Source organism: Agaricicola taiwanensis (assembly GCF_014635245.1).
GTDB classification, from domain to species: domain Bacteria; phylum Pseudomonadota; class Alphaproteobacteria; order Rhizobiales; family Methylopilaceae; genus Agaricicola; species Agaricicola taiwanensis.
The window spans coordinates 1-56,673 of sequence record NZ_BMCP01000004.1; the positions used below are offsets into that span (position 1 = coordinate 1).

At 65.4% G+C, this 56,673-nt stretch carries 50 protein-coding genes, 1 tRNA gene and 1 pseudogene (1 of these 52 only partly in view); 31 read left to right on the plus strand and 21 right to left on the minus strand.

All coding sequences use genetic code 11. The features are described 5' to 3' along the window. Positions 1-74: 74 nt before the first annotated feature. A tRNA-Ser gene (locus tag IEV58_RS14375) sits at positions 75-164 on the minus strand. A 174-nt stretch (positions 165-338) separates the two neighbouring features. Between IEV58_RS14375 and IEV58_RS14380 the strand changes: the two genes are divergently transcribed. The 3 genes and pseudogenes from IEV58_RS14380 (at position 339) to IEV58_RS14390 (ending at position 2,001) form a co-directional block, all read left to right on the plus strand. Then, the gene (locus IEV58_RS14380) at positions 339-671 is read left to right on the plus strand and encodes a hypothetical protein (protein ID WP_188410506.1); all 333 of its coding nucleotides are present in this window, start codon (positions 339-341) and stop codon (positions 669-671) included. A gap of 57 nt (positions 672-728) precedes the next feature. After that, a pseudogene (locus tag IEV58_RS14385) lies at positions 729-971 on the plus strand (peptide-methionine (S)-S-oxide reductase); the annotation flags it as partial. 286 nt (positions 972-1,257) lie between these two features. Then, positions 1,258-2,001: a sulfite exporter TauE/SafE family protein gene (locus IEV58_RS14390; RefSeq protein WP_188410508.1), complete on the plus strand. Its 744-nt coding sequence runs from the start codon at positions 1,258-1,260 to the stop codon at positions 1,999-2,001. Between the two features lie 4 nt (positions 2,002-2,005). Here the strand turns inward: IEV58_RS14390 and mepA are convergent, their stop codons facing one another. Then, complete coding sequence (mepA, locus tag IEV58_RS14395) at positions 2,006-2,947, minus strand: penicillin-insensitive murein endopeptidase (protein WP_188410509.1); 942 nt, start codon at positions 2,945-2,947, stop codon at positions 2,006-2,008. A gap of 56 nt (positions 2,948-3,003) precedes the next feature. Beyond that, positions 3,004-3,756: an SDR family oxidoreductase gene (locus IEV58_RS14400; RefSeq protein WP_188410510.1), complete on the minus strand. Its 753-nt coding sequence runs from the start codon at positions 3,754-3,756 to the stop codon at positions 3,004-3,006. A gap of 147 nt (positions 3,757-3,903) precedes the next feature. Between IEV58_RS14400 and queE the strand changes: the two genes are divergently transcribed. Genes queE through queC form a run of 3 tightly spaced genes read left to right on the plus strand, consistent with a single transcriptional unit; the run spans position 3,904 to position 5,589 of the window. Then, positions 3,904-4,539, plus strand: a complete 636-nt coding sequence (queE, locus tag IEV58_RS14405) for a 7-carboxy-7-deazaguanine synthase (protein ID WP_188410511.1) — start codon at positions 3,904-3,906, stop codon at positions 4,537-4,539. Further along, the gene (gene queD / locus IEV58_RS14410) at positions 4,536-4,892 is read left to right on the plus strand and encodes a 6-carboxytetrahydropterin synthase QueD (protein WP_188410512.1); all 357 of its coding nucleotides are present in this window, start codon (positions 4,536-4,538) and stop codon (positions 4,890-4,892) included. Before queE ends, queD begins: the two co-directional genes overlap by 4 nt. Further along, on the plus strand, positions 4,879-5,589 hold the full coding sequence (gene queC / locus IEV58_RS14415; RefSeq protein ID WP_229729481.1) for a 7-cyano-7-deazaguanine synthase QueC: 711 nt from the start codon (positions 4,879-4,881) through the stop codon (positions 5,587-5,589). Before queD ends, queC begins: the two co-directional genes overlap by 14 nt. A 274-nt stretch (positions 5,590-5,863) precedes the next feature. Here the strand turns inward: queC and lepA are convergent, their stop codons facing one another. Beyond that, a complete protein-coding gene (gene lepA / locus IEV58_RS14420; RefSeq protein ID WP_188410513.1) occupies positions 5,864-7,669 on the minus strand; it encodes a translation elongation factor 4 in 1,806 nt (601 codons plus the stop codon). 83 nt (positions 7,670-7,752) lie between these two features. On the opposite strand from lepA, the gene IEV58_RS14425 reads away from it, so the two are divergent. Further along, positions 7,753-8,256 carry a GNAT family N-acetyltransferase gene (locus tag IEV58_RS14425; protein ID WP_188410514.1) on the plus strand — a complete coding sequence of 168 codons (504 nt, stop codon included), beginning with the start codon at positions 7,753-7,755 and terminating at the stop codon, positions 8,254-8,256. Between the two features lie 53 nt (positions 8,257-8,309). Beyond that, positions 8,310-8,762, plus strand: coding sequence for a MarR family winged helix-turn-helix transcriptional regulator (locus IEV58_RS14430; protein ID WP_229729482.1), 453 nt, complete (start codon positions 8,310-8,312; stop codon positions 8,760-8,762). 15 nt (positions 8,763-8,777) lie between these two features. Here IEV58_RS14430 and IEV58_RS14435 read toward each other — a convergent pair whose 3' ends face one another. Further along, positions 8,778-9,818 carry a hypothetical protein gene (locus IEV58_RS14435; RefSeq protein ID WP_188410516.1) on the minus strand — a complete coding sequence of 347 codons (1,041 nt, stop codon included), beginning with the start codon at positions 9,816-9,818 and terminating at the stop codon, positions 8,778-8,780. Positions 9,819-9,828: 10 nt separating this feature from the next. Further along, a complete protein-coding gene (locus IEV58_RS14440) occupies positions 9,829-11,193 on the minus strand; it encodes an MBOAT family O-acyltransferase (RefSeq protein WP_188410517.1) in 1,365 nt (454 codons plus the stop codon). A 182-nt stretch (positions 11,194-11,375) separates the two neighbouring features. On the opposite strand from IEV58_RS14440, the gene IEV58_RS14445 reads away from it, so the two are divergent. After that, positions 11,376-11,750 (plus strand): DUF6152 family protein, encoded by a 375-nt coding sequence (locus IEV58_RS14445; RefSeq protein ID WP_188410518.1) that lies wholly within the window; start codon positions 11,376-11,378, stop codon positions 11,748-11,750. Between the two features lie 10 nt (positions 11,751-11,760). Continuing rightward, positions 11,761-12,234: a DUF6644 family protein gene (locus IEV58_RS14450; protein WP_188410519.1), complete on the plus strand. Its 474-nt coding sequence runs from the start codon at positions 11,761-11,763 to the stop codon at positions 12,232-12,234. A gap of 12 nt (positions 12,235-12,246) precedes the next feature. Here the strand turns inward: IEV58_RS14450 and IEV58_RS14455 are convergent, their stop codons facing one another. Then, positions 12,247-13,437 carry a penicillin-binding protein activator gene (locus IEV58_RS14455; RefSeq protein WP_188410520.1) on the minus strand — a complete coding sequence of 397 codons (1,191 nt, stop codon included), beginning with the start codon at positions 13,435-13,437 and terminating at the stop codon, positions 12,247-12,249. A 150-nt stretch (positions 13,438-13,587) separates the two neighbouring features. Between IEV58_RS14455 and rsmI the strand changes: the two genes are divergently transcribed. From rsmI to gshB, 3 genes are read left to right on the plus strand one after another with little or no spacing between them, the layout of a single operon-like run. After that, on the plus strand, positions 13,588-14,475 hold the full coding sequence (gene rsmI, locus IEV58_RS14460) for a 16S rRNA (cytidine(1402)-2'-O)-methyltransferase (protein ID WP_229729483.1): 888 nt from the start codon (positions 13,588-13,590) through the stop codon (positions 14,473-14,475). Then, on the plus strand, positions 14,472-14,843 hold the full coding sequence (locus IEV58_RS14465; RefSeq protein WP_188410522.1) for a YraN family protein: 372 nt from the start codon (positions 14,472-14,474) through the stop codon (positions 14,841-14,843). Before rsmI ends, IEV58_RS14465 begins: the two co-directional genes overlap by 4 nt. Before the next feature lie 20 nt (positions 14,844-14,863). After that, positions 14,864-15,805, plus strand: coding sequence for a glutathione synthase (gene gshB / locus IEV58_RS14470; protein ID WP_188410523.1), 942 nt, complete (start codon positions 14,864-14,866; stop codon positions 15,803-15,805). 48 nt (positions 15,806-15,853) lie between these two features. Here gshB and IEV58_RS14475 read toward each other — a convergent pair whose 3' ends face one another. Further along, positions 15,854-16,444, minus strand: a complete 591-nt coding sequence (locus IEV58_RS14475; RefSeq protein ID WP_229729484.1) for a GNAT family N-acetyltransferase — start codon at positions 16,442-16,444, stop codon at positions 15,854-15,856. A 163-nt stretch (positions 16,445-16,607) separates the two neighbouring features. On the opposite strand from IEV58_RS14475, the gene IEV58_RS14480 reads away from it, so the two are divergent. Further along, entirely contained in the window at positions 16,608-17,717 is a 1,110-nt protein-coding gene (locus IEV58_RS14480) for a GNAT family N-acetyltransferase (protein WP_188410524.1), read from the plus strand. 105 nt (positions 17,718-17,822) lie between these two features. Here IEV58_RS14480 and IEV58_RS14485 read toward each other — a convergent pair whose 3' ends face one another. Together IEV58_RS14485 and map are read right to left on the minus strand one after the other, a co-directional pair. Next, positions 17,823-18,695 (minus strand): Bug family tripartite tricarboxylate transporter substrate binding protein, encoded by an 873-nt coding sequence (locus IEV58_RS14485; RefSeq protein ID WP_188410525.1) that lies wholly within the window; start codon positions 18,693-18,695, stop codon positions 17,823-17,825. Positions 18,696-18,815: 120 nt separating this feature from the next. Continuing rightward, positions 18,816-19,568, minus strand: a complete 753-nt coding sequence (gene map, locus IEV58_RS14490) for a type I methionyl aminopeptidase (protein WP_188410526.1) — start codon at positions 19,566-19,568, stop codon at positions 18,816-18,818. Between the two features lie 146 nt (positions 19,569-19,714). Here map and IEV58_RS14495 point away from each other — a divergent pair, with 146 nt between their 5' ends. The 6 genes from IEV58_RS14495 to olsB all read left to right on the plus strand — a co-directional run bounded on the left by IEV58_RS14495 (position 19,715) and on the right by olsB (position 29,465). Next, positions 19,715-21,250, plus strand: coding sequence for a YifB family Mg chelatase-like AAA ATPase (locus IEV58_RS14495; protein ID WP_188410527.1), 1,536 nt, complete (start codon positions 19,715-19,717; stop codon positions 21,248-21,250). 110 nt (positions 21,251-21,360) lie between these two features. After that, positions 21,361-22,104 (plus strand): SDR family oxidoreductase, encoded by a 744-nt coding sequence (locus IEV58_RS14500; RefSeq protein ID WP_188410528.1) that lies wholly within the window; start codon positions 21,361-21,363, stop codon positions 22,102-22,104. 82 nt (positions 22,105-22,186) lie between these two features. Further along, positions 22,187-23,089, plus strand: a complete 903-nt coding sequence (locus IEV58_RS14505) for a sigma-70 family RNA polymerase sigma factor (protein ID WP_188410529.1) — start codon at positions 22,187-22,189, stop codon at positions 23,087-23,089. Positions 23,090-23,362: 273 nt separating this feature from the next. After that, positions 23,363-26,680, plus strand: coding sequence for an ankyrin repeat domain-containing protein (locus IEV58_RS14510; protein ID WP_188410530.1), 3,318 nt, complete (start codon positions 23,363-23,365; stop codon positions 26,678-26,680). Between the two features lie 117 nt (positions 26,681-26,797). Continuing rightward, positions 26,798-28,369 (plus strand): hybrid sensor histidine kinase/response regulator, encoded by a 1,572-nt coding sequence (locus IEV58_RS14515; RefSeq protein ID WP_188410531.1) that lies wholly within the window; start codon positions 26,798-26,800, stop codon positions 28,367-28,369. A gap of 184 nt (positions 28,370-28,553) precedes the next feature. Then, on the plus strand, positions 28,554-29,465 hold the full coding sequence (gene olsB / locus IEV58_RS14520) for a l-ornithine N(alpha)-acyltransferase (protein WP_188410532.1): 912 nt from the start codon (positions 28,554-28,556) through the stop codon (positions 29,463-29,465). Between the two features lie 165 nt (positions 29,466-29,630). On the opposite strand, the gene IEV58_RS14525 is transcribed toward olsB, so the two are convergent. Beyond that, positions 29,631-31,907, minus strand: coding sequence for an NADP-dependent malic enzyme (locus tag IEV58_RS14525; protein WP_188410533.1), 2,277 nt, complete (start codon positions 31,905-31,907; stop codon positions 29,631-29,633). A 179-nt stretch (positions 31,908-32,086) separates the two neighbouring features. Between IEV58_RS14525 and mutS the strand changes: the two genes are divergently transcribed. Next, on the plus strand, positions 32,087-34,792 hold the full coding sequence (mutS, locus tag IEV58_RS14530) for a DNA mismatch repair protein MutS (RefSeq protein WP_229729485.1): 2,706 nt from the start codon (positions 32,087-32,089) through the stop codon (positions 34,790-34,792). 37 nt (positions 34,793-34,829) lie between these two features. Here mutS and IEV58_RS14535 read toward each other — a convergent pair whose 3' ends face one another. The 9 genes from IEV58_RS14535 to IEV58_RS14575 all read right to left on the minus strand — a co-directional run bounded on the left by IEV58_RS14535 (position 34,830) and on the right by IEV58_RS14575 (position 45,623). Continuing rightward, positions 34,830-35,651, minus strand: coding sequence for an IclR family transcriptional regulator (locus tag IEV58_RS14535; protein ID WP_188410535.1), 822 nt, complete (start codon positions 35,649-35,651; stop codon positions 34,830-34,832). A gap of 130 nt (positions 35,652-35,781) precedes the next feature. Then, complete coding sequence (locus IEV58_RS14540) at positions 35,782-37,182, minus strand: MmgE/PrpD family protein (RefSeq protein ID WP_188410536.1); 1,401 nt, start codon at positions 37,180-37,182, stop codon at positions 35,782-35,784. Between the two features lie 28 nt (positions 37,183-37,210). Then, positions 37,211-38,641, minus strand: coding sequence for a M20 family metallopeptidase (locus IEV58_RS14545; RefSeq protein ID WP_188410537.1), 1,431 nt, complete (start codon positions 38,639-38,641; stop codon positions 37,211-37,213). A 12-nt stretch (positions 38,642-38,653) separates the two neighbouring features. Continuing rightward, positions 38,654-39,511: an MBL fold metallo-hydrolase gene (locus IEV58_RS14550; RefSeq protein WP_188410538.1), complete on the minus strand. Its 858-nt coding sequence runs from the start codon at positions 39,509-39,511 to the stop codon at positions 38,654-38,656. Positions 39,512-39,513: 2 nt separating this feature from the next. Next, positions 39,514-40,770: an MFS transporter gene (locus IEV58_RS14555; protein ID WP_188410539.1), complete on the minus strand. Its 1,257-nt coding sequence runs from the start codon at positions 40,768-40,770 to the stop codon at positions 39,514-39,516. Positions 40,771-40,834: 64 nt separating this feature from the next. Next, positions 40,835-41,794, minus strand: a complete 960-nt coding sequence (locus IEV58_RS14560) for a fumarylacetoacetate hydrolase family protein (protein WP_188410540.1) — start codon at positions 41,792-41,794, stop codon at positions 40,835-40,837. Positions 41,795-41,837: 43 nt separating this feature from the next. After that, positions 41,838-43,079 (minus strand): CaiB/BaiF CoA transferase family protein, encoded by a 1,242-nt coding sequence (locus IEV58_RS14565; RefSeq protein ID WP_188410541.1) that lies wholly within the window; start codon positions 43,077-43,079, stop codon positions 41,838-41,840. A gap of 62 nt (positions 43,080-43,141) precedes the next feature. Continuing rightward, a complete protein-coding gene (locus IEV58_RS14570; RefSeq protein WP_188410542.1) occupies positions 43,142-44,335 on the minus strand; it encodes an acyl-CoA dehydrogenase family protein in 1,194 nt (397 codons plus the stop codon). A gap of 43 nt (positions 44,336-44,378) precedes the next feature. Next, positions 44,379-45,623 carry an acyl-CoA dehydrogenase family protein gene (locus tag IEV58_RS14575; RefSeq protein WP_188410543.1) on the minus strand — a complete coding sequence of 415 codons (1,245 nt, stop codon included), beginning with the start codon at positions 45,621-45,623 and terminating at the stop codon, positions 44,379-44,381. Positions 45,624-46,054: 431 nt separating this feature from the next. Here IEV58_RS14575 and IEV58_RS14580 point away from each other — a divergent pair, with 431 nt between their 5' ends. From IEV58_RS14580 to IEV58_RS14625, 10 genes are all read left to right on the plus strand, one after another. Further along, positions 46,055-47,017 (plus strand): hydroxymethylglutaryl-CoA lyase, encoded by a 963-nt coding sequence (locus tag IEV58_RS14580; protein ID WP_188410681.1) that lies wholly within the window; start codon positions 46,055-46,057, stop codon positions 47,015-47,017. A gap of 3 nt (positions 47,018-47,020) precedes the next feature. After that, positions 47,021-48,370 carry an MmgE/PrpD family protein gene (locus IEV58_RS14585; protein WP_188410544.1) on the plus strand — a complete coding sequence of 450 codons (1,350 nt, stop codon included), beginning with the start codon at positions 47,021-47,023 and terminating at the stop codon, positions 48,368-48,370. 84 nt (positions 48,371-48,454) lie between these two features. Further along, positions 48,455-49,429: an ABC transporter permease gene (locus IEV58_RS14590; protein WP_188410545.1), complete on the plus strand. Its 975-nt coding sequence runs from the start codon at positions 48,455-48,457 to the stop codon at positions 49,427-49,429. Continuing rightward, positions 49,426-50,352: an ABC transporter permease gene (locus tag IEV58_RS14595; RefSeq protein ID WP_188410546.1), complete on the plus strand. Its 927-nt coding sequence runs from the start codon at positions 49,426-49,428 to the stop codon at positions 50,350-50,352. The genes IEV58_RS14590 and IEV58_RS14595 overlap by 4 nt, the downstream gene beginning before the upstream one ends. After that, positions 50,349-51,353: an ABC transporter ATP-binding protein gene (locus tag IEV58_RS14600; RefSeq protein ID WP_188410547.1), complete on the plus strand. Its 1,005-nt coding sequence runs from the start codon at positions 50,349-50,351 to the stop codon at positions 51,351-51,353. Before IEV58_RS14595 ends, IEV58_RS14600 begins: the two co-directional genes overlap by 4 nt. Beyond that, complete coding sequence (locus tag IEV58_RS14605; protein WP_188410548.1) at positions 51,350-52,345, plus strand: ABC transporter ATP-binding protein; 996 nt, start codon at positions 51,350-51,352, stop codon at positions 52,343-52,345. Before IEV58_RS14600 ends, IEV58_RS14605 begins: the two co-directional genes overlap by 4 nt. Before the next feature lie 87 nt (positions 52,346-52,432). After that, positions 52,433-54,019: an ABC transporter substrate-binding protein gene (locus tag IEV58_RS14610; protein ID WP_229729486.1), complete on the plus strand. Its 1,587-nt coding sequence runs from the start codon at positions 52,433-52,435 to the stop codon at positions 54,017-54,019. A 64-nt stretch (positions 54,020-54,083) separates the two neighbouring features. Continuing rightward, positions 54,084-55,259, plus strand: a complete 1,176-nt coding sequence (locus IEV58_RS14615; protein ID WP_188410549.1) for an NADH:flavin oxidoreductase/NADH oxidase — start codon at positions 54,084-54,086, stop codon at positions 55,257-55,259. After that, entirely contained in the window at positions 55,256-55,822 is a 567-nt protein-coding gene (locus tag IEV58_RS14620) for an FAS1-like dehydratase domain-containing protein (RefSeq protein WP_188410550.1), read from the plus strand. The genes IEV58_RS14615 and IEV58_RS14620 overlap by 4 nt, the downstream gene beginning before the upstream one ends. Then, complete coding sequence (locus tag IEV58_RS14625; protein ID WP_229729487.1) at positions 55,819-56,382, plus strand: hotdog family protein; 564 nt, start codon at positions 55,819-55,821, stop codon at positions 56,380-56,382. The genes IEV58_RS14620 and IEV58_RS14625 overlap by 4 nt, the downstream gene beginning before the upstream one ends. A gap of 94 nt (positions 56,383-56,476) precedes the next feature. Here the strand turns inward: IEV58_RS14625 and IEV58_RS14630 are convergent, their stop codons facing one another. After that, positions 56,477-56,673, minus strand: partial view of an EF-hand domain-containing protein gene (locus IEV58_RS14630; RefSeq protein WP_188410552.1) — the 3' portion only. It continues 157 nt past the right edge of the window; 197 of the gene's 354 nt are visible here — the last part of the coding sequence; its start codon lies off the right edge, out of view — the gene reads right to left on this strand; its stop codon occupies positions 56,477-56,479.

A 56,673-nucleotide genomic window follows, 5' to 3' on the forward strand; every position in this document is an offset into this window, starting at 1 on the left:
AACTGCTGAGGACGCTCGCGGGCGGCCAAGTGCGGCAATCGGCGGCGATTGGCGTGCCCAGAGGCGGACTGAAGTGGCGGAGGGAGCGGGATTCGAACCCGCGATACGGTTTCCCGTATACACACTTTCCAGGCGTGCGCCTTCAACCACTCGGCCACCCCTCCGCATCGTCCGGAGCAAGCCCCGACGGCGCGCGGACTATAGCCAAGACGCGCCGCGGTTCAAGAATGGATATGGGCAATTTGCTTCACGGACGCACTTTCTTGACGCATACCTTGGAAGGCGGCGGGATTTGAAAGTGCCTGAAGCCATCACCATCTATGCATCTGGAGGGCTCAATGCGCCTTGTCCGCTTTCTGTTGAGACTGATCGGCACCTGCCTCATCGCCGGCGGTTTCGTGGCGCTTGTCATCGACGGCACGCGCTCGATCGCCGACGGGCGGCTGTTTCTGACCTCTTTCGGCTCTGTGCTGAAGGGGATTGATCCCTCCCTGGAAGAGACGCTGCGTGAGGCGATCCAAACTCACGTGGCCTTCTGGCTGTGGGACCCCGTCATGGTCTGGGTTCTGTCCCAGCCTGCCTCCGCCGTGCTGGCGGTTCTCGGCGCCCTCTTGATCGTTATGGGGCGCAAGCCGAGGCGGCATCGGCTGGAGACCTTCGAATACGCCTGAGCAACCTGATGCTGGAGACGCAAGATGCTCGGATTTGCACGAAAGCCCCTTGATCTGCATCGGTCGGCCGTCTACACGACCTCGCCGGGACAGGCGGCGGCGGCCGAGGCTTCGCGGCAGGCGTATGAAATGGCGTTGAAGGCGCGGGGGCTTGGACCCATCACCACCGAGATCCGCGCGGCACCGCCCTTCTTTTATGCCGAGGACTATCACCAGCAGTATCTGGCGCGGAACCCCAACGGCTACTGCGGCCTCGGCGGCACCGGCGTCTCTTGCCCGGTTGGCATTGCCGCGGAATAGGCAGCAGCTTTCCGTTCCGGTACGATATCGTTCGGCGCGCATCCTGCCCAGGATGCGCGCCTTCGTCTTGTCCGGGCGCCGCCACGCGGGAATGAACAGAATTTTTCGCCGCCACATTGCAGGGTCCTCCTCAAGACCCTCATGGCGTGTGGCCATCGAGCCTTCATGAAATCGCGATGTGGGCGCCATTCATCCCGATGGTCTTCGCCCGCGGGAGCATTATCCTTGCACTGTCCGATCGCCTTTCCGTGAAGGCGGCGAGGCCTGTCAGAACGAAGGGGGACTGATGGAGGACTTCTGGACCTTGGTCGCGATTGGGTTCGCGGCACAGATGATCGACGGCGCCCTGGGCATGGCCTTTGGCCTCGTCTCCACCAGCGTCATGCTGAGCCTCGGGATGCCGCCGGCCAACGCCAGCGCGCTCGTCCATACCGCGGAAATCTTCACGACGGGCGCCTCCGGTGCGTCCCACGTCGCGGCCGGCAATCTCGACCGGAAACTGTTCTGGCGGCTTCTGCCGTTCGGTGTCGGAGGCGGCGTCCTGGGCGCGACGGTGCTCTCCTCCATCGATGGCGATCTGATCAAGCCCTTCGTGGTGGCCTATCTCGCCGTGGTCGGCTGCTTCGTGCTCTATCGCGTGGTTGTGCCGCCGAAACGGCGTGAGGATCTGCCGCGCGGAATCCCGGTGCTGGGCGCGGCCGGCGGGTTTCTGGATGCCTCCGGCGGCGGCGGCTGGGGCCCGATCGTCACCTCGACGCTGATCGGCAATGGCGTTGCGCCGCGTCCGGTGATCGGCACGGTCAATATCACCGAGTTCTTTGTCACGCTGTCGATCTCCGCCACCTTCCTGTTCCATCTCGGCTGGCAGGGCTTTGAAGGCGCTCTCGGCCTGATCATCGGCGGGGTTGCGGCCGCTCCGCTGGCCGGCCTCACCGTCAGGTTTGCGCCGACGCGGGTTCTGGCAGCCTTTGTCGGCGTGCTGGTGATCATTCTCGCGTCGGTCGACGGTTATAAGCTCATCACAGGCTAGGCCTTCAGGGCGCCACGAGGACGCTGCGGCAGGCGGGAGGAAGCGCCGCCAGCGTCATGGGGGGCTTGGGCTTCACGGGTTTCGCTGGCTTCTTGGGGTTCATCACCTCGTCGGTGAACCACCAGGCAAGATCGCTGCCGCAGCCGTCGCCACGCGGCGGCGCCGCCTGTGGCCGGCAGCCGTCGCTGCCGGCGGGGCAGGTGATGCGGATGTGCATGTGGTAGTTGTGGCCCCAGTAGGGGCGAACCTTCGACAGCCAGGAGCGGTCGGAGCCCGCCTCCCGGCACAGCGCCTTCTTGATGGCGGGGTTCACCAGCACGCGCTCCACACGCGGCTCCAGCGCCGCCAGCCGGATCACCTTGAGATGGTCCGGTGTCCAGATGTTCGGGTCGATATCCAGCCAATCCTTCGCTACCACGCTGATCGCGGAGATCTTCTCGCGCTCCTCGCCGCTGAGCCGGCGCGGCGGCATGGGATTGAGCCAGACATCGGCATCGAGCCCGATCTGGTGGCTGGCGTGGCCGGTCAGCATCGGCCCGCCCCTGGGCTGGGATATGTCGCCGACGAGAAGGCCGGGCCAGGATGTCTCGCGCGGGACACGCATGGCGAGATGCTCCAGAACGGCGATGAGATCAGGATGCCCCCAGTTGCGGTTGCGCGACAGCCTCATCACCTGCCAGGTCGCGCCGTCGATGGGCAATGCCTTGGCACCCGCCACGCAGCCTTTGGAGTAAAATCCGATGGAGCGAGCGGCGAGCGGAGGCTGGGCGGCCGGAGCGGTGACCCGTCCGAAGAGCTCCTTGGCGGGTGCATCGGCGATCGGCTGAACAGCGGTCAGAGCAGCCGGCTGCGGCCGCGGCACAGGCTGCGGAACCTGAGCCCCCGCAGGCGTGAGCATCATCAGGGACATGAGCGCTGCGGCGCCGGCAAGCGGACGGACGGGCATGCCATTTCCTTCCGGGGAATCACCTCTTCAGCCGGTAGAGTACCAAAAGCGGAGCCTCAACGTCCGCCAGAGACGCGCACGCTGGTGCCGGTGATGTAGGAGGCCGCATCGGACAGGAGGAACAGCGCCGCCTCGGCGACCTCCTCGGCCTTTCCGGCGCGGCCGAGCGGCATGCTGGGCGCAAGCCGTGTCAGCCGGTCGGGAGAACCGCTTTCCCGCGCATGGATTTCGGTGGCGATCAGGCCCGGTGCGACGGCATTGACGCGGATACCGTCAGGCGCCAGTTCTTTCGACAGGCCGACGGTTAAAGCCTCGATGGCGGCCTTGGAGGCCGCATACCAGACATATTCGCCCGGGCTCCCCAGCGACGCCGCCATGGAGGAGACATTGACCATGGCCTTGCCGGCGCCGCCATAACGCGGCGACATGAGCCTGACGGCGGCGCGCGCTGCCAGAAGCGCTCCGGTGACATTGAGGTCGATGCAGGCACGGATGGTTTCGGGTGTCGCCTCGTCGAGGCGGCTGATGCGGCCGGTGATCCCGGCGTTGTTGACGAAGTGGGTGAGGGTGCCCGCGGCCTTCACGCCTTCGAACACATGGTCGATGTCGGCTTCCCTGGCCATATCGCCCTTCAGGGTCACGGCCCTGGCGCCTGCGCTCCGGCAGGCCTTGGCCACCTCTTCGGCGGATGCGGCATCATCGCGATAGTTGATGGCAAGGTAGTAGCCACGTGCGGCGGCCATCCGGGCGATGGCGGCGCCGATGCCCCGGCTGCCGCCGGTGATAAGGAGGAGCGGGCGCTCAGTCATGATGGGGAATATCCTGATCTGTTGGAGACGGCAGAATGGTCGGTGGAGGCGGCGGCCGCAAGTTCTGCCGCGCATTTGAGCAGCGGCACGCTTGTGCTTGCGCCTCTCTTGAGGTTTTTAGCCCCGGTTTCGCCATGAGAGAGCGCCTTGACCAGCTACGCCGTCAAAGAGATCTTCCTGACCCTGCAGGGCGAGGGCGCCCATGCGGGCCGCGCCGCCGTGTTCTGCCGCTTCGCCGGCTGCAACCTGTGGAGCGGGCGCGAGGAAGACCGGGCGGAGGCCATCTGCCGGTTCTGCGACACCGATTTCATCGGCATGGACGGCGAAGGCGGCGGACGCTTCCGTGACGCCGAGGCTCTCGCGGAGGCCATCGCCGCCGCCTGGGGGCCGGAACTGGCCAACCGCTATGTCGTCTTCACCGGCGGCGAGCCCTGCCTCCAGCTCGACGAGGAACTGCTGGACGCGATCCACGCGCGTGGTTTCGAGGCGGCGGTGGAAACCAATGGGACGCTGGAGCCGCCGGCCGCGCTCGACTGGATCTGCGTGAGCCCCAAGGCGGGGGCGCCGCTGGTGGCGCGGCGGGGACATGAACTGAAGCTGGTCTTTCCGCAGCCGGACCTGATGCCGGATGCGCTTCCGGAGCTCGATTTCGCGCATTACTGGCTGCAGCCCATGGACGGGCCGGCGCGGGCCAAGAACACCGCAGCTGCGGTGGCCTATTGCCTCGCGCATCCCAAATGGCGCCTCAGCCTCCAGACCCACAAGATGATCGGCATTTCATGAAGATTGTGCAGGCCTTTACCTTCGAAGCGGCTCACCGGCTGCCGAACGTGCCCGAAACTCACCGCTGCTATCGCATGCATGGCCACTCCTATCGGGTGGAGCTGAAGCTGGAAGGGCCGGTCGACCCGCGCACCGGCTTCGTGGCCGACTTCTTCGATGTGGAGGCGGCCTTCGCGCCAGTCCTGAAGCAGCTCGACCATTACACGCTCAATGACATCAAAGGGCTTGAGAACCCGACGGCGGAACATATCGCCATGTGGATCTATGAGCGGACCAAACCTGTGGTGCCGACGCTTGCCGCTGTCGCGGTCTATGAGACCCCCATGAGCTGGGCGGAATATGATGGCGACTGACAGCGGCGCGCTTGTCCTCTTCTCCGGCGGGCAGGATTCCACCACATGCCTCGCCTGGGCGCTCGATCGCTTCGAGCGCGTAGAGACGCTGGGGTTCGATTACGGCCAGCGGCACCGGGTGGAGCTGGACTGCCGCGCCGTGCTGCGGGACAAGATGATCGAGGCCAGGCCGGAGTGGAAAGCTCGCCTCGGCGAAGACCATACGGTGGATCTTTCCGTGCTGGGGCAGATCTCCGAGACCGCACTGACGCGCGATGTCGCCATCGAGATGACCGACGGCGGCCTGCCCAACACCTTCGTGCCCGGGCGCAACATCGTCTTCCTCACCTTTGCCGCGGCGCTCGCCTTCCGGCGGGGCCTCAGACATGTGGTGGGCGGCATGTGCGAGACCGATTTTTCCGGCTATCCCGACTGCCGCGACGACGCCATCAAGGCGCTGCAGGTGGCGCTGAACCTCGGCATGGACCGCCGCTTCGTGCTGGATACGCCGCTGATGTGGCTGGACAAGGCGGAGACGTGGGAGCTGGCGGAACGTCTTGGCGGCGAGGCGTTGGTCGAAACCATCGTGGAGCATAGCCACACCTGCTACCTGGGCGAGCGCGGCGCCCGGCATGAGTGGGGCTATGGCTGCGGCACATGCCCGGCCTGTTCGCTCAGGGCCGATGGCTATCGGCGGTACGCTGCCGAGAAAGCCTGAAACCTTACCGTCGATAGAAACCTTGGCGGGGGCGGGTGCGTTACTGCTTTATCCCGTCAAAGGTGTGCCATGGAAAACGACAAACCAGCTAACGAGCGCGGCTCCTCGAACGACAACACGAAGGAGGGCCGGCGGCCGCCATCAGGACCGCACGCCAAGCCTGAGCTAACGAACCCGGACGCGACGCCCGGCACCGGTGCCCTGCCGTCGGAAAAGGAAAATCAGACGGGTCCGGCACCCGGCACCGGCTGAGCTGCCGACGGGCGAATGCGCCTCAGCTGTCCATCTTCAGCGCGGCGATGAAGGCCTCCTGCGGGATCTCCACGCGGCCGAACTGGCGCATGCGCTTCTTGCCTTCCTTCTGCTTCTCCAGAAGCTTGCGCTTGCGGGTGGCGTCGCCGCCGTAGCACTTGGCGGTCACGTCCTTGCGCATGGCGCGCACCGTCTCCCGGGCGATGACCTTGGCGCCGATGGCCGCCTGGATCGGGATCTGGAACAGATGCGGAGGGATCAGGTCCTTCAGCTTCTCGCACATGGCGCGGCCGCGCATTTCGGCGCGGGTCTTGTGCACCAGCATGGAGAGCGCATCCACGGGTTCGCCGTTGACCAGGATCGACATCTTGACGAGGTCGCCCTCGCGCATGTCGGTGATGTTGTAGTCGAAGGAGGCATAGCCTTTCGAGATCGACTTCAGCCGGTCGTAGAAGTCGAACACCACCTCGTTGAGCGGCAGGTCATAGACCACCATGGCGCGCTTGCCGACGTAGTTGAGGTCGATCTGCGTTCCGCGGCGGTCCTGGCACAGCTTGAGGATGCCGCCGAGGTATTCGTCAGGCGTCAGGATGGTGGCGCGGATCCAGGGTTCGTGGATCTCGGCGATCTTGACGACGTCGGGCATGTCGGCCGGGTTGTGCAGCGCGATCACCGAGCCGTCGTTCATCTTGATGTCGTAGATGACCGAAGGCGCCGTCGCGATGAGGTCGAGGTTGAACTCGCGGCTGAGGCGCTCCTGGATGATTTCCAGGTGCAAGAGGCCGAGGAAGCCGCAGCGGAAGCCGAAGCCGAGCGCGGCCGAGCTCTCCATCTCGTAGGAGAAGCTGGCGTCGTTGAGCCTGAGGCGGCCCATGGCGGCGCGCAGGTCCTCAAAGTCGGCCGCATCCACCGGGAAGAGGCCGCAGAACACCACCGGCTGTGCGGGCTTGAAGCCCTTGAGCGGTTCGGCGGTGGGGCGCTTTTCCTCTGTGATGGTGTCGCCCACGCGGGTATCGGCCACTTCCTTGATGGCGGCAGTGATGAAGCCGACCTCGCCTGGACCGAGCTGGTCGACGTTGACCATCTTGGGCGTGAAGACACCGGTGCGCTCCACCTCGTAGGTGGCGTTGGTGCCCATCATCTTGACGCGCTGGCCCTTCTTGAGGACGCCATCGACCACGCGCACCAGCACGATGACGCCGAGGTAGGCGTCGTACCAGCTGTCCACCAGCATGGCCTTCAGCGGCGCATTCCGGTCGCCCCTGGGGGGCGGCAGCTTGTTGACGATGGCCTCGAGCACGAGGTCGATGCCGATGCCTGTCTTGGCCGAGATCGGCACGGCCTCGGAGGCGTCGAGACCGATGACCTCCTCGATCTGGTCCTTGATGCGGTCCGGCTCGGCGGCGGGAAGATCGATCTTGTTGAGGACGGGGACGATCTCATGGTCGTTGTCGAGCGCCTGGTAGACGTTGGCGAGCGTCTGGGCTTCGACACCCTGCGAGGCATCCACCACCAGGAGCGAGCCCTCGCAGGCGGCCAGCGACCGGGAGACCTCATAGGCGAAATCGACGTGGCCGGGGGTGTCCATCAGGTTGAGGATGTAGTCCTTGCCGTCCTTGGCCTTGTAGGAGAGGCGGACGGTCTGCGCCTTGATGGTGATACCGCGCTCGCGCTCGATCTCCATGCTGTCGAGCACCTGCTCCTTCATATCCCGGTCGGCCAGGCCGCCGGTGAGCTGGATCAGCCGGTCGGCAAGGGTCGACTTGCCGTGGTCGATATGGGCCACGATCGAGAAATTGCGGATGTTGGGAATGGTCTCAGCGGTCATGGAAAGGGCGATAGCATTGGGCCGAGAAACCGGCAAGGACGCTGATGCATCAGGCGGCGCGGCGCGTTATCATTGTGGCCGTTATGCAGATACGTACCGCCTTCCCATCCGACCTCGCCGGCATCCTTGCGATCTATAATGATGCCGTGCTCACCACCACCGCCATCTGGAACGAGACGCCGTCGAGCTATGCGGAGCGCCTCGCCTGGTTCGAGGAGCGCACCGGTGCCGGTTTTCCCGTTCTCGTTGCTGAAGAAGGAACGGAGATCGTGGGTTACGGCACCTTCGGGCCGTTCCGTCCGCACGAAGGCTATCGCCCCACGGTGGAGCACTCGATCTATGTGGCGCCCGCGCATCAGGGCGCGGGCATCGGCAAGGCCATGCTGCGCGAGCTGATCAAGGCCGCCGAGAACATGGGAAAGCGCGTCATGGTGGGGGCCATCGATGCCGCCAACGACGTTTCGCTGGTGATGCATGAGGCCATGGGGTTTCGTGAGGTCGGCCGTATGGCGGGCGTGGGCGAGAAGTTTGGCCGGCGGCTTGATCTGGTGCTGATGCAGAGGGAACTGTCGGGCCGCCATCACTGAGCGAAGCTGCTTGACAAAAGGTCGCATCCGGCTGCTCCATGCGACTTATGGATATGTCGGCTGCCGCAACCCGCCTTGGAGCTCTCGCGCTCGGTCTCCACGACCGGCAGGTGGCGGCGTTCAATGGCCTCGATGATTCCAAGCCCGCCGCGCTTTTAAGCTTTCTCCGCGCCAAGGACATGTCGGTCAGCGAGCTTGAGGCCGCAGTCGGCCTGTCACAATCGGCCACCGTGCGGCTGGTGGACCGGCTCGAGGCGGAAGGGCTGGTGCGCCGTGCCGCCAAGGTGAAGCGCGTGGTGCGTGTCTCCCTGACACCCGCCGGCCGCCGCGAAGCGGAGAAGCTGGCATCCGCCCGCATCGCCGCACTGGAAGCGGTGATTGCGCGGCTGGAGCCCGTCGAGCGGGACGCGCTGGGCTGGCTGCTGGACCGGCTGCTCAACGCGCTGGAAGCCGAAGGACACGACCCGCGCCTGCTTTACCGCTGGGGCGCCATCAGCCCGTTGTAAGTGACGTTGGGGCGTTCAGCTGCCGGCTGCTGTTATGGTCGTCCAGCTTCCGTCATCTGCCCGGCGTTTTCCCTGCAAGGCGGCCGCCAGATCATCGGCAAGTCTTTCGGTGAAAGAAATGCGGGTATGGTCATGGTCCCAGAAATGAATGTCGCTGCGCGTCAGATCTGACGGATAAAGATAGTCCACAGCGATTGCGTTACGGGCGCGAGCCAGTTCCTTCATTCGCTGCTTGCATGCGGTGAGCATCGCTGCTCGATCGGAGCCTTCTTCGGGAAGTGCCGCAATGTGGAGCGGCATCATAACGAACATCAGCGTCGTGCGTGGTGACGCGACCTCGAGCAGATCGTCAAGGGCGTCGAGCTCGGGAAAGCGGCCTTCCTCAACCTGCATATCGCCGGCCTGCAACGCGGCCTTGTTTTGAACATGGATGGTGCTTGCGGCCCACAAACGCGAGCGGGCGGATTCCGCTGTCCAGGTGCTGTCGTCCTTCAGATCGTTGCGATAGCCGCTCGGATCCACATCCGGCTCGCGAAGACCGACCGCGAACGAGAGCCGCTTGAAAACGAGCGTCAGCATGCGTCCATTGAGAACATGGGTGAGATGACCAACCAGATCATCGTCATAAAGCCATTCCGGGAGGGGGGATTCCGGATGGTACCGGGGCTGCTGCGGCAGGCACCACCTCGTATCGATGCCGTGCACGATCATCTTGGGTGTCACAAGCTGCCGAAAGACGAGCTCGAGCACGCGTCTTTGCTCATAGGGTGTCGAGCCATGGATCGCCACATTAGCGAAATGGCCGCCGAGCTGCTTCTCGACAACGGCGGGAGCGACGTGGTGCAGCGTCGATGTTCCCACAAGGTAGGAGTCATAATCGCCGCTTCGCACGACAAGCGGCACGACAAAGCGGCGGTTGGCTTCGGTGGGAACGCTGCCGCCGAGGACGCCGATGGGTGAGATGCCGAGGGGGTCAACCAGCAGGATGATCAGCCATGCTGCCACGAGGGCCGCACCCGCTGTGCTCAGCAGAACCCGCACAAACTGCTGCCACATGACCGATCCCTCAGAACTGGAAATAAATGAAGGTGACGGGCTGGCCGGTGCCCACCTCGAGCACGGCGGCGGTGAGGAGGATGCCTGCGGCCATGGCGTACCCCAGTCTTGGGCGCAGCTTCTCCGACGTGAAAATGGTGGCCGACGGCCCGATCATGGAAATCGCGGCGGCTAGACCTATAAGCGCCCAGCTCTTTCCGCCGCCCCATCCACCGGCTCCGCCAAGACCCGCAAACATGCGTGAGGCCGACTCGAAGTCGACGGCCCGAAAGATCACCCAACCCGCGAAGACGAAGGTCATGGTCAGGGCCCAGCTTGCAATCCCAGGCATCCTGATCCCGGTGAAAGACCATCCTCGGCAGAGAACGAGCGCTATCCCATGAAGAAGGCCCCAGACCACGAAGGTCCAGCCGGCGCCATGCCACAGGCCGCAGAGGGTCATGGTCGCCATGGTGGCAAGAACGTATCTGACGGGGCCGGAGCGGCTTCCGCCGAGGGGAATGTAGAAGTAGTCGCGGAAGAACCGCGACAATGTCATGTGCCAGCGCCGCCAGAAGTCCTGAATGTTTCTGGCGCGGTAGGGCACGTTGAAATTGTCGGGCAGCCTGAGGCCCATCATCAGGCCAATGCCTATGGCCATTTCCGAGTAGGCTGAGAAGTCGAAGAAGAGCTGGAAAGCGAATGCGAAGGAGCCCGACCATGCCTCGCCAAAGAGCGGAACGGTCTGTGTCGCGGTGGCAAACGCATTATCCGCAACTGGGGCGAGCTTGTCGGCGATGAAGATCTTCTTCGCCAAGCCCAGAACGAAGAGCGCCGCGCCGCGGCCGATCCGTTCTGCGCATCCCGGCCGTAAGGGATCCAGATCGAACTGCCACATGATTTCGCTCTGGCGGATGATTGGGCCGGCCACGAGCTGCGGAAAATACATCACGTAAAGCAGCATCCGCCTGAGCCCGTAGACCGGAGCCTCTCCGCGCCGGAGATCGACGAGGTAGGTCACCAGGTGGAAGGTATAGAAGCTGATGCCGATGGGCAGGATCAGCGGACTGCGTGGAAGATCGGTGGCCAGAATGGTCTCGATGCTGGCAACGGCGAAGTCGGCATATTTGAACAGTGCAAGGATCAGGAGATTTCCCGCGATCGCCAGAGGCAGCAGAAGGCCATGTCCAGGACCTGCCATTCTGGCCGCCGCCCAACTGACGATCGTCTGCCCCACCATGAGCGGCAGAAAGCGGATGTCCCACCAGCCATAGAATATGGCCGAGGCGACAATCAGCACCCACTCACGGGCCACCAGCCGGTGCGCCAACAGATAATAGAGCGCGAGCACCAAAGGCAGGAAGCCAAGTACGAACACCTGCGTCTGAAAAAGCATGCGCGGTCCCCACCAGCGTGCCTAGCCTCTAGCGGTGCCAGGTGGTCGCCGCAAGCCGATGTAAATCTTCCTGCACAGCTTCCGAGCGCTCTTCGTTATGACGCAGAGGTGAGCGGTGTCGCTCTCGACGTCTCCGCAGGAGGTGCTAGCTTTCATCAGCAGATTTCGCGAGGGAGAGCACGATGATCCAGTTGCGGGCAGTGACGGTTGGCGTTCTCGGTCTTTCACTTCTCGCCTCCGCCGCCATGGCGCACCATGGCTGGAGCTGGGCCGAGGCCGCTCAGGTCGAGCTTGAGGGCACGGTCCGGGAAATCTTCATCGGCCCGCCTCATCCGACGCTGCAGGTGGAAGCATCTGACGGCATGTGGACCGTGGAGCTGGGCAACCCCAGCCAGACAAAACGCGCGGGCTTCGTGGAAGGCTCGGCCAAAGTCGGCGACACATTGAAGGCTCTCGGCAACCGCTCGGAGGACGAAGGCGAAAAGCGGATGAAGGCGGTGCAGATCACGGTGGGCGAGAAGACCTACGACATCTATCCGGAGCGTATCAAACGCTGAGCGCGCCGGCATGGAGGCGCTTGCCGGGCTTTCCGAATGGCCGGTGGCGGAGGCGCTGCGGCGCAACGGCACCCTTTATCTTCTCGTCAATGCCGCTCATATCCTCGCGCTGGGAACGCTGATCGGCAGCATCCTCGTGCTGGACCTGCGCCTGCTTGGCCTGTTCCGGTCCGCTCCGCTCTCCCTCCTCGCCCCACCCTTGATGAAGGTGGCCGCCTGCGGCCTCGGCGGCGCGCTCATCACCGGCTTCCTGCTCTTCAGCGTGCGGCCAGTGAGCTATGTCGAAAACCCGGCCTTTCTCGCCAAGCTCGTCTTGATCGGGCTCGGTATCGCCAATGTGACGCTGGTGCATTTTGGCCGGCACTGGCGGCTGTCGATCGACGGGGCAGCGGAGCCGGCCGCTCCCCTGAAGATCTTCGCGGCCGCATCCATCGCCATCTGGACGGGTGCTGTCATCGCCGGCCGCTGGATCGGCTTTCTCTGAGGCGGACGCCGCCTACAGACCGGCCGATGCGAAGCTGCGAGGCGCGGGAGCGACCACACGGGTGGTGCCGCCGCCGACCTCAAGCACCGCCAGCCCCCGCTGGATGGTGCCGTTGGGCCGGAAGCGGAACAGGCCGTCGACGCCGCTGAAGCCGGAGCTGTTGGTGAGCACGCCGGGGCTGAAGCGTTGCATCCCCTGCGTCTGCACCAGGGCGGCGATCAGGGTGACGGAATCATAGGCGAGCGAGGCGGTGCGCACGGGATCGGAGCCGTAACGCGCGCGGTAGCGCGAGGAGAAGCTCTGCCACATGGCCTTGTCGGCACCCGCGAAACGCGCGCCGGCCATGACCGGCGAGGAAAGAAGCGCCGGATCGTCCCACAGGCCGGTGCCGAGCAGCATGGCCCGGCGCGTATCGACGCCGGCCGCAGTCATGGCCTGGACGAGACCGGGCACGACCGAGGCCGATCCCGGAACGAAGATCGCGTCTGCCGATGTGCCGGCGGTGGCGGCGAAGCGCTTGGCCGCGGCCTGGGCCCCCGCCTGGTCCGCCGGATAGCGCTCGAAGGCGACAAGACGGCCGCCGACGCGTGCCACGGTTTCCTTGAAAGCGGCCTCCACGACGGTGCCATAGGCATTGTCGGGCACGAGGCCGGCGAAGGATTTGCGGCCGGACTGGCTGGCGTGCTCGACGATGCGCTCCACATCGCCTTGTGGCGGGAAGCTCAGGAGATAGACGCCGCTGCCGGCAACGCTGGCATCGGTGGAATAGCCGATGACAGGCACATTGGCCTGCCGCGCCACGCCGCCCACGGCGGCGACGCTCTGGGCAAAGAGCGGCCCGAGGATCACTTCCGCGCCCTCGTTGATGGCGGCCTGCGCCGCCTCGGCGGCGCCCTGCGGCGTGCCTTTGTCGTCCTTCACCAGAAGCTGGATGTTGGGATTGTTGAACTCGGCCAGGGCCATCTCGGCGGCGTTGCGCAGCGAGGTCGCGGTCGGTGCGCCGGTGCCGGTCTGCGGCAGGAGCAGCGCGACCTTGACCTGGCCCTGGCCCATGACGTCGCCCAGCGCCCTCGTTTCCACAGCGGTGGTGGGGGCTGAGAGGAGCCCGGAACCCGTGTTGTCGGAGACCGACTGGCAGCCAGCAAGGGCGAGGGAAGCAAAGCCGGCCAGTGACAGGAACCGGCGGCGGGAAACAACAGCCATGATGAGGCCTCGATTGGAATATGCGCGAAATGCGGAACCTTCGCGTTGCGGTCGCGCCGGTCCCGGTCGTAAGGTCAGCCTCTTTGGTAACCAGTCCCGCCGCAGATGCCAAGCACCCCCTCGCCAAACCGTGATCGCACCGAGATGCGTGTGCGCCGCTTTCTCATCGGCGGTCATGCCTTTCCCGCGCGGGCACTGGCGCCGGGCCTGCATGTCGTGGCGACACCCATCGGCAACCTGAAAGACGTCTCCCTTCGTGCGCTGGAGACATTGGCGGGCGCCGATGCGGTGCTGGCGGAGGACACCCGTGTCTCGCGCAAGCTGCTTGATGCCTATGGCATCGAGACGCCGCTCATATCCTATCATGACCACAACGCGGCGGAGATGCGCCCGCGCATCCTGGCGCGTCTCGCCGCCGGCGAGGCGCTGGCGCAGATTTCCGACGCCGGCACGCCGCTGGTCTCCGATCCCGGCTTCAAGCTCGTCCGGGCCGCGGCGGAGGAGGGGCTGTTCGTCTCCACCGTTCCCGGCGCCTCGGCGGTGCTGACGGGCCTCGTGCTGGCGGGCCTGCCGACCGACGCTTTTTTCTTCGCGGGCTTCCTGCCGCCCAAATCGGGGGCTCGGCGCAATCGGCTGACGGAGGTTGCGAAGGTGCCGGGCACGCTGGTGTTCTTTGAGACCGGCCCGCGCCTTGCCGCCATGCTGGCCGATGCGCGTGATGTCCTGGGCGATCGTCCGGCCGCCGTTGCGCGAGAGCTGACCAAGGCTTTCGAAGAGGTGCGGCGGGACAACCTCACGGCGCTGGCCGCGCATTATGCGACGGCCGGCGGGCCCAAGGGAGAGATCGTCGTGGTCATCGGCCCTCCGGCACCGGCGGAGGCGCCTGACGAGGCCGATCTCGACCGGCTGATTACGGAGTCGCTGCAGAGCCTGTCCGTGAAGGACGCCGCCGCCGAGATCGCCAAGGAAACCGGCCTGCCGCGACGCGAGGTTTATGCCCGCGCCCTCGTGCTGGCGAAAGGCGGCGCCGCCCAATGAGAAGCGCGGCCGACCGCCGCCTGTCAGAAGCCGGCGGCCGCCGCAGCGAGACTGTTGCCGCCTGGTGGCTGCGCCTCAAGGGCTACCGGATCCTGGCGCGGCGGCTGAAGACGCCGATGGGCGAGGTGGATCTGGTGGTGCAGCGGGGGCAAAGCCTTGTCTTCGTGGAGGTAAAAGCGCGTTCGACGCTCGATCTTGCCGCCGAGGCGCTGACGCCGCGCCAGCGCGAGCGGATCGTGCAGGCCGCGCGCGGCTATCTCGCCCGCAATCCGCATTATGGCGGCCATAACATCCGTTTCGACCTCCTGCTTATTGCGCCGGGCCGCCTGCCGCGCCACATCGTACAGGCCTTCGACGCTTCCTTCTGATCCTTCCCTTGGAGTTTCCCATGTCCCTCCGTGTCGCTGTCCAGATGGACCCCATCGAGCGCATCAACATCAGCGGCGACAGCACCTTCGCGCTCATGCTGGAAGCGCAGGCGCGCGGCCACGAGCTTTCGGTCTACACACCCGACCGGCTGTCGCTTTCCGGCAGCAACGTAGTGACGACGTTGCGGCCGGCTGAGGTGCGCGACACGGCCGGCGATCATGTCACTTTAGGTGACGAGCGGCGGGTCGATCTTGCCGATTTCGACGTGGTTATGCTGCGGCAGGACCCGCCCTTCGACATGGCCTATATCACCACCACCCATCTTCTGGAGCGGCTGCAGCCCAAGGTGCTTGTGGCCAATGATCCCGCCCATGTGCGCAACGCGCCGGAGAAGATCTTCGTCACCCTGTTCCCCGAGCTGATGCCGGAGACGCTGATCACCCGCGACAGGGCCGAGATCGAGGCGTTCCGCCGCGAGCATGGCGACATCGTCATGAAGCCGCTCTACGGCAACGGCGGCGCGGCGGTGTTCAAGGTCGCGGTGCGTGATCCCAACTTCGGCTCGCTCTATGACCTGTTCGCGGCCACCTTCCGCGAGCCGTGGGTGGTGCAGGCTTTCCTGCCGAAGGTCAGCCAGGGCGACAAGCGCATCATCCTGATCGACGGTGAGTTCGCCGGCGCGGTCAACCGCGTGCCTGCCGAGGATGACATCCGCTCCAACATGGTGCGCGGCGGCGCGGCCAAGGAGACCGAGCTGAGCGATCGCGAACGTGAGATCTGCGCCCGCATCGGCCCAGCGCTGCGCGAGAGAGGGCTCCTCTTCACCGGCATCGATGTGATCGACGGCAAGCTGACCGAGATCAACGTGACGTCCCCGACGGGCATCCGCGCGGTGAAGAAGCTGGGCGGTCCCGACATCGCCGCCATGTTCTGGGATGCCGTGGAGAAGAAGCGGGCCTGAAGCCTATTCAAATGGCCGGTTTTATGGAGGTCGGTGCTCGGAGCTCGATCAAGGGATCGCTCTTCCGGTAGAGAGAACCAACCGCATGGCACAGCGGTCCTTTCGCAGAAAACCGTTGGCGGCCTCGGCCTCCAGGATAGCTGCGAGCCGTGGTCCCAGCTGGCCAGGTTTCAGCGTGGCGAACCCCATGCTTGCATAAAAGGCCTCATTCCAGGCAAGCCGGCGGAACGTTGTCAGCGTCACAGCCTCGAAACTGTTGGCCTCGGCCCAGGCGATAGCCGTTGCAAGAAGCGTCCGTCCAATGCCTTGGCCCTGGCTGCCGTGGCGCACGGCCAGTTCCCGGATATGCAGTTCCGGCACTGTTCTTTCGGCGCTGAGAAAGCCGAGCGGCTCGTCGAGGTCATCGACCGCCACCCATGATGCGCCCTGCCGAATGAGCGCGCGGTGTTCATTCGCCGTCAGCACGTCATCATCCGCGATCCAGGCAAGCTTCGGCAGCGTGCGGAAGATTTCGCCCGCCGAACGTTCGATGGCGGGCAGGCGCAGCGCGTCATCTTCACGAGCGGGACGGATGGTGGCATGCATGATGCCGCAATAGGCTGAAGCCCGCGCTACGTCCACATCCTTCGCCTGCGTCATCCGAGCTGCGGCAAGGTTCTGCGGCCATGAATTTTACGTTTGGCTCTGCTACTGTGTGGTCAACAGGGTTCCACAGGGCAGGGTACGTTCAATGTCATCACGCGGGGGTTCAGCCGCATCCCCCAGCGCGCCAAGGGTCGCGTTGGTCAGGGACAGCGCCAGCATGAAGGCGGACGAGCCGCGATGGCGGCGGCTGGTGGATGCCGCCAGGGGAACCGCGCCTTTCCAGACCTTTGACTGGCTCTACGCATCGGCGAAAGCCTGCGAGGATCGCGGCGGGGGCATCGCCATCGTGACGGTGACGCGCGATGGCGAACTGACGGTTGCCGTCCCTCTCGCCATCGAGAAGGAGATGGGCGTCACGGTGGCGCGCTGGCTGGGCGAGCCCCTGATCCAATATGGCGATGCCGTCGTCAGCCGCGATGCGGGGCCCTCGGACATCGAGGCCGCCTCTTCCGCAATGCGGAAGCTGCCAGTAGATGTGCTGCTGCTGAAGAACGTCCGCAAGGGCAGCATGGTGAACGGTGTGCTGTCATCCAGCGGCGCGGCTGCGATCTCGGATGAGACGGCGCGCTACCTCGACCTTCGCACCCTCACCGCATCGGAGGATTTCGCCGCCTGGACGCGGAATTCCGCCGCCAAACGCGCCGGCTCGGCCGCGCGGCGTCTGGCCAAACTGGGTGAGATATCCTTCATCGCCGTCGAAGGCGAAGAGGCCCGCGACTGGGCGCGGGCGGCGCTGGCGCTGAAGCGCCAATGGCTGACCGAACGCGGCATCGTCGGCACGCCGCTGCACGACGACCGCCTCTGCGAGATGATGATTGGGCTGAGCGCGGCCCCGGGCTGCATGGTCTCGGTGCTGACGCTTGATGGCAAACTGGCCGCCGCGGAAATCGGCTTCTTCCACGAAGGGCACTATGCGGCCTATCTCGGCGCCTTCGACAGCGCCCTGCACAAATATTCGCCCGGCCTCGTGCAGATGCTCTACACCATCGAGGAATGCCGGAGGCGGGGCGTCGCCATCTATGATCTCCTGCCGCCGGACGATGAGTACAAGGTGCGCTGGACATCCCACGCGGCCGGCACGGCAACCTTCGCTGAAGCGCGAACCGCGCTCGGGCGTGCCTATCTCCAGATCGCGCGGCTGAGGCCGGCGGTGAAGAAACTTTACCACCGGCTGCCGCAGCAGGTCCGGGCAGGCGCCCGCCGGTCGCTCTCACGGGTGATGCCATGGGCTGTCGTCGCCGCCGTGGCGGATGCGGCGCTGTCGTGAACTGTATGAGCCAAGCCGCCGTTTTTTAAGCCGCAGGTGAGGATCAGCAGACCGCTTCTGGTCATCACAGTGCTCATACTGAACAGTGAGCGCTCGGGGGTTCGCTCAGGCAGATCGCAGCCAGGACCAGCGTTCCAGCTCCGCCGCGATAAAGGCGGCGAACTCCCCAGGCGTGCCGCCAACGATCTCGATGCCGTCGCGTGCGAGCGCATCCGCGATCACCGGGCGCCGCAGTGCCATGCCGATGGCCCGGCTTTGCTGGGCAACGATGGCCGGATCGGTTCGCGGCGGGGCCACGAAACCCAGCCAGTTGTTCAGCGAATAGCCACTCAGTCCGCATTCCTCCAGTGTTGGAATGGCCGGCAGCGCGGCGATGCGCTGGGACGTGGTGACGGCGAGCGCCGAAAGCCGCCCGCCGCGCACCAGCGGCAGCATGCTTGCGGCGTTGTTGAAGCTGAGGTCGAGCCTGCCGCCCAGGAAGTCTTCATAGAGGTCGCGGGTGTCGGTGTAGGCGCGATGGGCCAGCGTGACCCCGGTCATGCGCTGGAACAGGAGGCCGGCGAGATAGGGCGCGCTGCCTATTCCGGAACTGCCCTGGGTCAACTCCCGGCGCCGGGCGAGGGTCACGAGATCTTCGACACAAGTGACGCCAAGGTCCGTCGATACGCCAAGCACCAGCGGGGCGCGGGTGGCAAGGCAGACCGGCGTGAAATCGACGATAGGATCATAGCCCAGGTCCGGCTTCAGGGTGGGGATGATGGCGTGGGTGCCGAAGGTCGCGATCAGCAGCGTGTTGCCGTCGGGCGCGCTTGATATGGCCTCCCGTGCCGCCAGTGCGCCCTGCTGCCCGGGCATCAGCTCCAGGCGGACGGGCCTCGCAAAGGCAGCGACGAGCTCTGGCTCCATCAGGCGCAGGAGATCGTCCGAAGCGCTGCGCGGCGAAAAGCCGATGAGGATGCGGAGCAGGACCTCTGCCATGTCGATGCGCTCCCGTGATGGCTGTTCAGAAATCGAAGAGAGCGGCGGGCTTTTGCGGCTCGTTTCGCCCGACATAAGAAAAGGTTCGCGCGGCACCTGCAAGGATGGTTGGCTCGTGCTTCAACCCGGCAGGGTGAGGATCAGCGGGCCGTTTCTTGTCACCACGACGGTGTGCTCATACTGAACGGTGGGTGCGCGGGGCTCGCTGTAGAGCGTCCAAGGGTCCTCCCCGTCATCCTCGGCCATCCGGGCGCCGCATGACAGGAAAGGCTCCACGGTGAAGACGAGCCCCTCGGTCATGGTGCGCCGCTCCGACCGGTCGGGCCAGGTAGAGATCTCCGTGGGTTCCTCGTGGAGTGAACGGCCAATGCCGTGGCTCGCGAGGTTGCGCACGAGCGTATAGCCGTTCTTGGCGGCGAAGGCTCCGATGGCCTCGCCGATGCCGGCGAGTGGCCGGCCGGGCGCCACCTGCCGGATGCCCGCCCACATGGCGCGCCGGCCGTCACGACACAGGCGGTCCACCCGCTTTGCCACCGGGGGCAGCGCGAAGGACGCGCCGGTGTCGGCGAAATAGCCGTTCTTCTCCGCGGAGACGTCGATGTTGACCAGATCGCCTGCGGTGATCCCGCGTGCACCCGGGATGCCATGCGCCACTTCTTCGTTGACGCTGATGCAGGTCGCGCCCGGAAAGTCGTAGCAGAGCTCGGGAGCCGATCTCGCGCCGGCCTGTTCGAGGACCCGCCGGCCGATCTCATCCAGTTCGGCTGTCGTGATGCCCGGCTCCAGCGCCTTGCCCATGGCTTCCAGCGCCAGTGCGCAGATGCGGCCGATCTCCTTCAGACCGGCGAGTTCAGCCTCATTGGTGATAGTCATGGACAGGTTCCTGTTGTTCTGCGGCGATGCCTAGCAGATGAGCGCGGCACAAGGCGAGCACAGAGGTATGTTCTCTAAATGTTCTTGCGTCCATCCGCGACCGTGACGTAAGCTGTGGCCCATGTTTTTCCAAGGGCGGGGCTCCCATGGTCATCTTCGTTTCCACGGTTGCGTTCGAGGGCATCGAGGCAAAGCCGGTGGATGTCCAGGTACAGGTCGCCAACGGCACGGTCGGCTTCCAGGTCGTGGGCCTGGCGGATAAGGCGGTGACGGAAGCGCGGGAGCGGGTGCGTTCGGCCCTGGTCGCGACTGGGCTGGCCCTGCCGCCGAAGCGCATCACAGTCAATCTGGCGCCGGCAGACCTTCCCAAGGAGGGAAGCCATTACGACCTGCCCATCGCGCTCGGGTTGATGGCCGCCATCGACGCCATTCCCGCCGACGCGCTGGCGGGCATGACGGTGCTGGGCGAGCTTGCGCTCGATGGGTCCATCACTGCGGTCAGCGGCGTGCTGCCGGCGGCGATCGCAGCCAATGCGCGCGGACATGGGCTGATCTGTCCTGCCGCCAATGGACCGGAGGCTGCCTGGGCCGGCGGCGATATCGACATTCTGGCGCCGTCCTCGCTGGTGCAGTTTGCCAATCATGTGCGGGGCACGCAGGTGATGTCACGGCCCGTGCCGGGCCTTCCGGCGGAACGGTCGGCCGTGCCCGATCTGTCGGACGTGAAGGGGCAGGAGACGGCCAAGCGCGCGCTGGAGATCGCAGCGGCAGGCTCCCATAATTTTCTGATGGTCGGCCCGGCCGGCGCGGGCAAATCCATGCTGGCGGCACGGCTTCCCGGTCTCCTGCCGCCGCTGACGCCGGCCGAGATGCTGGAGGTCGCCATGATCCGCTCGGTGGCGGGCGATCTTGATGGCGGCATCCTGACCGACCGGCGGCCCTTCCGCGCGCCGCACCACTCAGCTTCCATGGCCGCTCTCGTCGGCGGCGGAACGCGTCCCAAGCCGGGCGAAATCGCGCTGGCGCACAACGGCGTGCTGTTTCTCGATGAGCTGCCGGAGTTCCAGCCGCAGGTGCTGGACGCCCTGCGCCAGCCCCTGGAGGCGGGCCAGGTGGCGGTTGCCCGCGCCAATCACAGGATCACCTATCCGGCGCGCTTCCAGCTCATCGCCGCCATGAACCCCTGCAAGTGCGGCCATGCGGGCGAGCCGGGCCACACCTGCCTGCGCGGCGCACGCTGTGCCAGCGATTACCAGGCGCGGCTCTCAGGTCCCTTCGTCGACCGGATCGATCTTCACCTCGAGGTGCCGGCGGTGACGGCGTCCGATCTTCTTCTTCCCGCGCCCCGGGAGGGAACGCGGGAGGTGGCCGCCCGCGTTGCGGCGGCCCGCGCCATGCAGGCAGCGCGCTTCAAAGCCAAAGGTCTTCCGGGGGTGCTGACCAATGCCGCGGCGGGTGCCTCGCTGATCGAGGAGATCGCCGCGCCCGACACCGACGGGCTGCGCCTTCTGCGCGACGCGGCGGAGCGCATGCGGCTCTCCGCGCGGGGCTATCACCGCGTGCTGAAGGTCGCCCGCACCATCGCCGACCTCGCCGGTGAGGAGAAGGTCGGGCGGGTGCATCTGGCCGAAGCCCTGTCCTACCGCGCCATGGCTGACCGGATGGTGCGCGTCGCGGCGTAAAATTTTTCGCGGTGATGTCACATCCGGCGGTGCTGTCTCGTCCTGTTGTCGAGCGAGCAGGGAGCGGCGGGCGCCGCGATGCTCGTCTCCATCGACAAGGAGACAAGGTCATGAAGATTGTGGTCATTGGCGGAAGTGGACTCATCGGAACCAAGCTGGTCGCGAGGCTGGCTGAGAGAGGGCACGATGCGGTGGGCGTGTCGCCGCGCACGGGCGTGAATGCGCTGACCGGGCAAGGCTTGGCGGAAGCACTGGCCGGCGCGGAGGTCGTCGTGGACGTTTCCAATGCACCGTCTTTCGAGGAGAAGGCCGTCCTCGATTTCTTCGAAAGGTCGGGCCGCAATCTTATGGCCGCCGAAGCGGCAGCCGGGGTGAAGCACCACGTGGCACTCTCGATCGTGGGAACGGACCGTTTGCCCGGCATTGGCTACCTCCACGCCAAGCTCGCGCAGGAGCGCCTGATCAAGGAAGCGCCGATCCCCTACAGCATCGTCCGTGCCACGCAGTTCTTTGAATTCATCACGACCATCGCCGAGGGAAGCGTCGTGGACGGGCGGATCGTGGTGCCGGCCGCCCTGCTGCAGCCCATTGCCGCCGCCGATGTCGCCGATGCCCTGGCGGACGTCGCCGCTCGCCCGCCGCTCAACGGCACAGTCGAGATTGCCGGACCTGACAAAGCGTCGTTCAAGGAGTTCATCTCGCGCCGTCTGCGGGCAGCCGGCGACAGCCGGGAGGTGCTCGACGACCCTCATGCCTGCTACTTTGGTGCCGAAATCGATGATGGCTCTCTCACAGCGGGCGAGGCCGCGCGCCTTGGACCCACGCGTTTTGAGGCCTGGCTTGCGCACGCATGATGAGTACCCTGTGACGAGCCGTGATCGCGGCCAACTGGTAAGCTCCGGCAGTGCCGGAGCGCACACCACCAGAAGAGGAACCATGCCGCAGGCCGACGATCGTACCGAGGTTTTCGAGCAGCATCGCGCGCGGCTCGTCCGGCTTGCCTACCGCATGCTCGGTTCTCGGGCCGAGGCTGAGGATATCGTCCAGAACGCATGGCTGCGCTGGGTCTCCGCGGACAGGAGCGGGGTGTCCGCTCCCTCTGCTTTCCTGGCGCGCACCGTCGCCAGGCTCTGCCTGGATGAAATGAAGTCGGCACGTGCGCGACGGGAAACCTATGTCGGGGCATGGCTGCCCGAACCCTTGATCGAAACGGAGGATGAGCGCGTGGACGAGGACGATCTGACGCTGACCCTCATGATGGCGCTCGAACGCCTGTCGCCGCTGGAACGCGCGGCCTTTCTGCTGCACGACGTGTTCGGTGTTGCGCTCGACGAGGTTGCCGTCACCCTCAAGCGTCAGCCGAGTTCGGTCCGGCAACTTGCCGTCCGGGCCCGGAAGCACGTTCAGACCGCACGCTCCCGCTTCCCCGTCGAACGTGAAGAGGGTGAACGTATCGCGCGGGCCTTCTTCGCGGCCTCGACCAGTGGCGACGTCGCGACACTGCGAACATTGCTTGCCGAGAACGTCGTGCTGCAGGCGGACGGCGGCGGCAAGGTCACCGCTTACCGCAACCCGATCGTCGGAGTGGAACGGCTGCTTCGGCTGTTCGACAGTCTTCGTCAGAAATGGGGAGACGGGTGGGCCACTATGATCGAGCCGGTCTGGATCGACGCCCTGCCGGGATACATCAGCAAGGAGCGCGGAGAAGTGCTGCAAACGACAGCATTCGCCATAGAGAATGGCCGGATCACCGGCATCTATGTCACCCGCAACCCCGACAAGCTCAGTCATATCGCAAGGGCTCTCGCCGCTGAGCCCGACGGCATGCGGCGCCAGTGACACCATCGCGCTGAACCGCCATTCCTGCCGACAGCGCGAATCGAGCCCTCGCCTTCATGCGGCGGAATGGCAACCGCACCTGAGAGTCCAGCATCGCCATGGCCGACCGGATGGTGCGCGTGGCGGCCTGATTATCCCCAGCATTTGCAAAAGAGCTGCAGAGCGGCGGCAGCTACCATCGGCCACATCGTGTCCGCTGTCTTGAGATGAGGTGCGAAGACGGCTAGTCCGAGTCCGAACTGCCGCGGGGGCGGCCGAAATTAAGGACGGCAGATGTACATTCCTTCCGTGCTGCGGGATGCGGCTGTGCCGACGCACGGCGATCCGGCACTGGCGTTCTCCAGCGCCGTGCGCCTCACCAAGCGAGAGAGGTCAGACGACCTCGAAACTGCGCAGGCGCGCTTTTATGAAGCGGTGCGCGGCGGAGACACTGAGACGGTCGCGGAGATGCTGGCAAACCCTCCCGAGGGTTTCGACATCAACGCGGCGGGCAGCCGAGGAACAGCGCTCCATGTCGCTGTGGAGGCGGATGCGGATGTCGAGATGTTCCGGTTGCTGGTGGACACGGGGCGCATCGATCTTGCCGCTCTCGATGAGAAGGGAAGAAGCGCCTATCGGCTTGCACAAGCCGCTGCGGAGAAGGGCGATGAGGCGGCACGATGGACAGCGGATTATCTTTTCCGGCGGATGACGCGGGAGTTCGCCCGCTCCATTCTCGACGGCAACCAAGACCGGGCCAAGGAACTGCTGGAGGCCGGGGCCGATCCCATGGTCGAGCTGGATCTTGGCATCACCGGGCTTGCCTATGCCGCAGGTAACCGCAACCCGGACACGGTCAAGGCGATCCTGGCGAAAATACCAAAGGACAAACTGCAAGAGTTCCTCGACCGGCCGAGCGATGTGTTCGGCAATACGGCTCTTCATGCCGCGGCGATCTCTGGCGATCGAGAGTCCTACGATGCGCTTGTCAAAGCGGGGGCTGATGAGAGCATCGCCAATACCGACGGCGATTTGCCGGGGGCTCTGCTGGAAAACAGCCTTGAAAGGCGTGGCGACGGCGATCGCAACAAGCCGAACTACCATGTGAACCCTTTTCAGCTGCTGTGGGACGTTCTGACCGTGGCGGCAGGGCGCGCCTACGACCCTTCGATCGGCCCCTTCGCCGATCCGCCCGAACCGGACGGACCGGCCGGGACCGAGATGGACTATCTGCCGCCGCAGGGCTCGGTGGAAGAGCAGGCGCGGGAGTATGTCCGGCGGATCTCCGAGGCGCTTGACCGCGATCTTCCCTTCGACTTCTTCCGGACGTGGGAGACCGTGACGGTGCTTGGCACCATGGAGGTGCATGGGGCTGGTGCGAATGGCGAGGCGCATATGCTTGCGCGTCTGCACGACCTCGCGATGTTCGTGCAGACGCCCACGGGCCGGCTGACAATCAACGCAATCCTCGATTCCGGGGAGCGCGTTCATCTGCGCCCCTCGGACCAGGGTAACTTCACGCGTGCCAATCCGAGCGGCGGTATCGACGTTTTCCTCACCGGACGGCCGGGGACGGAAATGTCGGCCAACGAGCCGTGGGGAAGCGAAGAAGGCATGCCCACCGACGTCATTCTGGCCCACGAGCTCATTCATGTGGCACGGCGTCTGAGAGGCGTCACCGACAATGGATATTTCCTTCTGACCGGCTCCGGCAATCCGCCTGAGCGCCTGCGCATCCAGGCCGAGGAAATCTTTGCCATTGGCCTCGGACCCGCTCAGTTCGAAACGATCGGTACTGAAAACGCCTATCGCCGGGAGCGCGGCGGCGCGCAGCATCCGGAAATGCGGCTGCCTCCAAGAGAGTTCTACAGCGATCGTGGCGAGGTGCAGGCCAACGGCTTCTGGGCCGGCATCGACGCGGACAATGCCGATGACTGGTGGCAGCAGTACCGGGAACAGCGGGGCGGGGCCCACACACATGGAGGAGGGCGGCCCGGTCATCACCACAACCATCCGCGGTCGGACCTGGGCGAGACCTACGGCGAGCATGTGAAGGCGCTCACGCCGCAGGATTATGAGGACCTGCTCAACGGCACCGTGGTCGATCTGGCACAGAGCTATGATCCGGAGACGGGGAAGGTGGCGCCGCTGACCGCTCAAGGCTTCCGCGAACGCACCGAGGAGATGCTGCTCTACAACCTCATCCACATGGAGGGCGGCGCCGAAGGTGGCGAACGCCTGAAGGAGGCCATTTTCAAGACCATGGACGATATCCGCGGCCGGATCGGCAATGTGCCCAGCGAACACGCCAGGGCTGTGGCGAGCGAGGTGCGATCCTATCTGTCCGGTCTCGGCGGCATCGGCGATGTCGCCTATTTCGGCGAGCAGGCCTGGCGCCATTACACCGCCTTCCTGAAGGGCGAGGAGTTCATCCTGGAGGCGCAGGAGGATTATGAGGCGCCCAAGGGCTTCATCGACGAGGCAACCTTCAACACGACGCTCGACAGCCTGATGCAGGACTACATCGGCGACATCAATCTCGGCAGCCGCACCCTGACGGGCTTCGAGGGCGTCTTTGCCGAGAAGTTCAAAGTGCTGGTGCGTTACTTCCTCGACAAGGACGAGAGATCCTCCGGCCCGGGTGCGGACCGCGACAAATGGGTGGATGAGGCCCGCGACAAAGCCTGGAATGCCATCAAGGAGAAGCTGCCCACCGTCTATGGCGATAACGGCAACTGGGCCATGGACATCCTCCAGGGCCACATGGACCGCCACGGTGGCAAGGACCGCATCGACGAACTCGCCGACGAGGCCTTCGACGAGCGCGGCACCGCCAGCGCGGCGGAACGGCAGACCTATCAGAACCTGCTCAACGGCGTGGTCACCGACCTGGCCGCAAGCTATGACGACGGAGATATCGATCCCCTGACCGCCGGTCCCTTCCGCCAGCCCGTCTCCGACATGGTGCTCCACAACCTGAAGCACATGGAGGGGCGCAGGGATGATCCGGAGCGGCTGGCGAAGGCCATCGCCCGTACCCTTGACGACATCGAGGATCGCATCGGCAATGTCTCCTCCGAGCATCACAAGGACCTTGTGAAGAAGGTGCGGAATTATCTCCACAGCACCGGAGGCAAGGGCGATGTGGCAACCTTCGGCGAGCGCATCTGGGAGGACTATCAGGCCTGGCTCGAGGGCGAGGAGCCGCCCGCCCCGCCATCGTCCGACTACACGCCGCCCTCGGGCCACATCGATGAGGGCCTCTACACCGACACCCTCGCCTCGCTGGCCCGGGACTTTGTCCATGACATCAATCTCGGCAGTCGCACACTGACGGGCTTCAAGGGTGTCTTCGCCGAGAAGTTCAAGGTGCTGGTGAAATACCACCTCGGCCGCAACTTCTATCAGTTCGGGCCGCACGAAGATCGCGACCACTGGGTGAGCGATGCCCGCGACAAGGCCTGGGAGGACCTCAAGACGGCCCTGCCGGAAGCCTATGCCGCCCACGGCGACTGGGGCATGGACGTCCTCCAGGGCCACATGGACCGCCACGGCGGCAAGGACCGCATCGACGAGCTCGCCAACGAGGCCTTCGATGAAATCTACCCCTGACGCGGCCGCATGCTCTTGGCAGCCCAGGCGCGGAGCTTCACGGGTTCAACCGGGTCATCGACGGAGAATCGTTCCTTAACTTCCGCAGCTCTATGGTCAGGCTGGGAGAGGAACGACATGCTGACCATCATTGCCATTGCCGTCGCAGCCTTCGCGGCAGGGTTCATCGCCTCGCGCCTGGCGCGGCGGACGGCGACATCGCCCGAGAGTGCGAGTGTCGCGCCGGTGGCGACCGTCACGCATGAGCTGCGAACCCCCATCACGGGCGTCGTCGGCATGACCGATCTCCTGCTCTCCACCGAGCTTTCCGCCGAGCAGGCGACCTATGTGCGCGCCATTCGCGGGTCAGCGGAAACCATGCATGCCATCGTCGGCGATCTCCTCGATGTCGCCGCCATCGAGGCGGGTGAGTTCACGCAGATCAGCAACAGTTTCGCGCCGGACAGGCTGGTGGCCGAGATCGTGGAACTCCTGGCGCCGCATGCGCAGGCAAAGGGGCTCGACATCGCGGGCCATGTCTCGCCGGAGGTGCCGGCCCTCCTCGTCGGCGATGCGCAGCGGCTACGGCAGATCCTGGTCAACCTCGTCGGCAATGCCGTCAAGTACACCTCCACGGGCGGTGTCGGCCTCAGGGCCGATCCGACACCGACGGGGGTGGTCTTCGCCGTGCACGACACGGGCCCCGGCATTCCCGAAGGCGACCTACGCCGCCTGTTCGGTCGCTTCCAGCGCGGCATGGATGCCAAGGGTTCAGGGACGGGCCTCGGCCTCTCCATCGCGCGCCATCTGTCGGAACGGCTCGGTGGAACGCTCGATCTTCACACCGTTGTCGGTGAAGGGTCGACCTTCACCGTCTCGCTTCCCTTCACCGTCGAGAGCGACAGCGCGGGGCCGGAACCTTGGCTGGAGGGTGCCGTCGCGCTCGTTGCCGCCGCCTCGCCGTTCGAGGGCCCCTGGCTCGCGGAAGCCTTGGGAATCGCGGGGGGCGAGGTTGCCCTGGCCGCGAATGCGGAGCTTGCCGCGCGCGAGATCGAGCAGCGCGACTGGACGATGATCTTCGTCGACCAGGCCGTCCGCGAACCCATGGCCGAAGCGCTCGTCCGCGCGGCACGGCGCGGCGCCCGCGTCATCCATTTGATCACGCCGGCCGAGCGCCGCGCCGGCGGCACGCCCGGGGAATATCTTATGCGGCCCGTGCGGGCACAGTCCCTGCGCGACCTTCTCCTGCGCGCTCCCGTCGCGGTGCCACAGAAGACGGAACCGCCGTTCACGCTGGATGCCATGCCGCAGCGGCCACGGGCGCTTCTGGCCGAAGACGACGGGGTCAACGCGCTCCTGGTGCGCACCCGGCTCGAATATGCCGGGTGGCGTGTCACGGCGGTCTGCGATGGCAAGGCTGCGGTGGAGGCTTTTGACGGGGCTTCCGAGGCCGACCCCTTCGAGCTTGCCGTGCTGGATCTTGAAATGCCGAAGCTTTCCGGCTTCGACACCACAGCCGCGATCCGGCGGATCGAGGCGGCCCGGGGCGCCAAACACCACATTCCCATCGTGGTGGTCACGGCGGCGGATATCCAGCCCCTCCAGGAACAGGCGCACGGTCACGGCGTCGACGCCGTATTGCCCAAGCCGTTTGATCCCGATGCCCTCTCCGCGGTGCTCTCCAGCGATATCATGAAGCGCGTGGGCTAAAGATCGCCTGCCGCTGCCTCCGCCGAGTTCCGTCCAAAGGTTTGTCATAAATCCTTGGGCTGCCTATGGTCACTTCGGTTGACGGTGGAGTGCCGCGGGGGTCTTGTTGCGCTCGCACCGTGCGGTGTCCTGACGGGGAAAACGGGCAGTGCTGCAACAACGTCATCTGAATGCGAGATTCTTCATGAAGCGTTTGCGGCGCCGGCGGGAGGAGGGCAGTTTTGCCCGCGCCGGCCAGATCGGCTGGCTGCCGGGTTTCGGCCTGCCCGCCGCCGGGTTCCGCCGCCTGCCATCGGTCAACCTGCCGCGCAGCCTCGGGCGAATCGGCAATCTTGAACTTGTTCTCGCCGCCAACGTCGCCGAGGTGAAGCAGGCCCAGCGGCTGCGCTACAAGGTCTTCTATGAGGAAATGTCGGCCGTGCCGGGCCCGGCCAGCGCGCTGGTGCGCCGGGATATGGATGAGTTCGACGCCATCTGCGACCATCTCCTGGTGCTCGATCACGATGTTCCTGCGGGGGCATTCAAGCGGGCCACGCCCAAGGTGGTCGGCACCTACCGGCTGCTGCGGCAGGATGTGGCCGAGGTGAACTGGGGCTTTTATTCCGCCGCCGAGTACGACGTGGCGGGCCTCATCGCCCGCAAGCCGGACCTCAACTTCCTCGAACTCGGCCGCTCCTGCGTGCTGAAGCCCTATCGCACCAAGCGGATCGTCGAGCTTCTCTGGCAGGGCATCTGGGCCTATGTGCGCGCTCATGACATCGACGCGATGATCGGATGCGCCAGCCTGGAGGGCGTCGATCCGGAGCGGCTGGCCCTGCCGTTGTCCTATCTTGCCCAGGCGCATGGCGCCTCGGAGGGCTGGCGCACCGAGGCGTTGGCGCAGCGCCGGGTGGAGATGAACCGGCTTGCGCCGGAGGCGGTGGATGTGAAAGCGGCGCTGAAGCAGCTTCCACCGCTGATCAAGGGCTATCTGCGGGTGGGCGCCATGGTGGGCGACGGCGCGGTGATCGACCGCCAGTTCGGCACCACGGATGTGTTCATCGTGATGCCGGTTGATGCGATCGGGACGCGGTACATCGACTACTATCAGCGTTAGATGATCACGGTCCTGGCTGCATGCTTCGAGACTTGGCCTTCGGCCAACCTCAGCATGAGGATAGTGAGTGTGGCACGCTCTGAGCAGAGCTGGTCAAGCCCACGAACCTCATCCTGAGAAGCCGCCCTTAGGCGGCGTCTCGAAGGATACACGACGCTCTCCGCCTCACGAACCGACGTTATAGGCCGCCAGCGCCGCCATGTTGACGATGTCGTTGTCGATGGCGCCCAGGGGCACGATCTGCACCGGGCGGTCGAGGCCGACCAGAAGCGGCCCGATGACGGTCGAACCGCCCAGTTCCTGCAGCATCTTGGTGGCGACGGAGGCGGCCGCCAGGGTCGGCATGACGAGGACGTTGGCGGGGCCGGAGAGACGGCAGAAGGGGTAGGTCGACAGGAGGTCCTTGTCGAGCGCCACGTCGGCCGTCATCTCGCCGTCGACCTCGAAATCGATACGGCGCTTTTCCAGCAGCTTCAAAGCCTCGCGCACCAGGCTGGCCTGTTCTGACGGCGGATTGCCGAAGGTGGACGAGCCGAGCATGGCAACGCGGGGCTCATAGCCCATGCTGCGGGCCACATTGGCGGCGGCAACCGCGATGTCGGCCAGTTCCTCCGGGCCGGGCTGTTCGGTCAGCGCGGTGTCGGCGACGATGACCGTGCTGCCGCGCGTCAGCGCCATGCTGACGCCGAGCACCCGGCGGCCGGGCTTGGCGTCGATTACGCGCAGCACGTCGTCCATGACGGTGGCATAGGAACGCGTGGTGCCCGAGACCATGGCATCGGCATCACCCAGCGCCAGCATGCAGGCGGCGAAGTGGTTGCGGTCCTGGTTCACCAGCCGTTGCGCGTCGCGCTGCAGGTAACCCTGCCGCTGCAGTCGATCGTAGAGATAGTCGGTGTAATAGGCGTTCCGCGTGGAGAGGCGGGCATTCATGATCTCGATGCCGTCCTTGAGCTCGACGCCGAGCGAGGAGGCCGTCTCGGCAACCCGATCCTCGCGGCCGACCAGGATGGCGGTGCCGAGGCCCTGGTTGACGAAGGAGACGGCGGCGCGGATGACCTGTTCCTCTTCGCCCTCGGCGAAGACGACGCGCTTGGGGTCGCGGCGCAGCTTGTTGAAGACGCGCTGCAGGGTGCCTGCCGCCGGGTCGCGCCGCGAACGCAGCTCCTGCGCGTAGCGATCGAGATCGACGATGGGCTTGCGCGCCACGCCGGTGTCCATGGCGGCCTTCGCCACCGCGCAGGGGATGGTGGCGATGAGGCGCGGATCGAAGGGGACGGGAATGATGTATTCGCGGCCGAAGCGGGGGCGCGCGCCATAGGCCGCCGTCACCTCATCGGGCACATCCTCGCGGGCGAGGGCGGCGAGGGCTTCCGCCGCAGCCACCTTCATCTCCATGTTGATGGTGGTGGCGCGCACATCCAGCGCTCCACGGAAGATGTAGGGGAAGCCGAGGACGTTGTTGACCTGATTCGGGTAGTCGGACCGGCCGGTGGCGACGATGGCGTCGTCACGGATCTCGCGCACCTCTTCCGGCGTGATTTCCGGATCGGGATTGGCCATGGCGAAGATGATGGGATTAGGCGCCATGGAGGCGATCATCTCTGATGTCAGCGCGCCCTTTGCGGAGAGGCCAAAGACCACATCGGCGCCTTCCATGGCGTCCGCCAGCGTGCGGGCCGTGGTCTGGGCGGCATGGGCCGACTTCCACTGGTTCATGCCTTCCTCGCGGCCCTTGTAGATGACGCCCTTGGTGTCGCAGAGGATGACGTTGTCGGGCTTGAAGCCCATGGCCTTGATGAGCTCCAGGCAGGCGATGCCAGCCGAGCCGGCGCCGTTGCAGACGAGCTTGGTCTGGGTAACGTCGCGGCCGGTGAGGTGCAGCGCATTGATGAGGCCGGCGGCGGCGATGATGGCGGTGCCGTGCTGGTCGTCGTGGAAGACCGGGATGTCCATCAACTCGCGCAACCGGCTTTCGATGACGAAGCAATCGGGAGCCCTGATGTCCTCAAGGTTGATGCCGCCGAAGGAGGGGCCGAGGTAGCGCACCGCATTGATGAATTCGTCGACGTTCTCGGTGTCGACCTCAAGATCGATGCTGTCGACATCGGCAAAGCGCTTGAAGAGCACGGCCTTGCCTTCCATGACGGGCTTGGAGGCAAGGGCGCCGAGATTGCCGAGGCCGAGGATGGCCGTGCCATTCGAGATCACGGCGACCATGTTTCCGCGCGCGGTGTAGTCGAAAGAACGCGAGGGATCTTCGGCGATTGCGCGCACCGGCACGGCAACGCCGGGCGAATAGGCGAGCGACAGGTCGCGCTGGGTCGCCATGGGCTTGGTTGGCACGATCTCCAGCTTGCCGGCCCGCCCCGATTGGTGGAACTGGAGCGCTTCCTGGTCGGTGAAGGTGGGGCGCGGCTTGCGGATGATCGGCGCGTTCATGTTGTTGTCCCGGCGTTTCCAATAACCAGCCCGACGGCTGGGAGGGCGCAAACTATCCGTCCATGCCGCCGGGCTCAACAGACTTCATGCGACCAAAGGCGGATTAAACAGACACAAAGCTGTTGAGGGTGCGCGGCGAGGCTCACCCACCTCAGTCAAATTCGTTAATGTCGCGCGCGATGACACGCTCTGCCACCGCCGCCCATCCCGACAATGCCGCGCCGTCGCCCGAGGCGAAGGTGACGCCTATGATGGAGCAGTATCTCGAGCTGAAGAATGCCCATGCCGATTGCATGCTGTTCTACCGCATGGGTGATTTCTACGAGCTGTTCTTCAAGGACGCGGAAGACGCGGCGCGCACGCTCGGCATCACCCTGACCAAACGCGGCAAGCATCTGGGAGAAGACATCCCCATGTGCGGCGTGCCGGTGGAGCGGTCGGACGACTATCTCATGCGGCTCATCGCGGCGGGCTACCGTGTGGCCGTCTGCGAGCAGATCGAGGATCCGGCGGAGGCCAAGAAGCGCGGCGGCAAATCGGTGGTGAAGCGCGATGTGGTGCGCCTGGTCACACCGGGCACGCTGACGGAAGAGGCGCTGCTGGAGCCTAAGCGCGCGAACAACCTCGTCGCCGTCTCGCGTCTTTTCTCCGGTGAGGAGGAGGCCCGCTACGGCCTTGCCTGGATCGATGTGTCCACCGGCGGTTTCGGCGTCGTGGAGCTCGGCGAAGGCTCCCTCGGTGCGGAGATCGCGCGGCTCGATCCGGCGGAAGTGGTCGCGGCCGAGGCTGTCGCGAATGACGAGGTGCTGCGCGATGCCGCCATGGGCTGCGGCGCCACCATCAGTCCCGTTGGCCGCGATCTGGCGGAAGGTCCCGGCGCGGAGCGGCGGCTGGCGGAACATTTCGGCGTGTCGACGCTCGAGGGTTTCGGCACTTTCTCGCGTGCGGAAATCGGCGCGGCGGCGCTTGCCGTCTCCTATGTGGAGCGCATGTGGCGCGGCACCCGGCCACCCCTCAGCGCACCGGTGCGCGCCGCGCGCGGATCAACCGTCGAGATCGATGCCGCCACGCGCGCCAATCTGGAGCTCACGCGCACCCTCTCCGGCGAGCGCAAGGGCAGCCTTCTTGCCACCATCGACCGGACGGTGACGGCGGCAGGCGGACGACTTCTCGCCGATTGGCTGGCCGGTCCTCTGACCGATCCCAAGGCCATTGAAGGCCGGCTCGACGCGGTGACACGCATTGCCGAGGATCTCCTGTTCCGCCGGCGCCTGCGCGATGCACTGTCGGCGGCCCCGGACCTGTCGCGGGCCCTCACGCGCATCGCCGTCGGCCGCTGCGGCCCACGCGATCTTGCCGGCATCCGCGACGGCCTTGCCGCGGCGCGGGCGGTGGCCGGCTTCGTCCGGGAAGACGAGCCCGCCGCGATCCGCCGGGCTGCGGATGCGCTCAGTGCCGTAGATGCCGTGGTTGAGCAAAGTCTTGCCGGCGCATTGGCGGACGACCTGCCGCTGAAGCTCTCGGACGGCGGCTTCATCCGCCTGGGCTTTGACGGCACTCTCGACGAGCAGCGGCAGCTGCGCGACGAAAGCCGGCGCGTGATCGCGGATATGCAGGCGCGCTACGCCGAACTGGCGGGTGCACGGACGCTCCGCATCAAGCACACCAACTTCCTGGGCTATTTCGTCGAGGTGCCGGCCGAGAAAGGCGAGGAACTGCGCCGGCCGCCCTTATCGGCCACCTTCATCCATCGCCAGACGCTGCAGGGCGCCATGCGCTTCTCCACGGCCGATCTGTCGGACCTCGAAGCACGCATTGCCGCCGCCGGCCAGCGCTCGCTTGCCATCGAGCAGAAGATCTTTGCCGAACTGGCGGGCCTTGTCATGACTCATGAGGCCGCCATTCGCGCGGCCTCCGACGCGCTGGCGGCGCTCGATGTCGCGGCTTCGCTGGCGGAACTGGCCGTCGAGCGGCGCTGGGTGCGGCCGCAGATCGACTCAAGCCTTGCCTTTGACATCAGGGGCGGGCGGCATCCCGTGGTGGAGGCGGCGGTGGCCGCGGCCGGCGAGACCTTCGTTGCCAACGACGCCGATCTGTCGCCGCCGCAGAACCTCGAGAGCGGACGGATCTGGCTCATCACCGGCCCCAACATGGCGGGCAAATCGACCTTCCTGCGCCAGAACGCGCTGATCGCGATCCTGGCGCAGATGGGGAGCTATGTGCCGGCGACCTCCGCGCACATCGGCGTGGTGGACCGGCTCTTCAGCCGTGTCGGAGCAGCGGATGATCTTGCGCGCGGGCGCTCCACCTTCATGGTGGAAATGGTGGAAACGGCCGCCATCCTCAACCAGGCGACGCCCTGTTCACTGGTGATCCTTGATGAGATCGGCCGTGGCACCGCCACCTTCGACGGCCTCTCCATCGCCTGGGCTGCCATCGAGCATCTGCATGAAGTAAACCGCTGTCGTTCGCTCTTCGCCACGCATTTTCATGAGCTGACGCAGCTGACAAAGCGCTTGCCGCGCCTGCACAACGTCACGGTGCGCGTCACCGAATGGAACGGCGATGTGGTGTTCCTCCATGAGGTGGTGCCCGGGGCGGCCGACCGTTCCTACGGCGTGCAGGTGGCAAAGCTCGCCGGGCTTCCCTCGGCCGTGGTGGAGCGCGCACGCATCATCCTGGCGGAGCTGGAGGCGGCGGAACGCGGGGCTTCGGTGGAGACGCTGATCGACGACCTGCCGCTGTTCGCGGCGCGGCCCGCCGCTTCGCCCACAGCCGGGGCGCCGCATCCCGCGCTCGAGGCGCTTGATGCCATCGATCCCGACGAGCTCACGCCTCGGGCGGCGCAGGACGCGCTTTACCGGCTGAAGCAACTGCTGCGCTGAGGCCGGTCAGCCTTTCCTGCCTGTGAAGGCGAATGCCTTAGTGCTGTGAAGCCAGGGCTTTTGACAGGCGCAGCAGGGCAGGTCCCACCTCTTTCCGCAGCACGTCTTCCGACAGCTGTTCCGCCGGCGCTCCGCAGCTCAGCGAATAGATCAGACCACCGCTGGCGTTGAAGGCCGCCGCCGCCGTGTTGATGCGAGGATGGAAGCCTCCGCAGTCGACGATGAAGCCATCCGCGGCGTACTGCCGAAGTGCGTGGGCCAGAATGGCTTCACGCGCCGGCCAGTTCGGTTCATCCCGGGCCTTGATGTCCTGGTAGAGTGACGCCCGATCGGCCTCGCTCATGCAGGCGATGTAGGCTGTCCCGATCGCGCTTGCCGTCAGCGGCAGCTGCGAGCCCACGTGAAGGTTCAGCACCAGGTCGGATTGGCCCTGACAGCGCTGCACCAGAATCATGTGCAGTCCGTTGCGGGTGGCCATGGAGCAGGCAGCGCCGAAGCGGTTGGCCATTTCCTGCATGGCCGGCTTCGCAACTTCCGTCAGGGCCATGGAGGCAAGCGCGCTGTAGCCGAGCCCGAGCACGGAGGGGCTGAGCTGGAGCTGGTCCCGGCCGCTGCCGGGCAGGAGATAACCCTCATCCTGAAGGGTTTTGCAGAGCCGCCAGACCGTTGGCTGCGGCAGCCCGGTCAGCCGCGCGATTTCGGAACTTCCCAGTTCACGCTTCTCGGCTGCAAAACAACGCAGCACCTTCAGCCCGCGCGCCAGCGCCGTGACGAACTGCCGATCCTTGGGCTCCGCGCCTCCGCCCCCGCTGTCCGAGGCGCCGCCTGGTGTGATCAGGGTCGCGTTCGAGGGGGTCATTGGATGACGTCCATGATATCGGCCTTCGCCTGTTTCAGACCATCACGCTTGCGCCGCATCATGTCTCCCTTAACGCATGCTCACACGCGCGATGGTCTTAGCCGCTTGCGCGCCAGAGTCTAGCAGGGGATCACGCCACGGCAGCGTCCGGCTTCGCCGGAGACTTCCGCCCCGCTTCGGCGAGTGGAGCCTCCAGGAACGTCAGATCCTCCGCCTGATCCAGCTGGTTCAGCCTGCTGTGAAGGAGTTCGGCTTCGGAAGGTTCCAGCGTCGCGCGGGAGCAGTCGATAAATTTGGCGAGCCGGTCGGCGTCGTCGAAGGGATCGAAAATGGTGCCCTTGGCCTGTGCGCGCTCGCCCTTCAGCACCGAACCGTTGCGCAGGTGGATGGTGATCCGGTGCGGCAGCCGTGCGTTTGCCGCCAGTTCCTCTTCCCAGGAATAGGCCGTCATGGTCGTCAGGGGCAGAAGGGCACGCACCTCCGCGCGCCGGACTGCCGCCGGTGTGAAGTCGGTGAGCTCGAGCCGGTCCTTCAGGAGCGCCACCGCCACACAGTAATGCATGGAGAAGCGCGCCTGCATCTCGTTCTCGGGCTTGGCGAAGGAGAGATTGCGGATGTTCGCGACACCCACATGGGTGTGCACCTCGGCCACATCGCCGGCGTTGAAACCATGCGCCGCCTTGAGGTCGAGGATGGCATCGACCGTGTTATGGGCCGAGCCGCAGCAGGGGTGACGCTTTGGCGCGACCCCGGCGGTCTCGATGGAATGCGGCGCACCGATTGCCGCCGCGCCGCCCTCCCAGCCGGCGGCGTCATCGCCGCCATAGAGCTGCCGGAAACCCTGCGGCGCTTCCAGCACGTCGAGGCGCCCCGTCATGCCGTTGGCCGCGAGCATCGCGGCGTCCACCGCATTACGCGCGGCAAGCCCGGCGTGGAGTGGTTTGGCGGGTGTTCCGAACTGGCCCTTGACCCCCGCCGCCATGCTGACCCCGATGCTCATGGCGCATGCGATGCCGGCCTCATCAAGGCCGAGCAGCCAGGCAACACCGGCGGCCGTGCCGATGCAGCCGACCGTGGAGGTGGAGTGCCAGCCAAGGGTGTAATGCGACGGGTTCACGCCGCGGCTGACGGCGGCCTGAGCTTCCAGTCCGACCAGATAGGCCTCCACCAACTGTCGCCCCGTGGCCCGCCGCGACAGCGCGACGCCTAGAAGCGCCGGGACCAACACCGCCGAGGCATGGGTCCGCCCCGGACGGAAGTTGTCGTCATAGTCGAGGGCATGGGCGGCGGTGCCGTTGATGAGGGCCGAGATGGCCTCAGGCACCCTGCCGCCGCCCACCGCGAGGGCGGGCCCCTCCGTGTTGCCGCCGGCGAAGGTCGCGCGGACCGCGCCGGTGGCGACATCGTTGGCGCCCGCGAGCATGCAGGCAATGGTATCGGCAATGGCGTGCCGCGCCCGTGTGCGGACCAGCGGTGTGAACTCCGGCCTGCCTCCGCTCCAGCTGGCGACTTCTTCGATCAGGCTCGGCATGGTGGCCTCCTAATCCGCTTCATCAGGTTCAGGCGGCGACTTGCGGCCGTGGCTGCAGCGGCGGCTGCACATCCGCCGGTATCGGACAGACATAGGGCGTGCGCTCGGTGCGCTGCCGATAGTCTTCCTTGGCACGGGCGAGAAGATCAGGATCGGTGAGCACCTCGACCGCCGTGGCCGCCATGGTCTTGGCCGCATGGACCATGCCTTTGTGCGCCGCCGGCGATTTGCCCTGCGCGGTGACCTGCCAGGAATGGCCGGGCGTTCCGATGGCGATGGTTGCCATGCGGACCTGGACGGTGGGCACGACCCAGCTCACGTCGGCGACATCGGTGGAGCCCCTCATGGTCTCGCCCCTGGAATCGAGCGGCACAATGAAGTCGCAGAGTGGCGTGTCCGGCCGGACCGGCACGCCGACGCGGCGGTAATCGGTGAGGATGTCCTCGTCGCTGAGGGTTTTCTGGATGCGGGCGGCATAGGCGCGATCCTCGGCGTCGAACGGCGGTGGACCGAGGCGCATGAGGTTGTTGTACATCGCCTCTTCCAGCGGCCGGTTGCCGAGGAGGTTCGACACCGCGCTGATGACCTTGATGGTGACCTTGGTCTCGGTCATGAGGGCAGCGCCCTCCGCGATCTTCTTGACCCGCTCGTTCAGCGCCATCATGCCGGGCAGGTCGCGTGCCCGGATGGCGTAGCGCACCTTCGCGGAGGCCTGGACCACATTGGGCGCGACGCCGCCGGCGTCGAGAAGCGCATAATGGATGCGCGCGTCCGAGGGCATGTGCTCGCGCATATAGTTCACGCCCACGTTCATGAGTTCCACGGCATCGAGGGCGCTGCGGCCGAGATGGGGCGCGGAGGCGGCATGCGAGGCGCGCCCGTGGAAGTGGAAGTCGATCCGCGTGTTGGCGAGCGACTTCGCATCATCGATCCGCGTCATGGTGGCGGGGTGCCAGGAGATCGCGACGTCGACATCGTCGAAGGCGCCCTCCCGCACCATGAACGCCTTGGCGGCGCCGCCTTCCTCGGCCGGGCAGCCATAGTAGCGCACCGTGCCGGACCGGCCGCTCGCCTCCAGGTAGTCCTTGACGGCGGTTGCCGCCAGCATGGCCGCCGAACCAAGGAGGTTATGGCCGCAGCCATGGCCGTGTCCGTTGCCGGGAAGCGGGCGCGGCTCGGCCAAGCCTGCTTCCTGGCTGAGGCCGGGCAGCGCATCGTATTCTCCGAGGATGGCGATGACCGGGCCCCCGCTTCCTGCCTCACCCATGACGGCGGTTGGGATCCCCGCGACATCTTCCGTCACGCGAAAGCCTTGCGCGGCCAGCGCGCGGGCGTGCTCGGCTGATGACCGGAACTCCTGATAGGCGATCTCCGGCATTCCCCAGATGCGGTCGCTCAACTCCTCGAATTCGCGCTTTCTCTGGTCGACCAGATTCCAGATATCGTCCGTGTTCTGCATCGGAAAATCTCCCTATAGATTATCTTGGTTGATGGCGTCGGCCGCGACCGGCTGCGCCCGGCGCCAGAGCTCGCCCTCCCTGATGGCAAGGCCTTCGGCTTCAAGCTTGATGAGATGCGAGATGACGTTCCGCTCGGCCGCGCGGCGCAGGACCGGATCGACCTTGGAGTAGAGCGCATTCATGATGATGCCCGTCGAGAGCGGCTCATCCGTGAGGATGCCGGCGATCGCGCGCTCGCGCCTTTGCCTGTTGTTCAGAAGGTCCTGCACGAAGGGCTTCGGGTTCGGCAGCTTCGGACCATGGCCGGGCAGGAACAGTGTCTCGGGCCGCGCCAACATGAGACGAAGGCTGTTGCAGTATTCGGTCATGTTGCCCTTGGGCGGGCTGACCACAGTGCTCGACCAGGACATGACATGGTCGGCGCTGAACAGAATGCCGTTGCCGGCGGCGAAGCACAGATGGTCCGGAGCGTGGCCCGGCGTGTGGATCGCGACCATCCCGAGCACCGGGTCGCCATCGCGCAGGGGAACGTCGGGCGTGAAATCGGGCTCGGCGCTCTCGTGGAAGGCGTGGATGGGAGCGCCGGTCGCCGCCCGCAGGGCCGGCGCCGCGCCGAAATGGTCGCGATGAGCATGGCTGAGGAGGATGTTGCGCACCCGTCCGCCGGTGGCGTCCAGGATGTGCTGCACATGATCCTCGCGATCAGGACCGGGATCAAGCACCGTGACGTCGTCGCCTTCGCCGATGAGGTAGGTGTTCGTGCCATGATAGGTCGTGGGCGTGGCATTGCCGGCCACGATCCGGCGGATGCCGGGAACGATCGTCTCGGCCACGCCGCGGGGAGGTTCTGGTTCGTAAAGAAAAGGCACCTTTATCCTCCGACTGCCGGATAATTGCGCTCCAGCGACTGCGAAATGCGTTCGCGGCCCGGGGCGATGAGCATCCAGGCCGCGATCACCACCGCCGCGCCAAGAACGAGCGGCACCCTCAAGCCGAACGCCTCGGACATGAGCCCCATGGTGAGGGCGCCGAGTGCCGGTCCTCCGCGGAAAATCAAACCGTGAAAGCTTAGGACCCGCCCCCGGAGCGTCTCGTCGACGCCCAGCTGGATCAGCGTCTGGACCCCGATGCCCGAGGTGGACATGGAAAAGCCCGCCGCCACCAGTGCCGGTATGCCGAGCCACAACTGGTCGGAGGCGGCGAACAGCAAGATGGACAGCGCCAGCAGCAAGGAGTGTGTCAGCACCAGGCGGGTGAGGCCACTGGCCGAGACCCGGCTTCCAAGCCAGAGCCCGGCGATGATGGCGCCGACACCGACCGACGAGGTCATGATCGCAAGACCGCTGACACCGGCGGCAAAGACCCGCTCGGCGAAACCCGGCAGCAGCTCGACCACCGGCCGCGCGCCAAGGCTGGAGGCGAACATCAGAAGGAAGATCGGGCGAAGGCCGGGATGCACCCAGATGTAGCGGAAACCATCGGCAAGCTCGGTCATGAAGCCGGGTCGCTCGAGACGGTTGGCCTCCGGAGGGGTGAGCTGGATCCGCGTCAACGCCACCCAGAACAGCACGAAGGTGAAGGCGTTGGTGGCGAAGGCCACGGAAGCGCCCGCGGTGGCGATAAGAATGCCGGCCAGGGCAGGTCCGATGAACCGGGCGAGATTGAAGATGATGGAGTTGATGGCGACCGCGGACGCCAGATCGGCACGCGGCAGGAGCGCGGGGATGAGGGCAAGGCGCGCCGGCTGGTTGAACGCGGCGATGACCCCTTGAAGAGCCGTGAGCGCGAGCAGGAGTTCGATGGTGATATGGCCCGTCGCCGTCAGAGCGAAGAGGGCCAACGCCTGCACGCAGGACAGCACCTGGCTGATCTTGGTGACGGCGAGCCGGTCCCAGCGGTCGGCCGCGGCCCCGGCGATCGGCCCGATGATGACGGTCGGGAAGAGATCGGCGAAGGCGACGAGACCGAGCCAGCCGCCCGACTGCGTCAACTGCCATGCGAGCCAGCCGGTGGTGATGCGCTGCATCCAGGTGCCGATCAGCGATACCGCATTGCCGGCCGTGTAGATCCCGAAATTCGGGTTCCGGAGAACACGGCCAAAATTGGAAAACCCGGCAACAAGGCTCATGACGGCATCTGGAAGGTCTCGGTTACATCGGTCCGCTCGCGTCCTACTGGTTCAGCCCTTCGCATCAAGCCGGCGTATACTTGCCGGTGAGTTGCTTTGCTATGATCCCGGTGGGCGGTGGTGCTTCACCTGTCTCGGCTGTGAATTTGCGGCTCGCCTCCAATCGGGTGTCGCGCGACCAGGTGCGTTTGAGATCGTCGCGGACATGGATCTTAAGGCGCCCGAGCCCTTCCGTCTCCAGTTCCACCACATCGCCGTCATGAAAAGCGTTGAGCCCACGGTGATTGGTGCCCAGGGCCAGGATGTCGCCTGGCTCCAGCGCGTGGATCGAACTCACCCATTCGATGCAGCGCTTGATGTCATGCGCCATATCGCTGGTGTTGTAATCCTGCTTGATGGTGCCGTTCACCCAGAGCCGGACCTGCAGGTTCTGCGGGTCGGGGATCTCGTCCGCGGTCACGAGATAGGGGCCGATGGGCGCGAAGGTGTCGCGCGATTTGGCCTGGAAGAAGATGTTGCGTGCCGGTGGCAGGCCGCGGGCCGAGCCATCGATGAAGTTGATGTAGCCGAAGATATGGGACATGGCATCGGCCGCCTTCACATGCGAGGCGCGTTTTCCGATGATGATGGCAAGCTCCGCCTCGCCCTCGAACACCGTCGCGGCCACATCAGGCAACACCATGGTCTCCTCCGGGCCGATGATGGCACCGGGCGACTTGTGAAAGGCGTTGATGGGCGAGGGCGCCGCAAGGGTGCCGTCCTCCATGTAGTTGACGGCCATGCAGTCGATCTGGCGCGGTCGAGGCAATGGCGGCCGGAGCTTGACCGATGACAGCGGCACGCCCTGGTCTTTCGTCACCGCTTGTTCGATGCGCGGCCGATAGCTGTCGAACCGCTCGATCAGCCCCGCCATGAGATCCTGCCGGTCGCGGTGCGGGATTTCCATCAGCAGCGACGTGATGTCGACGATGCGATCACCGTCGACCACGCCGACCTGGAAATCATTGAAATAAGCAAGCTTCATTGGCGTTTCCTGTCCCCGTTCCGTTCTGTTGATATCCGCCCGATCACCCCGAAGCCGCAGCCGGCACCTTCGCGGCCGGCCAGCCCGCGTCGACCCCGATGAGGCCGCGTGCCGCAAGATCAGCCACATCCTCGGCGGAGAAGCCCAGGTCCATGAGGACCGATTCCGTGTGCTGTCCGAGGCGGGGAGGATGCTTTTCCACCCGTCCCGGCGTCTCGCTGAATTTCACCGGCAGGCCGCCCATTCTCATGGTGCCGAGGCCGGGCAGGTCGATGTCGATGAGGCAGTCGCGCGCCTTGAGCTGCTCCTCGCGCACCAGCCGATCCAGCGTGTTGATCGGTGAACAGGGCACGCCTGCCGCCTCGAACCGCTCGAGCCAACGGTCGGTGGGATGCCGCGCGATGATCGCGGCGACATGTTCCACGATGAAGTCCTTGTGAGCCGCGCGGCTACTGACGCTCTGGAACCTCTCGTCGCCGATCCATTCCGGCCGCTCCAGCGCGCCGCAAAGGTCCCTGAACATCCGGTCGTTGAAGCAGGCGATCACGATCCAGCCGTCGGAGGCCTCATAGGCGCGGTAGGTGGGATTGCCGCTGAGGCCGCCGCTGCCGGTCTTCTCCGGCGGCTTGCCGGTGACGAAGAAGCGCGTCAGATGCTGGGCCAGGATGGAGATCTGCCCTTCCAGCAGCGAAGTGTCCACGCGTTGGCCGCGGCCGGTGCGGTGGCGGGCCTCGACCGCCATCAAGACACCGATGGTCGCCATCATGCCCGCGGTGACGTCGCAGACGGAGGGGCCCATTTTCACCGGGCCGCGGTCCGGCTCTCCGGTGAGGCTCATACTGCCGGAATAGGCCTGCATGAAGAGGTCGTTGGCCGGCCGCTCACTGAGGGGGCCGGTGGCGCCGAAACCGCTGATCGAACAGTAGATCAGGCGTGGGTTGGTCTTCTGCAGTTCCTCATAGGTGAGGCCGGCACGGGCGAGGGCGCCGACGCGGTAGTTGTCGATCACGACATCCGCCTGATCGATCAGGCGGCGCACGATAGCGACCCCTTCCGCACTCTTGAGGTCCACGGCGATGCCGCGCTTGTTGCGGTTGGCCGCCGCGAAATAGTCGCCGAGCACGCCGTAGAAGCCGACGCCCCACTGGCGGCTGTCGTCGCCGACGCCGACGCGCTCCACCTTGATGACATCGGCGCCGTAGTCGCCGAGCGTCATGGCGCAGAATGGCCCGGCCATCGCGACACCGATCTCGACGACCTTCAAGCCCTCTAATGGCCGATCCATGCGATCCTCCCGCAGTTTTCCTGGTCTTCAGACCTTATCCGGCACGGCAGCCTTCGCTCTTTTCACGCCGAGCGACGAAGCTCCTCCTCGCGTGTCTCCTCCATCACAACCGGAACCGGTCTTCCCAAGATGACCCGGCCCGGAAGATCGATCAGCGCCTTGGCGATGCGCGCACGATGTTCGTAGCTGGTGCCCAGCCGCATGGTCCAGGATGAGACCCGGCGGAACCAGAGGTGGAGATCGAATTCCATCATGAAACCGATGCCGCCGTGGATGATCTGCGCGTTCCGCACCACGGCCTCGCATCGGTCATTGCAGAAGGCCTTGGCCTGAGAGACCTCGACGCTGTGCGGCAGGCCCTGATCCATGCGCCAGAGCGCCTCATAGGTCAGGAGTTCGCCGCCATCGATCCAGATGATCATGTCGGCGCACATGTGCTGCACCGATTGGAAGGCACCGATCGGCTGTCCGAAGGCCTCGCGCATCTTGGCATAGTCGATCGCCATCTCGGCGTCCTTGCGCGTCGCGCCGAGCATCTGCGCGCAGAGCAGCACGCTGGCACGATCGAGCATGACCTCGATGATCGGTCCAGCCTCATTGAGCGGCCCGATCCTGCTGGCGACCGGCACGCGCACGTCCTTGAAGATAACCTCGCTCTGCCTGTCCTTGGCAGTGGTCACCAAGGATCTTTGGCTGATGCCGGGGCTTCGGGTGTCGACGAGGAACAGGGAAAGCCCCTCGCCGGTGCGGCAGGCGACCAGGCAGTGATCGGCTGCCGGGAAATTGTCCACGAACAGCTTGGTGCCGTTGATGACGACCTCGTCGCCCTCGACCACGGCGGTGGTTTCGATCGCCGGATTGAAATGGCGCCCGTCGCGCTCGGTGATCGCCCAGGTCAGGACCATCTCGCCGCGCACCACCGCCGGGAGGATCGCCTGACGCTGCGCCTCCGTGCCGTCGCGCGCGATTGTCAGGGCCGCCACGGTCGTGCTGTGCAGCGGCAGCGGCGCCACCGCGCGTCCGACCTCCTGAAGGACAAGCCCGAGATAAACCAGCGGCAGCCCCGATCCACCGTAATCCTCGGGCAGGCACATGCCCTGCCATCCGAGCTCGGCTGCCTTCTTCCACAGGCCGGGCGGATAACCGACAGGATCGGCCTCCATGTCCCGAACGAGCTTTGTCGTGCATTCGCCTTCCAGGAACTCGCGCGCCGCGGTGCGGATCATGTCCTGTTCTTCGGTAAGCAAAACGTCCACTTCAACCTCCGCTTGGCGGCAGGCCGCCCGCCGAACCATTCTTCTATGCAGGTTTGCGCGACCGTCTCTGCGAGGGCAGACCGAGCCCGCGGCGGGCGATCTGGTCCCGCATGATCTGGACGCTGCCGTGATTGATGCCCGATTGAAACGCGCCCATGACGTTGTGGGCGAAGACGCCCTCCTCGACGGCATGCGGCGAACTGCTGAGAAGCTGACCGTAGGGCCCGAGCATCTGGGTGATGGCCTCCGTGGTCTTCACCCCATGTTCGGGCGCCCAGACCTTCTCGGCCGAACCCTCATAGGTGAACCTGCCGCCGCGCTGCACGATGGACATGCTGCGGAGGGTCATGAGGCGGCAGACCTGCGCCTCGATCCAGAGCTCCGCCACCTTGTCGCGGATCGCGGCGTTCTCCGCCGGCGCGTCGGGCCCGTCGCGGTTCTCCTTCAGCCAGTTGACGATGTCCTCGTCGCGGCGGATCGAGATCAGGTAACGGGAGGCTCCGACGCGGTCGAGATTGAGAGCGGCGGCGCCGATGCCCCAGCCCTTGTTCTCCTCGCCCAGGAGAGCGCTTTTCGGTATCCGCACATCATCGAAGAAGGTCTCGTTGGTGCGGGCCTCGCCGTAGGTCGTGCCGTGGGGCGCTTCCGGATTGTTCTGGATGGTCCAGAGCGGGCGCACCGTGATGCCCGGCGTGTCCATCGGGATCAGGAAGATCGAGATGCCGTCGTGCCGAGGCGCTTCGGGATCGGTTCGCGCCATAAGGTAGATGTGCGTCGCCGAATGGGCCGAGGTCGTATACATCTTCTGGCCGTTGATGATGTAGCCGTCCTGGGTCGGCGTCGCGCGGCAGCGCAGGGCCGCGAGATCGGCGCCGGCGTGAGGTTCCGTAAAGCCGAGGCAGAAGGAAATCTCGCGCCGGATCAGGCGGGGAATGAAGTAGCGTTTCTGCTCCTCGGTGCCGGCCGCCAGAACGGCCGGCGCGCCGCTGCCGCCGAGGCCGATGTTGATGCCGGCACGGAGAAACTCTTCCTCCACGATGAATTGGGTGAGGCGGTCACCGCCCTGGCCGCCGTATTCCTTCGGGTAGGTGATGCCGAGCCAGCCGCGACGGTGGATCTTGTCGTAGAGCTCCTTCATCCGGGGTCCGGCACGTCCTCTTGGGCGCGTCGAACCGTCGGCGTCCTTGCCGTCCCGCTCGGCCAGAACCTCGGGCGTTACATTGGCTTCAATGAAATCCAGGACCTCGCGCCGGAGCGCCTCCTGATCGGGCGTATATCCAAAATCCATCGTGTTTCTGCCTGGCGATCCGAAGAGCGCTGCTATTCGCACAGCGAATTATCGATTTGGTTTCGTAAATCGTAATGGCTGCTGTCCGGCAACGTCAAGGTGAAATATACTCCGTGACAAAGTTAGTCCTTCGATCACTTTATCCAAGATCAAATAATATATACGTTTTTCATTTCTTGTTGCAGAGCAGCATTTGTTTTTCTTTGGAGGAAGCTTGACCGGTGTCGAACGATCTTGCTAGCCTACTCGAAACGACAATAATTAATTCGCATTGCGAATAATAGGGATCAAGGTCGCCTGGGGAATCGCCCGTGCTGACCCCACCGCATGTGCAGGAATCGCGGCATCTTTGATGGCGATTCCTCGGCTCAAGATCGCTTTCCGAGCGCCGCGGCCGTTCCGGCGCTGCAACGAGGGATTATGCCGCAATGATGTCCGATCTGCCGAAAAGAGTTCAGATCAACGAGGAAGGTCCTCGTGAAGGTTTCCAGATAGAAAAAGGGCCGATTTCGACAGAACGGAAAGTCGAATTGATCGACGCCCTGTCGGAGACAGGGATCAGCCAGATCCAGACCGTTTCCTTTGTCAATCCAGCCCGAGTGCCGGGCTGGGCCGACGCGGAGGAGGTTGTTCGTCGTTTCCGGGCCAAGCCGGGGGTCCGCTATACCGGCCTGTGGTTGAACGACAAGGGCCTGAAGCGCGCCATCGCCACCGGCAAGCTTTTCATCAAAGGATCGATCTCCCTCACCGCCTCTGAGAAATTCCTGGGACGCAACCAGCAGCGCACGCTGGCGGAGAACCTGGAAGCCCAGCGCGGCATGATCGCGCTCTTCAAGGAAAACAACGTTCCGATCGAGCGCGGCAGCATCATGGCGGCGTTCGGCTGCAACTTCGAGGGCGATATCCCGGCCAAGAGGATCGTGGACATGGTCGGCCAGATCCTCGACCTTGGCCAGGAACATGACCTCAACATCAAGCTGATCTCGCTGGCCGATACCATGGCCTGGGCGACGCCGCAGGGCATCTACCGGGTGGTGGGCGCGGTGCGCGAAAAATATCCGGATCTGGAACTGTCGCTGCACCTGCATGACACGCGCGGCATGGCAATCGCCAATGCCTTCGCAGGCCTCCACATGGGCGTCGCCATGTATGACAGCACGGTGGCCGGCCTCGGCGGCTGCCCCTTTGCCGCCCACGCCGGCGGCGCTGGCAATGTCTGCACGGAGGACCTTGTCTTCATGCTGCACGAAATGGGCATCGAGACCGGCGTCGATCTTGAAAAGCTCCTGGAGGTGGCGCGCCTCGCCGAGGACATCGTGGGCCACCCGCTGCCGGGAAGCCTCAAGACCGGCGGCAGCCTCAACGTGCTGCGCCAGAAGTTGCAGGCGGCCTGATCCGTGGCCCCGCCGCTGACCCGCAAGATCGGAGCCTTCGTCGCCGGTCTTGATGCCGGGCGCATCCCAGAGGCGGCGCGAAAGATCGCGCGCGGCGGCTTCGCCGATTGCGTGGGCGTGATGATCGCCGGACGCGAGGAGGAGGGTCCGCGGATTCTGAGACAAGTGCTGGCGCCGCCGCCGGGTGACGTCACCCTCTGCTTCACGGGCGCGCGCGCCGCAGCGCCGGAGGCCGCCTTGATCAACGCGACGGCCGCCCATGCGCTGGACTTCGACGACACGGGCGTGCGCGGCCATCCAAGCACAGTGCTTGTTCCCGCCATCCTGGCGGAGGCCGAACACCTCGGTGCCTCCGGCGCCGATATGATCACCGCCTATATCGCGGGATACGAGACCTGGGCCGAACTATCGCTGCGCGAGCGCGGCTCGCTTCATTCCAAGGGCTGGCATCCCACCGGCATCTGGGGCGCGGTTGCCGCTGCTGCCGCCTGCGCCCGTCTCCGCCGGCTCGATGCGGAGAAGACCTCCTCCGCCATCGCGCTCGGCGCCTCGCAAAGTGCCGGACTGGTGGCGAACTTCGGCACCATGGCCAAGCCCTTTCATGCCGGGCGAGCAGCCCATGCCGGCGTGCTCGCCGCGCGGCTGGCGGAGGCCGGCTTCACCGCCTCTCCCGATGCTTTCGAGCACAGCCAAGGATTGCTCGCGGCGGTTTCCCAGCATGGTGACACCGACCGGGAGCGCGAGCCGGATCTCGGCACGCGCTGGCACATCCTGCAGGAAGGTCTGAACATCAAGAAATATCCGATCTGCTACTGCACTCACCGGTCCATCGACGGGATACTGGAGCTGCGCAGGCTGAAGGGCTTTGCCGCCGATGACGTCGACCGCATCCAGGTTGCGATCAGCGACCGCTACGGCACCATCCTGCGCAATCATCGTCCGCAGACCGGGCTTGAGGCCAAATTCAGCATGGAATTCGCCATGGCCTCGGCGGTCATCGCCAACCGCGTCGGCCTCACCGAACTGACCGACGGCTTCGTACGCCGCCCGGACGTGCAGGCGCTGATGGAGCGCGTGGAGATCCGTCTGGGGACGGAATACGACCCGAGGAACCCGAACGCCGCTCCCTTCGACCAGGTGCGAATCCAGTTGCGGACCGGCGAGGAGCTGGAAGGTCCCGCGGTGCACCGCGCGCGAGGACACGCGGAGGCGCCGCTCTCCGATGATGACCTCTACGAGAAGTTTGAAGTGTGCCTGGAAGCGGCCGGTGTCCGGCCCGAAGCCTCTGCCCTGTTTGACCGCCTGATGTCGATCGAGACCATCTCGGCACGACAGCTGACCAGTGCGCGCTGAGGAGGTTGCCATGAGCATCCGCCCGACGATCGAGTGGTTCCGTGTCGACGGCGGGTGGCATCCAGCCCGGCGGGAGGTGGCGGTATGACCTCCTGGCTGTTGCGGCGGCTGATGCAGGCCCTGATGGTGGTCACGGTCGTGTCCATGATCGTTTTTGCCGGCGTCAATGTCATCGGTGATCCCGTCGAGATCCTGATCTCGCCAGAGGCGACCCAGATTGAGCGTGAGCAGATCATCACGCGCCTCGGCCTCGACCAACCGATCTGGAAGCAGTACCTCGCCTTCGTCGGCAACGCGCTTCAGGGAAACCTCGGCAACAGCTTCGTCTACAACGAGCCCGCACTGGACCTCGTGTTCTCGCGGCTGCCGGCGACACTGGAACTTGCCTTTTGCGCGATGCTGCTGGGGTCGCTCATCGGCATTCCACTTGGCCTCTTCTGCGGCCTCTACCCCGACAGCAAGCTGTCACGGCTGATCATGGCGGGCAGCATCCTCGGCTTCTCGCTTCCGACCTTCTGGGTCGGCATCATCTTCATCATAGTCTTTTCCGTCCATTTCGGCTGGCTGCCGAGCGGGGGCAGGGGAGAGACGGTTGAATTTCTCGGCACCCGCTGGTCGTTCCTGACCCTCGACGGGCTGCAGCATCTGATCCTCCCCGCCATCAACCTCGCCCTGTTCAAGATCTCCATGATCCTGCGCCTGACCCGCGCCGGCACGCGCGAGACGCTCTCCATGGATTTCATCAAGTTCGCCCGCGCCAAGGGGCTCAAGCCGCGCCGCATCATCGGCGTGCATCTGATGAAGAGCATCATGATCCCGATCGTCACCGTCGTCGGCCTGGAATTCGGCTCCGTCATCGCCTTCGCCGTGGTGACCGAGAGCATCTTCGCCTGGCCGGGCATGGGCAAGCTCATCATCGACAGCATCTATGTGCTCGATCGGCCCGTCATCGTCGCCTACCTGATCATGATCGCCGTGCTCTTCGTGGTGATCAATCTCCTCGTCGATGTGCTCTACGCGACGCTCGATCCGCGCGTGCGGGTGGGAGGGGCGGCATGACCGTGAGTGCTGACACCACAGTCGTCGCGCCCGAACCGGCCGTGCCGCCGGCCGAGACGACGTTCCAGCTGCTCATGCGCGAGTTCCTCTCGTCCCGGCTGGCGATCCTCGGGCTGGTCGTGGTCGTGATCTTCGCGCTCGCCGCGATCCTCGCGCCATGGCTCGCGCCGCAGAACCCTTATGATCTGGCACAGCTCAACATCATGGACAGCAAGATGCCGCCGGGATCGGAATCCATGGAGGGCTATCGGTACTGGCTGGGCACGGACGGACAGGGCAGGGACATGCTGTCCGGCATCCTCTATGGGCTGCGCATCTCGCTGATCGTGGGAGCGGGCTCGGCGGTGCTGGCCTGCATGTTCGGCGCCTCGCTCGGCCTTCTCGCCGGTTACGTCGGCGGCCGCATCGATGCCTTCATCATGCGCGTCGTCGATCTCCATCTGTCTTTCCCGACGGTCCTGATCGCGCTGATGATCCTTGCCGTCCTCGGCACCGGCATCATGAACGTCGTCATCGCGATCATGGTGGTGGAATGGGCCTATTACGCCCGCACGGTGCGCGCGACCGCCATGGTGGAGCGGGAGAAGGAATATGTGCAGGCGGCCGAATGCCTGGTGCTGCCTCGGCGGCGCATCCTGTTCCGCCATCTCCTGCCCAACTGCATGCCGCCCCTGATCGTGATCGCCACCATGCAGGTGGCGCGGGCGATCTCGCTGGAAGCGACGCTGTCCTTCCTCGGGATAGGCGTGCCCATCACCGAGCCCTCGCTCGGGCTCCTCATCGCTAACGGATATGAGCATGTGCTGACAGGCGAATATTGGATCAGCATCACGCCTGGTGTCGCGCTGCTCGTCCTGATCGTGGCCATCAATCTCGTCGGCGATCGCCTGCGCGAGATCCTCAACCCGAGGAACCGGACATGAGCACTGTCGAGCCCGCCGTTGCCACACCGACGCTGGAAGTGCGCAACCTCCAGACCTCCTTCTTCCTGCGCTCCGGCCTCGCACGCGCGGTCGATGGCGTCTCCTTCACGGTCGGGCGCGGCAAGGTCATGGGCCTGGTGGGCGAGTCCGGCTCCGGCAAGTCCATCACCGGTTTCTCCATCATCGGCCTTGTCGACCCGCCCGGCCGCGTCCATGGCGGTGAGATCCTGTTCAACGGCCGCGACCTGACGAAGCTGTCGGAAACGGAGATGCGCCGGCTTAGGGGAAACCGGATCGCCATGATCCTCCAGGATCCCATGATGACGCTGAACCCGGTGCTGCGGATCGATACGCAGATGATCGAGACCGTGCAGGCGCACGACAGGGTCAGCAAGAGCGACGCCCGCTCCCGCGCCCGCGACGCTCTGGGCATGGTCGGCATCCCGTCGCCGGAGGAACGGCTGTCGTCCTATCCGCACCAGTTTTCCGGCGGCATGCGCCAGCGCGTGGCCATTGCCATCGCCATGCTGCACCGTCCCGATCTCATCATCGCCGACGAGCCCACCACCGCGCTCGACGTCACCATCCAGTCGCAGATCCTGGCCGAGGTGCAGAAGCTGGCGCGCGAATTCGGCACGGCGGTGATCTGGATCACGCATGATCTCTCGGTGGTGGCGGGTCTCGCCGACGATGTCGCCGTCATGTATGCCGGCCGCATCGTGGAATCCGGCACCGTGGACGATGTGCTGGACCGGCCGCGGCACCCCTATACCCGAGGTCTGATCGGCAGCATCCCCAGCCGGATCACGCAAGGGGAGAGGAGATTGCACCAGATCCCGGGTATGGCCCCAAGCCTGCTCGCGCTGCCCAAGGGCTGCGCCTTTCGGGCGCGCTGCCCCCGTGCCGCCGCCGTTTGCGAGACCCCGCCCGAGATTTCGGTTCCCGCTCCCGGCCGGACGCTGCGCTGCTTCCGCCCCTACGACGTGGAGCTTGTGTCATGACCGAGCCCGTCATCGAGCTTGACGGCGTCAGCAAGCGCTTCTCGCGCAAGCAGGATGTCTTCGGCCTGCTGGCGACCCGCATGGGCCTTGCCAAACGCCCACCCGAGGTGCGTGCGGTGGAGGATGTGAGCCTGCGCATCATGCCGGGCGAGGTCGTCGGTCTCGTCGGCGAGTCCGGCTGCGGGAAGTCGACGCTCGGGCGCCTCGTTGCCGGCATCCTGCCCATGTCGGACGGCAGGGTTCTCCACCGGGGCAGGGACATGAGCACGCTCTCGGCGAAGGAGCGCAAGCGGGCGACCCTCAGCGTGCAGATGATCTTCCAGGATCCCTATGCCAGCCTCAATCCCCGCATGCGGGTGGCCGATATCGTCGGCGAGGCGCCGCGCGTGCACGGGATGGTCGAGGGGGGCTATCAGGATTATGTGGCGGGCCAGCTTCGTCAGGCGGGGCTCGATCCGGCCTACAAGGAGCGCTACCCCCATCAGTTCAGTGGTGGCCAGCGCCAGCGCATCGGCATCGCCCGCGCCCTCGCGGTGCGCCCGGACTTCATCGTCTGCGACGAGGCGGTCGCCTCGCTTGATGTCTCCATCCAGGCACAGATCCTCAACCTCTTCATGGACCTGCGCGACCGGTTCAACCTGACCTATCTTTTCGTCAGCCACAATCTCGCGGTGGTCCAGCACATCTCCGACCGGGTTGTGATCATGTATCTCGGCCGGGTCGTCGAGGAGGCCGCCGTCGCGGACATCTTCAAGCGCCCGAACCATCCCTATACCCAGGCGCTGCTGAGCGAGCTGCCCCGCATCGATGTGCGCCGCAAGGCCTTCTCCGCCATTAAGGGCGAACTGCCGACGCCGCTGTCACCGCCCTCTGGCTGCCACTTTCATCCACGCTGCCCCTTCGCCATGCCGCGCTGCTCGCTGGAGCGGCCGAGACTGCGCGAAGTGGCGCCGGGCCAGCGCAGTGCATGCCACCTCAATGACCTAAATTAAGAGACTGAGAAAAGACGAAAAAACCAGAACGACAACATCACACGACCGGGAATACCCGGCGCTCAACCAGGCATAAGGGTAGGAAACATGAGACAATATCTGATGATATCGGCACTCGCCTCCGCGCTCGCGGTGCCGCTGGCCGGCACGGCCCTGGCCGAGGATCTGAAGCTTGCGATCTCCGCCGAGGTCACCTCGCTCGACCCGCACTTCCACAACGTCAGCTCCAACAACCAGTTCATGGTGATCATCTATGAATCGCTGGTGCGGCGGAACCGCCTTGCCCAGCTGGAGCCCTCACTGGCCGAGAGCTGGAAATCGATCGATGACAATACCTGGGAGTTCAAGCTGCGGCCGGGCGTGAAGTTCACCAATGGATCGGATTTCGCGGCCGACGATGTCGCCTTCTCCATCAACCGGGTCTCCAACATTCCCAACAGCCCCGGCTCCTACGCGCAATATACGAGCGCGGTGAAGGAGGTGGTGGAAGTGGATCCGTTGACGGTGCGCATCACGACCAAGGCGCCGGACCCGCTGCTGCCGCTTAATCTCACCGCCGTCTTCATGCTGGACAAGCAGACCCATGAGGGCGCCACCACCGACCAGTTCAACTCCGGCGAGAAGGTCATCGGCACCGGCCCGTTCAAGGTGGCGTCCTATCGCCCCAAGGAGCTGGTGGATCTGGAGGCCAATGAAAACTACTGGGGCGGCAAGCCCGCCTGGGACAAGGTCTCCTACCGGATGATCACCAATGACGCCGCGCGGGTGGCGGCCCTCCTGTCGGGCGATGTCCAGTTCATCGATCAGGTGCCGGCCAGCAATGTCCCGAAGCTGAAGCAGAACGAGAATCTGGTCGTGGCGACGGGCGGCAGCCTCAGGAGCATGTATCTGATGCTCGATCGATCAGGAAAGGCGCAATACGCCAAGGATAATAGCGGCAAGGTGCTGCCGAAGAACCCCTTCGACGACCTGCGCGTCCGGCAGGCGCTGTCCATGGCGATCGGCCGCGACATGATCATCGATCGCATCATGGAAGGCATGGCGATCGCCAGCGGCCAGGTCATGCCGGAAGGCGCGAGCGGCCATGTGCCCGAGATCGCGGTGCCCAAGTACGATCCCGAGGGCGCCAAGAAGCTCCTGGCGGAGGCGGGTTTCCCAGATGGCTTCCAGCTGACGCTCCACGGTTCCAACGGCCAATATCCAAACGACACCCAGATCGTGCAGGCGGTGGCGCAGATGTGGCAGCGCATCGGGCTGAAGATGGAGGTGAACGTCTCGCCCTTCGCCAGCTTCGTGAAGCGCGCGGCCGACCAGGAGTTCTCCGCCTTCCTCGCCTCCTGGGGCACCTCCAACGGCGACGCGTCGTCGCCGCTGAAGGGCGTGCTCGCAACCTACGACAAGGAGAAGCAGATGGGCTCGGCCAATCGCTCGCGCTACTCCAACCCGGAGCTGGACGCTGTCATCGTCGAGGCGATGCAGACCGTCGATGCCGAAAAGCGGAACGCGCTCTATCAGCAGGCGACAAAGATGGCGATGGAGGACGTCGCCATAATCCCGCTGCTTACGCTGAAGAATATCAACGCCATGCAGAAGACGCTGTCGCATGAGCCGCGATTGGATGGCTACATCCTCCCTCAGGAGATCAAGCCAGCTCCGGCCACGGCCGCGAAGTGACGACGGGCGGCGGGAGAACATGTCCCGCCGCTTCCATTCCCCTTGTTAGCAGGACAGGTCAAAAATGAGCGTGGCGAAGCTCTTCCAACCGATCTCCATCAAGAGCGTGACGGCCCGAAACCGCGTCGTGGTTTCGCCCATGTGCCAATATCAATCCGTGGAGGGATCGCCGACCGACTGGCACCTCGTCCATATGGGCCGCTACGCCGTCGGTGGCGCCGGCATTGTCTTCTATGAGGAGACGGCGGTCGAGGACCGTGGACGCAAGACCCACGCCTGCGCCGGGCTCTATCGTGAGGAGCAGATCCCCGAGTTCAAGCGCATCGCCGATTTCGTGCGGAAATTCGGCGCGGTTCCCGCCATCCAGCTCGGCCACGCCGGTGGCAGGGCTTCCGAGCGAGGCCCGCTGTTCGGACGGGTTGCCCTGGCGGGTGACGACGCCTGGCAGGCGGTGTCCTCCAGCGCGACCCCGATCAAGGAGGGCGCGCCGACGCCGCGCGCCATGGACGAGGGAGACATCCGCACGGTGGTCCAGGCCTTTGCCGAGGCGACACGGCGGAGCCTCGACGCCGGCTTTGAGATCCTGGAGATCCACGGCGCGCATGGATATCTCATCCAGCAGTTCCTTTCGCCCCTCATCAACAAGCGGAACGATGGCTACGGCGGCAGCCTTGAAGGGCGGATGCGCTTCGCGCTGGAGGTTACGGAGGCGGTGCGGGCGGCCTGGCCCGCGGACAAGCCGCTGTTCTTCCGCATCTCCAGCGTCGACGGCAAGGGAGGCCTCTGGTCGCTGGATGATTCCGTTGCCCTGGCGAAGGAATTGAAGGGTCTTGGCGTGGATCTCATTGACTGCTCGTCCGGCGGTCTCAGCGGCTCCTCCGCCATGGCGCCGGTGCCCCGCATTCCCGGCTATCACGTGCCCTATGCCCGAAGAATCAAGGACGAGACCGGCATGATGACCATGGCGCCGGGGCTGATCACCGAGGCCCATCAGGCCGAGGCGCTCCTCGAGGAGGGCGACATCGACCTGATCGGCATGGCGCGGGAGCTGATGTTCAACGCCGACTGGCCCGTCCATGCGGCCCGGGCGCTCGAGGTCCCGGATTATCTGGAACTGCTCCCGCCGGAGTTCACTTTCCGGCTGAAGACCCGGGAAGAGCAGGGGGTCATGCCGATCAACGCCGAGGGCGCGCGCATCCCGACCGGCGTCGCGCAATATCTGGAGGACACGCGAAGATGAGCGAGGCCAAGAGTTATCTCACCGACGAGATCCGATCTTACATCGGCATGGAGACGGAGGTGCTCGACGCCTTTGATCCGGTCGAGCGTGGAGCGGTGCGGCGCTTCGCCCAGGCCATCATGGATCCGGACCCCGTGTTCATGGAAGGCGAGGCCGCGGAAAGCAGCCGCTATGGCGGCCCGGTGGCGCCGCCGCTGTTTCCCCTGACGCAGCACCGGTTGCCCTTCGGGTCACCGGATTTCCTGACGGAGCGGGCGTCCGATCCCGACTTCGACGGCACGCGCGTCGATGCCTCGGCGGGAGAGATGGGCCCGAGCGGTAAGCCACGCAGTCTGCCGCCGCTGCCGCTGGGGCCGCTCGCCCTCCTCAACGGCGGCTCAGAGATCGAGCTCTACCGCTATCTCGGCCACGGCGAGACCCTGTCCTACAAGAGCCGTTACGCCGACATCTTCGAGCGGCAGACCTCCAAGGGATTGATGGTCTTCGTCGTCACCGACATCGATTATCTGGACAAGGACGGCGAGCTTGTCGCCCGCGTGAAGAGGACCACGATCCGCCGATGACCGAGATGACATCATCCCTCGCCGCGAACCGTGCCGCGGCCGGACCCCTTTATTTCGAGGATGTCCGGCTCGGCGAGCATATACCCGAGCTCATCAAGGGGCCCATGACGACAGCCCATCTGATGCGCTGGTCGGCCGCCATGGAGAACTGGCATAAGATCCATTACGATCGGACCTTCGCCCAGGAACATGACAAGCTGCCCGATCTTCTCGTCAACGGCTCGCTGAAGCAGAACTTCCTGGTGCAGCTGGTGAAGGACTGGGCGACCCATCACGGCTGGCCCTGGAAGGTGAGCTTCCAGTTCCGGGCCATGGATGTGGTGGGGAGCACCCTGACCATCTGGGGCGAGGTCACCGGACTTCTGCGGCTGGAGCGTTACGGGCTGGTCGAGCTGAAGCTCGGTATCCGCAATCAGGACGGCAAGGAATCAACCCCCGGTTCCGCCATGGTCGCCTTGCCCTATCGCGACGGGCCGGCCGTGCCCTATCCCTTCGTTGCGCCAACCAGCCAGGAGCTGGAGCGGGCGAGGCAGGACGCGGACTCGGCCGTCTCCGCATAGCCCGCGGACGCTGCGTTCAGGGCGTGCTCCTGCGCCGGCATTCGGAACCGCGGCGCAGCGGTGTGCGGGAGGCTTTTCGCCCCCCGCGCAGAGGTCAGTTCAGCTGCCCGTCGCCGCCACGATCGGCCGACGCAAAGTCCTTCATGACCTGGTTCATGAATTCGTTGCGGCTGACGCGCCCGTCGCCATTGGCGTCGAGAGACGAGAACTGCTGCGGTGTGAGCAGGTTCGCGACTTCACTCTGGGCGAGAACGCCATCGGCGTTGCTGTCGAGTTTGGCGAAGCTGCCCG

Excerpts from the sequence above, each read along its gene's own strand:
- IEV58_RS14425 (WP_188410514.1), top strand. The coding sequence starts at position 7,753 with ATGCAGATACGTACCGCCTTCCCATCCGACCTCGCCGGCATCCTTGCG.
- IEV58_RS14575 (WP_188410543.1), bottom strand. The coding sequence starts at position 45,623 with ATGGATTTTGGATATACGCCCGATCAGGAGGCGCTCCGGCGCGAGGTC.
- IEV58_RS14430 (WP_229729482.1), top strand. The coding sequence starts at position 8,310 with ATGTCGGCTGCCGCAACCCGCCTTGGAGCTCTCGCGCTCGGTCTCCAC.
- IEV58_RS14495 (WP_188410527.1), top strand. The coding sequence starts at position 19,715 with ATGGTCATCTTCGTTTCCACGGTTGCGTTCGAGGGCATCGAGGCAAAG.
- IEV58_RS14510 (WP_188410530.1), top strand. The coding sequence starts at position 23,363 with ATGTACATTCCTTCCGTGCTGCGGGATGCGGCTGTGCCGACGCACGGC.
- IEV58_RS14390 (WP_188410508.1), top strand. The coding sequence starts at position 1,258 with ATGGAGGACTTCTGGACCTTGGTCGCGATTGGGTTCGCGGCACAGATG.
- IEV58_RS14440 (WP_188410517.1), bottom strand. The coding sequence starts at position 11,193 with ATGCTTTTTCAGACGCAGGTGTTCGTACTTGGCTTCCTGCCTTTGGTG.
- lepA (WP_188410513.1), bottom strand. The coding sequence starts at position 7,669 with ATGACCGCTGAGACCATTCCCAACATCCGCAATTTCTCGATCGTGGCC.
- IEV58_RS14455 (WP_188410520.1), bottom strand. The coding sequence starts at position 13,437 with ATGGCTGTTGTTTCCCGCCGCCGGTTCCTGTCACTGGCCGGCTTTGCT.
- IEV58_RS14625 (WP_229729487.1), top strand. The coding sequence starts at position 55,819 with ATGACCGAGATGACATCATCCCTCGCCGCGAACCGTGCCGCGGCCGGA.
- IEV58_RS14600 (WP_188410547.1), top strand. The coding sequence starts at position 50,349 with ATGAGCACTGTCGAGCCCGCCGTTGCCACACCGACGCTGGAAGTGCGC.
- IEV58_RS14465 (WP_188410522.1), top strand. The coding sequence starts at position 14,472 with ATGAGAAGCGCGGCCGACCGCCGCCTGTCAGAAGCCGGCGGCCGCCGC.
- IEV58_RS14380 (WP_188410506.1), top strand. The coding sequence starts at position 339 with ATGCGCCTTGTCCGCTTTCTGTTGAGACTGATCGGCACCTGCCTCATC.
- IEV58_RS14480 (WP_188410524.1), top strand. The coding sequence starts at position 16,608 with ATGAAGGCGGACGAGCCGCGATGGCGGCGGCTGGTGGATGCCGCCAGG.
- IEV58_RS14615 (WP_188410549.1), top strand. The coding sequence starts at position 54,084 with ATGAGCGTGGCGAAGCTCTTCCAACCGATCTCCATCAAGAGCGTGACG.
- IEV58_RS14620 (WP_188410550.1), top strand. The coding sequence starts at position 55,256 with ATGAGCGAGGCCAAGAGTTATCTCACCGACGAGATCCGATCTTACATC.
- queC (WP_229729481.1), top strand. The coding sequence starts at position 4,879 with ATGATGGCGACTGACAGCGGCGCGCTTGTCCTCTTCTCCGGCGGGCAG.
- IEV58_RS14475 (WP_229729484.1), bottom strand. The coding sequence starts at position 16,444 with ATGACGCAGGCGAAGGATGTGGACGTAGCGCGGGCTTCAGCCTATTGC.
- IEV58_RS14560 (WP_188410540.1), bottom strand. The coding sequence starts at position 41,794 with ATGAAGCTTGCTTATTTCAATGATTTCCAGGTCGGCGTGGTCGACGGT.
- IEV58_RS14500 (WP_188410528.1), top strand. The coding sequence starts at position 21,361 with ATGAAGATTGTGGTCATTGGCGGAAGTGGACTCATCGGAACCAAGCTG.
- map (WP_188410526.1), bottom strand. The coding sequence starts at position 19,568 with ATGACTATCACCAATGAGGCTGAACTCGCCGGTCTGAAGGAGATCGGC.
- mutS (WP_229729485.1), top strand. The coding sequence starts at position 32,087 with ATGACACGCTCTGCCACCGCCGCCCATCCCGACAATGCCGCGCCGTCG.
- IEV58_RS14445 (WP_188410518.1), top strand. The coding sequence starts at position 11,376 with ATGATCCAGTTGCGGGCAGTGACGGTTGGCGTTCTCGGTCTTTCACTT.
- IEV58_RS14595 (WP_188410546.1), top strand. The coding sequence starts at position 49,426 with ATGACCGTGAGTGCTGACACCACAGTCGTCGCGCCCGAACCGGCCGTG.
- IEV58_RS14540 (WP_188410536.1), bottom strand. The coding sequence starts at position 37,182 with ATGCCGAGCCTGATCGAAGAAGTCGCCAGCTGGAGCGGAGGCAGGCCG.
- queD (WP_188410512.1), top strand. The coding sequence starts at position 4,536 with ATGAAGATTGTGCAGGCCTTTACCTTCGAAGCGGCTCACCGGCTGCCG.
- IEV58_RS14525 (WP_188410533.1), bottom strand. The coding sequence starts at position 31,907 with ATGAACGCGCCGATCATCCGCAAGCCGCGCCCCACCTTCACCGACCAG.
- IEV58_RS14545 (WP_188410537.1), bottom strand. The coding sequence starts at position 38,641 with ATGCAGAACACGGACGATATCTGGAATCTGGTCGACCAGAGAAAGCGC.
- gshB (WP_188410523.1), top strand. The coding sequence starts at position 14,864 with ATGTCCCTCCGTGTCGCTGTCCAGATGGACCCCATCGAGCGCATCAAC.
- IEV58_RS14605 (WP_188410548.1), top strand. The coding sequence starts at position 51,350 with ATGACCGAGCCCGTCATCGAGCTTGACGGCGTCAGCAAGCGCTTCTCG.
- IEV58_RS14610 (WP_229729486.1), top strand. The coding sequence starts at position 52,433 with ATGAGACAATATCTGATGATATCGGCACTCGCCTCCGCGCTCGCGGTG.
- IEV58_RS14590 (WP_188410545.1), top strand. The coding sequence starts at position 48,455 with ATGACCTCCTGGCTGTTGCGGCGGCTGATGCAGGCCCTGATGGTGGTC.
- IEV58_RS14535 (WP_188410535.1), bottom strand. The coding sequence starts at position 35,651 with ATGACCCCCTCGAACGCGACCCTGATCACACCAGGCGGCGCCTCGGAC.
- IEV58_RS14400 (WP_188410510.1), bottom strand. The coding sequence starts at position 3,756 with ATGACTGAGCGCCCGCTCCTCCTTATCACCGGCGGCAGCCGGGGCATC.
- mepA (WP_188410509.1), bottom strand. The coding sequence starts at position 2,947 with ATGCCCGTCCGTCCGCTTGCCGGCGCCGCAGCGCTCATGTCCCTGATG.
- IEV58_RS14505 (WP_188410529.1), top strand. The coding sequence starts at position 22,187 with ATGCCGCAGGCCGACGATCGTACCGAGGTTTTCGAGCAGCATCGCGCG.
- IEV58_RS14555 (WP_188410539.1), bottom strand. The coding sequence starts at position 40,770 with ATGAGCCTTGTTGCCGGGTTTTCCAATTTTGGCCGTGTTCTCCGGAAC.
- IEV58_RS14515 (WP_188410531.1), top strand. The coding sequence starts at position 26,798 with ATGCTGACCATCATTGCCATTGCCGTCGCAGCCTTCGCGGCAGGGTTC.
- olsB (WP_188410532.1), top strand. The coding sequence starts at position 28,554 with ATGAAGCGTTTGCGGCGCCGGCGGGAGGAGGGCAGTTTTGCCCGCGCC.
- IEV58_RS14580 (WP_188410681.1), top strand. The coding sequence starts at position 46,055 with ATGTCCGATCTGCCGAAAAGAGTTCAGATCAACGAGGAAGGTCCTCGT.
- IEV58_RS14565 (WP_188410541.1), bottom strand. The coding sequence starts at position 43,079 with ATGGATCGGCCATTAGAGGGCTTGAAGGTCGTCGAGATCGGTGTCGCG.
- IEV58_RS14485 (WP_188410525.1), bottom strand. The coding sequence starts at position 18,695 with ATGGCAGAGGTCCTGCTCCGCATCCTCATCGGCTTTTCGCCGCGCAGC.
- IEV58_RS14435 (WP_188410516.1), bottom strand. The coding sequence starts at position 9,818 with ATGTGGCAGCAGTTTGTGCGGGTTCTGCTGAGCACAGCGGGTGCGGCC.
- IEV58_RS14450 (WP_188410519.1), top strand. The coding sequence starts at position 11,761 with ATGGAGGCGCTTGCCGGGCTTTCCGAATGGCCGGTGGCGGAGGCGCTG.